48 protein-coding genes and 3 pseudogenes (2 of these 51 only partly in view) are annotated in these 57,671 nt (G+C 64.7%); 26 read left to right on the forward strand and 25 right to left on the reverse strand.

All coding sequences use genetic code 11. The features are described 5' to 3' along the window. From treZ to M3O59_RS02010, 6 genes are all read left to right on the forward strand, one after another. Positions 1 to 1,283: the 3' portion of a malto-oligosyltrehalose trehalohydrolase gene (gene treZ, locus M3O59_RS01985; protein WP_116905863.1), read on the forward strand. It extends 475 nt beyond the left edge of the window; the window shows 1,283 of its 1,758 coding nt (coding positions 476-1,758); its start codon lies off the left edge, out of view; the stop codon is at positions 1,281 to 1,283. Next, on the forward strand, positions 1,280 to 3,229 hold the full coding sequence (locus M3O59_RS01990; RefSeq protein WP_181920550.1) for a 4-alpha-glucanotransferase: 1,950 nt from the start codon (positions 1,280 to 1,282) through the stop codon (positions 3,227 to 3,229). Before treZ ends, M3O59_RS01990 begins: the two co-directional genes overlap by 4 nt. Then, a complete protein-coding gene (gene treY / locus M3O59_RS01995) occupies positions 3,226 to 5,829 on the forward strand; it encodes a malto-oligosyltrehalose synthase (RefSeq protein ID WP_116905864.1) in 2,604 nt (867 codons plus the stop codon). Before M3O59_RS01990 ends, treY begins: the two co-directional genes overlap by 4 nt. A gap of 26 nt (positions 5,830 to 5,855) precedes the next feature. Next, positions 5,856 to 6,041, forward strand: coding sequence for a DUF2934 domain-containing protein (locus M3O59_RS02000; RefSeq protein WP_064633140.1), 186 nt, complete (start codon positions 5,856 to 5,858; stop codon positions 6,039 to 6,041). Positions 6,042 to 6,151: 110 nt separating this feature from the next. Next, positions 6,152 to 8,314, forward strand: a complete 2,163-nt coding sequence (glgX, locus tag M3O59_RS02005) for a glycogen debranching protein GlgX (RefSeq protein ID WP_064633142.1) — start codon at positions 6,152 to 6,154, stop codon at positions 8,312 to 8,314. Positions 8,315 to 8,330: 16 nt separating this feature from the next. After that, positions 8,331 to 8,960 carry an NAD(P)H-binding protein gene (locus tag M3O59_RS02010; RefSeq protein ID WP_249046847.1) on the forward strand — a complete coding sequence of 210 codons (630 nt, stop codon included), beginning with the start codon at positions 8,331 to 8,333 and terminating at the stop codon, positions 8,958 to 8,960. A gap of 113 nt (positions 8,961 to 9,073) precedes the next feature. On the opposite strand, the gene M3O59_RS02015 is transcribed toward M3O59_RS02010, so the two are convergent. Then, positions 9,074 to 9,832 (reverse strand): SDR family NAD(P)-dependent oxidoreductase, encoded by a 759-nt coding sequence (locus tag M3O59_RS02015; RefSeq protein ID WP_116905865.1) that lies wholly within the window; start codon positions 9,830 to 9,832, stop codon positions 9,074 to 9,076. 622 nt (positions 9,833 to 10,454) lie between these two features. Between M3O59_RS02015 and M3O59_RS02020 the strand changes: the two are divergent. Continuing rightward, positions 10,455 to 10,787, forward strand: a pseudogene (locus M3O59_RS02020) (VirK family protein); the annotation flags it as partial. A 180-nt stretch (positions 10,788 to 10,967) separates the two neighbouring features. Here the strand turns inward: M3O59_RS02020 and M3O59_RS02025 are convergent. Beyond that, the gene (locus M3O59_RS02025; RefSeq protein WP_249046846.1) at positions 10,968 to 11,243 is read right to left on the reverse strand and encodes an SDR family oxidoreductase; all 276 of its coding nucleotides are present in this window, start codon (positions 11,241 to 11,243) and stop codon (positions 10,968 to 10,970) included. Between the two features lie 156 nt (positions 11,244 to 11,399). Between M3O59_RS02025 and M3O59_RS02030 the strand changes: the two genes are divergently transcribed. After that, on the forward strand, positions 11,400 to 11,972 hold the full coding sequence (locus M3O59_RS02030) for a winged helix-turn-helix transcriptional regulator (RefSeq protein ID WP_249046845.1): 573 nt from the start codon (positions 11,400 to 11,402) through the stop codon (positions 11,970 to 11,972). 26 nt (positions 11,973 to 11,998) lie between these two features. Further along, positions 11,999 to 12,334 (forward strand): DUF6172 family protein, encoded by a 336-nt coding sequence (locus tag M3O59_RS02035; protein ID WP_147308498.1) that lies wholly within the window; start codon positions 11,999 to 12,001, stop codon positions 12,332 to 12,334. A 134-nt stretch (positions 12,335 to 12,468) separates the two neighbouring features. Here the strand turns inward: M3O59_RS02035 and M3O59_RS02040 are convergent, their stop codons facing one another. Next, positions 12,469 to 13,770: a DEAD/DEAH box helicase gene (locus M3O59_RS02040; RefSeq protein WP_116905866.1), complete on the reverse strand. Its 1,302-nt coding sequence runs from the start codon at positions 13,768 to 13,770 to the stop codon at positions 12,469 to 12,471. Positions 13,771 to 14,116: 346 nt separating this feature from the next. Here M3O59_RS02040 and xopJ point away from each other — a divergent pair, with 346 nt between their 5' ends. Next, entirely contained in the window at positions 14,117 to 15,226 is a 1,110-nt protein-coding gene (gene xopJ / locus M3O59_RS02045) for a YopJ family type III secretion system effector XopJ (protein WP_116905867.1), read from the forward strand. 389 nt (positions 15,227 to 15,615) lie between these two features. Here the strand turns inward: xopJ and M3O59_RS02050 are convergent, their stop codons facing one another. From M3O59_RS02050 to M3O59_RS02075, 6 genes are all read right to left on the reverse strand, one after another. After that, positions 15,616 to 16,599 (reverse strand): IS5 family transposase, encoded by a 984-nt coding sequence (locus M3O59_RS02050; RefSeq protein WP_249050091.1) that lies wholly within the window; start codon positions 16,597 to 16,599, stop codon positions 15,616 to 15,618. A 240-nt stretch (positions 16,600 to 16,839) separates the two neighbouring features. Then, complete coding sequence (locus M3O59_RS02055) at positions 16,840 to 18,366, reverse strand: dihydrolipoamide acetyltransferase family protein (protein ID WP_116906489.1); 1,527 nt, start codon at positions 18,364 to 18,366, stop codon at positions 16,840 to 16,842. Continuing rightward, positions 18,363 to 18,746, reverse strand: a complete 384-nt coding sequence (locus M3O59_RS02060) for an SH3 domain-containing protein (RefSeq protein ID WP_116906490.1) — start codon at positions 18,744 to 18,746, stop codon at positions 18,363 to 18,365. Before M3O59_RS02060 ends, M3O59_RS02055 begins: the two co-directional genes overlap by 4 nt. Position 18,747: 1 nt before the next feature. Then, positions 18,748 to 19,818, reverse strand: coding sequence for an alpha-ketoacid dehydrogenase subunit beta (locus M3O59_RS02065; RefSeq protein WP_064633163.1), 1,071 nt, complete (start codon positions 19,816 to 19,818; stop codon positions 18,748 to 18,750). Further along, a complete protein-coding gene (gene pdhA, locus M3O59_RS02070) occupies positions 19,811 to 20,899 on the reverse strand; it encodes a pyruvate dehydrogenase (acetyl-transferring) E1 component subunit alpha (protein ID WP_116906491.1) in 1,089 nt (362 codons plus the stop codon). The genes M3O59_RS02065 and pdhA overlap by 8 nt, the downstream gene beginning before the upstream one ends. 177 nt (positions 20,900 to 21,076) lie before the next feature. Continuing rightward, positions 21,077 to 24,664 carry a lamin tail domain-containing protein gene (locus M3O59_RS02075; protein WP_249054400.1) on the reverse strand — a complete coding sequence of 1,196 codons (3,588 nt, stop codon included), beginning with the start codon at positions 24,662 to 24,664 and terminating at the stop codon, positions 21,077 to 21,079. A gap of 438 nt (positions 24,665 to 25,102) precedes the next feature. Here M3O59_RS02075 and M3O59_RS02080 point away from each other — a divergent pair, with 438 nt between their 5' ends. From M3O59_RS02080 to M3O59_RS02090, 3 genes are all read left to right on the forward strand, one after another. Continuing rightward, entirely contained in the window at positions 25,103 to 25,999 is an 897-nt protein-coding gene (locus M3O59_RS02080) for a tryptophan 2,3-dioxygenase (RefSeq protein ID WP_116906493.1), read from the forward strand. A 545-nt stretch (positions 26,000 to 26,544) separates the two neighbouring features. Continuing rightward, complete coding sequence (locus M3O59_RS02085) at positions 26,545 to 28,065, forward strand: peptide MFS transporter (protein WP_064633168.1); 1,521 nt, start codon at positions 26,545 to 26,547, stop codon at positions 28,063 to 28,065. Between the two features lie 11 nt (positions 28,066 to 28,076). Beyond that, on the forward strand, positions 28,077 to 28,667 hold the full coding sequence (locus tag M3O59_RS02090) for a thioredoxin family protein (RefSeq protein WP_064633171.1): 591 nt from the start codon (positions 28,077 to 28,079) through the stop codon (positions 28,665 to 28,667). A 289-nt stretch (positions 28,668 to 28,956) separates the two neighbouring features. Here M3O59_RS02090 and M3O59_RS02095 read toward each other — a convergent pair whose 3' ends face one another. Further along, positions 28,957 to 29,445: a MarR family winged helix-turn-helix transcriptional regulator gene (locus M3O59_RS02095; protein ID WP_064633172.1), complete on the reverse strand. Its 489-nt coding sequence runs from the start codon at positions 29,443 to 29,445 to the stop codon at positions 28,957 to 28,959. 121 nt (positions 29,446 to 29,566) lie between these two features. Here M3O59_RS02095 and hppD point away from each other — a divergent pair, with 121 nt between their 5' ends. From hppD to hmgA, 3 genes are all read left to right on the forward strand, one after another. After that, a complete protein-coding gene (gene hppD / locus M3O59_RS02100; RefSeq protein WP_181920632.1) occupies positions 29,567 to 30,682 on the forward strand; it encodes a 4-hydroxyphenylpyruvate dioxygenase in 1,116 nt (371 codons plus the stop codon). 284 nt (positions 30,683 to 30,966) lie between these two features. Then, positions 30,967 to 31,359: an endonuclease domain-containing protein gene (locus M3O59_RS02105; RefSeq protein ID WP_082925767.1), complete on the forward strand. Its 393-nt coding sequence runs from the start codon at positions 30,967 to 30,969 to the stop codon at positions 31,357 to 31,359. 36 nt (positions 31,360 to 31,395) lie between these two features. After that, positions 31,396 to 32,694: a homogentisate 1,2-dioxygenase gene (gene hmgA / locus M3O59_RS02110; RefSeq protein ID WP_181920633.1), complete on the forward strand. Its 1,299-nt coding sequence runs from the start codon at positions 31,396 to 31,398 to the stop codon at positions 32,692 to 32,694. A gap of 163 nt (positions 32,695 to 32,857) precedes the next feature. Here the strand turns inward: hmgA and M3O59_RS02115 are convergent. Then, a pseudogene (locus tag M3O59_RS02115) lies at positions 32,858 to 33,401 on the reverse strand (hypothetical protein). Positions 33,402 to 33,505: 104 nt separating this feature from the next. Between M3O59_RS02115 and M3O59_RS02120 the strand changes: the two are divergent. Next, a pseudogene (locus M3O59_RS02120) lies at positions 33,506 to 33,868 on the forward strand (lectin); the annotation flags it as partial. Positions 33,869 to 33,870: 2 nt separating this feature from the next. Then, positions 33,871 to 34,110 carry a hypothetical protein gene (locus M3O59_RS02125; protein ID WP_147308547.1) on the forward strand — a complete coding sequence of 80 codons (240 nt, stop codon included), beginning with the start codon at positions 33,871 to 33,873 and terminating at the stop codon, positions 34,108 to 34,110. 183 nt (positions 34,111 to 34,293) lie between these two features. Here the strand turns inward: M3O59_RS02125 and M3O59_RS02130 are convergent, their stop codons facing one another. The 6 genes from M3O59_RS02130 to M3O59_RS02155 are packed head-to-tail and all read right to left on the reverse strand — an operon-like array spanning position 34,294 to position 40,237. After that, positions 34,294 to 34,713, reverse strand: a complete 420-nt coding sequence (locus tag M3O59_RS02130) for a Na+/H+ antiporter subunit G (protein ID WP_116906495.1) — start codon at positions 34,711 to 34,713, stop codon at positions 34,294 to 34,296. Next, positions 34,710 to 34,994, reverse strand: coding sequence for a K+/H+ antiporter subunit F (locus M3O59_RS02135; protein ID WP_116906496.1), 285 nt, complete (start codon positions 34,992 to 34,994; stop codon positions 34,710 to 34,712). The genes M3O59_RS02130 and M3O59_RS02135 overlap by 4 nt, the downstream gene beginning before the upstream one ends. Continuing rightward, the gene (locus M3O59_RS02140; RefSeq protein WP_116906497.1) at positions 34,991 to 35,497 is read right to left on the reverse strand and encodes a Na+/H+ antiporter subunit E; all 507 of its coding nucleotides are present in this window, start codon (positions 35,495 to 35,497) and stop codon (positions 34,991 to 34,993) included. Before M3O59_RS02140 ends, M3O59_RS02135 begins: the two co-directional genes overlap by 4 nt. Further along, the gene (locus M3O59_RS02145) at positions 35,494 to 37,038 is read right to left on the reverse strand and encodes a monovalent cation/H+ antiporter subunit D (protein ID WP_249045920.1); all 1,545 of its coding nucleotides are present in this window, start codon (positions 37,036 to 37,038) and stop codon (positions 35,494 to 35,496) included. Before M3O59_RS02145 ends, M3O59_RS02140 begins: the two co-directional genes overlap by 4 nt. Beyond that, positions 37,035 to 37,409: a Na+/H+ antiporter subunit C gene (locus M3O59_RS02150; RefSeq protein WP_116906499.1), complete on the reverse strand. Its 375-nt coding sequence runs from the start codon at positions 37,407 to 37,409 to the stop codon at positions 37,035 to 37,037. The genes M3O59_RS02145 and M3O59_RS02150 overlap by 4 nt, the downstream gene beginning before the upstream one ends. Further along, positions 37,409 to 40,237: a monovalent cation/H+ antiporter subunit A gene (locus M3O59_RS02155; protein WP_116906500.1), complete on the reverse strand. Its 2,829-nt coding sequence runs from the start codon at positions 40,235 to 40,237 to the stop codon at positions 37,409 to 37,411. Before M3O59_RS02155 ends, M3O59_RS02150 begins: the two co-directional genes overlap by 1 nt. A gap of 166 nt (positions 40,238 to 40,403) precedes the next feature. On the opposite strand from M3O59_RS02155, the gene M3O59_RS02160 reads away from it, so the two are divergent. Next, entirely contained in the window at positions 40,404 to 41,306 is a 903-nt protein-coding gene (locus M3O59_RS02160) for an NAD-dependent epimerase/dehydratase family protein (protein ID WP_116906501.1), read from the forward strand. 25 nt (positions 41,307 to 41,331) lie between these two features. Here the strand turns inward: M3O59_RS02160 and M3O59_RS02165 are convergent, their stop codons facing one another. From M3O59_RS02165 to M3O59_RS02185, 5 genes are all read right to left on the reverse strand, one after another. After that, entirely contained in the window at positions 41,332 to 41,817 is a 486-nt protein-coding gene (locus tag M3O59_RS02165) for an Mpo1 family 2-hydroxy fatty acid dioxygenase (protein ID WP_116906502.1), read from the reverse strand. A gap of 100 nt (positions 41,818 to 41,917) precedes the next feature. After that, on the reverse strand, positions 41,918 to 43,513 hold the full coding sequence (locus tag M3O59_RS02170; protein WP_116906503.1) for a M4 family metallopeptidase: 1,596 nt from the start codon (positions 43,511 to 43,513) through the stop codon (positions 41,918 to 41,920). A gap of 449 nt (positions 43,514 to 43,962) precedes the next feature. Continuing rightward, positions 43,963 to 45,846 (reverse strand): C40 family peptidase, encoded by a 1,884-nt coding sequence (locus M3O59_RS02175; RefSeq protein WP_116906504.1) that lies wholly within the window; start codon positions 45,844 to 45,846, stop codon positions 43,963 to 43,965. Between the two features lie 52 nt (positions 45,847 to 45,898). Continuing rightward, a complete protein-coding gene (locus M3O59_RS02180) occupies positions 45,899 to 46,561 on the reverse strand; it encodes a hypothetical protein (protein ID WP_082925769.1) in 663 nt (220 codons plus the stop codon). Positions 46,562 to 46,769: 208 nt separating this feature from the next. Then, positions 46,770 to 47,696, reverse strand: coding sequence for a phosphoribosylaminoimidazolesuccinocarboxamide synthase (locus M3O59_RS02185; protein ID WP_181920634.1), 927 nt, complete (start codon positions 47,694 to 47,696; stop codon positions 46,770 to 46,772). A gap of 208 nt (positions 47,697 to 47,904) precedes the next feature. On the opposite strand from M3O59_RS02185, the gene M3O59_RS02190 reads away from it, so the two are divergent. Then, positions 47,905 to 48,234 (forward strand): J domain-containing protein, encoded by a 330-nt coding sequence (locus M3O59_RS02190; RefSeq protein WP_064631923.1) that lies wholly within the window; start codon positions 47,905 to 47,907, stop codon positions 48,232 to 48,234. Between the two features lie 303 nt (positions 48,235 to 48,537). On the opposite strand, the gene M3O59_RS02195 is transcribed toward M3O59_RS02190, so the two are convergent. Beyond that, entirely contained in the window at positions 48,538 to 49,377 is an 840-nt protein-coding gene (locus M3O59_RS02195; protein WP_064631925.1) for an outer membrane protein, read from the reverse strand. 130 nt (positions 49,378 to 49,507) lie between these two features. Here M3O59_RS02195 and rpe point away from each other — a divergent pair, with 130 nt between their 5' ends. The 3 genes from rpe (at position 49,508) to yegS (ending at position 51,853) form a co-directional block, all read left to right on the forward strand. Continuing rightward, complete coding sequence (gene rpe / locus M3O59_RS02200) at positions 49,508 to 50,179, forward strand: ribulose-phosphate 3-epimerase (RefSeq protein WP_116906507.1); 672 nt, start codon at positions 49,508 to 49,510, stop codon at positions 50,177 to 50,179. After that, positions 50,176 to 50,676, forward strand: coding sequence for a GNAT family N-acetyltransferase (locus M3O59_RS02205; RefSeq protein WP_116906508.1), 501 nt, complete (start codon positions 50,176 to 50,178; stop codon positions 50,674 to 50,676). The genes rpe and M3O59_RS02205 overlap by 4 nt, the downstream gene beginning before the upstream one ends. 247 nt (positions 50,677 to 50,923) lie before the next feature. Beyond that, positions 50,924 to 51,853 carry a lipid kinase YegS gene (gene yegS, locus M3O59_RS02210; protein WP_064631931.1) on the forward strand — a complete coding sequence of 310 codons (930 nt, stop codon included), beginning with the start codon at positions 50,924 to 50,926 and terminating at the stop codon, positions 51,851 to 51,853. A gap of 339 nt (positions 51,854 to 52,192) precedes the next feature. On the opposite strand, the gene M3O59_RS02215 is transcribed toward yegS, so the two are convergent. Beyond that, positions 52,193 to 52,991 (reverse strand): IS5 family transposase gene (locus M3O59_RS02215; protein ID WP_373419007.1). Its coding sequence is split into 2 segments (ribosomal slippage): positions 52,193 to 52,721 and positions 52,720 to 52,991, totalling 801 coding nucleotides; the frame shifts between segments, so codons are not numbered across the junction. Positions 52,992 to 53,391: 400 nt separating this feature from the next. Here M3O59_RS02215 and trpE point away from each other — a divergent pair. From trpE to M3O59_RS02230, 3 genes are all read left to right on the forward strand, one after another. Next, a complete protein-coding gene (gene trpE, locus M3O59_RS02220) occupies positions 53,392 to 54,867 on the forward strand; it encodes an anthranilate synthase component I (RefSeq protein ID WP_064631933.1) in 1,476 nt (491 codons plus the stop codon). Then, a complete protein-coding gene (locus M3O59_RS02225; protein WP_064631935.1) occupies positions 54,867 to 55,928 on the forward strand; it encodes a threonine aldolase family protein in 1,062 nt (353 codons plus the stop codon). The genes trpE and M3O59_RS02225 overlap by 1 nt, the downstream gene beginning before the upstream one ends. A 62-nt stretch (positions 55,929 to 55,990) precedes the next feature. Next, on the forward strand, positions 55,991 to 56,452 hold the full coding sequence (locus M3O59_RS02230) for an SIMPL domain-containing protein (protein ID WP_249048203.1): 462 nt from the start codon (positions 55,991 to 55,993) through the stop codon (positions 56,450 to 56,452). Positions 56,453 to 56,584: 132 nt separating this feature from the next. On the opposite strand, the gene xopAE is transcribed toward M3O59_RS02230, so the two are convergent. After that, positions 56,585 to 57,671, reverse strand: the 3' portion of a protein-coding gene (gene xopAE / locus M3O59_RS02235) for a type III secretion system effector XopAE (protein ID WP_249048204.1). The gene runs 536 nt beyond the window's last position; 1,087 of the gene's 1,623 nt are visible here — the last part of the coding sequence; its start codon lies off the right edge, out of view; the stop codon is at positions 56,585 to 56,587.

Raw genomic sequence — 57,671 nt, forward strand, 5'->3', positions numbered from 1 at the left:
GGGGCTACGACGGCGTGCTGCCGTACGCACCTGCCGAGGCCTATGGCACCCCCGACGCGCTGAAGGCGCTGATCGATGCCGCGCACGGGCATGGCCTGATGGTGCTGCTGGATGTGGTCTACAACCACTTCGGCCCGGACGGCAATTATCTGCACAGCTACGCCGGCCCGTTCTTCAACGAAGACAAGCCCACCCCGTGGGGCGCGGCGATCGACTTCCGCAAGCCGCAGGTGCAGCGCTACTTCCTCGACAACGCACTGATGTGGCTGCACGAATACGGCTTCGACGGACTGCGCCTGGATGCGGTGCACGCGATCACGCCGAACGCATTCCTGGACACCTTGCGCGAAACCGTGGAGACCAGCCTGCCGGCCGGCCGCCACGTGCATCTGGTGCTGGAAAACGAGGCCAACCAAGCCTCGCAGCTGCAACGCGGCTACACCGCGCAATGGGACGACGACTTCCATAACGCCTTGCATGTGCTGCTGACTGGCGAAGAAGAAGGCTATTACGCCGCGTTCGCCGACAAGCCCACCGCGCATCTTGCGCGCGTGCTGGGCGAAGGCTTCGCCTACCAGGGCGAGCCGGACCCGCGTGGGCATGTGCGTGGCGAGCCCAGCGGTGCGCTGCCGCCGCACAAATTTGTGGTGTTTGCGCAGAACCACGACCAGATCGGCAACCGCGCCCGCGGCGAACGACTGAGCGTGCTGGTGTCGCCACAACGGTTGCGTGCCGCCTTGGCGCTGACCGCGTTGACGCCGATGATTCCGCTGTTCTTCATGGGCGAGCCGTGGGGCGCGACGCAGCCGTTCCTGTTCTTCACCGACTTCGGCCCGCCGCTGGACGATGCGGTGCGCGAAGGCCGCCGCAAGGAGTTCGCCCATTTCGCCGCGTTCGCCGACGAGGCGCAGCGCGCCACCATTCCCGACCCCAATAGCCATGCCACCTTCGAGGCGTCGCGTTCGCCGATCGAGGACGCAGCGCAAGGCGAGGGCGCGCACTGGGCAATCTGGTTCACCGCGCTGCTGCAGGCGCGTCGCCAGTGGTTGGTGCCGGGGTTGGCGCAGGCGCGCACCGTGCGTGCCAGTGTGCTTGCCGATGGCGCGCTGACAGCCAGTTGGGAGTTGCCCGGCGGGCTGTGGCATATCGCCTTCAATGTCGGAACCCAGGCGGTGCCGTTGCCGCCGGTGCGCGGACGCGTGGCGCATGTTGAAAATGTCGCTGCCGACGCGCAGGAACTGCCGGTGGATGGCTTCATCGCCTGGCACGAGGCGCAATCGTGAGTACGCGCGCGCCGGGCGGCAATGACCTGCACACACTGGCTGAGGCGGCCGGAGTGATGGTGGATTGGGTGGATGCCAGCGACCAGCCACGGCAGGTGTCCGAGCAATCGGTGCATGCGGTGCTGACCGCGTTGGAGTTGCCCGCCGCTACCGCAGCGCAGCGTGAAGACAGCCTGCGCCGCTGCAAGGCGCAGGCCGACGAGCCGGCGCCGCTGCTCACGGCGCAGGTGGGCGAGCTGCTTGCGTTGCGGGTTGCCGCCGACGCGAGCGGCCGCTGGACCGATGAGGCGGGTGCCAGCGAAGACGCACGTGCCGATGCGCAAGGGCAGCTGCGCGCACCGCAGCGCTTCGGTTACTGGACGCTGCAGATCGGCGCGTTGACCCAGCAGGTGGCCGTCGCGCCGCAACGCTGCTTCAGCGTGGCCGACGCCTGTGGCCAGCCGGCGCCGCGTGCCTGGGGCATGGCCTTGCAGGTCTATTCGGCCTGCAGTCTCGATGACGGAGGCATCGGCGATGCCGCCGGCACGGTGGAATGGTTGCGGCATGCGGCACTGGCCGGCGCCGATGCACTGGCACTGAGTCCGGTGCATGCCTCGCGCCCGGTCACCGGCGGCTACAGCCCGTATTCGCCCAGCGACCGGCGCTTCTTCGATCCCTTGCATGCCGCGCCGGTGCGCGTGCTGGGCGAGCTGGCACTGGAGGCGATCGCCGAGGTCGACGGCCTGCGTCAGCGCTTCGACACGCTGCACGGCAACACCTTGATCGACTGGCCGGCTTCGGCGCAGGCCAAGTGGACATTGCTGCGCCATCTGCACGCGCGCGTGGCACCGGACCATGCCGATCTGCTCGCCTTCCGCAATGCGGGCGGCGACGCATTGGACGGCTTCGCACGCTTTGCTGCGCGCGATTTCGGCGACAACGACCCGCAGCTGCATGTATTTACCCAGTGGCTGGCCGCGCGCAGTTGGTCGGATGCGCAACGCGAGGCGCACGAGCGTGGCATGAAGATCGGCTTGATCGCCGATCTGGCGGTGGGCTTCGACCCCAACGGCGCCGAAGCCGCGGCCGCTGCAGATACCGTGTTGCGTGGCCTGGTGCTGGGCGCGCCGCCGGATGCCTTCAATGCCGATGGCCAGCATTGGGGCATCGGTGCGTATTCGCCTACTGCGCTGCGGCGCAGTGGTTTTGCCCCGTATATCGCGCTGCTGCGCGCGGTGCTGCGCGACCGCGGCGGGATCCGCATCGATCATATTCTTGGCCTGATGCGGCTGTGGGTAGTACCCGATGGCGCCGGCTCCAACGAGGGCGCGTATCTGGCCTACCCGCTGCACGATCTGCTCAATCTGCTGGCGCTGGAATCGTGGCGGCATCGCGCGATTGTCATCGGCGAAGACCTGGGTGTGGTGCCGCCGGGCATCCGCGAAGAACTCTCGCGCCGCGGCGTCATGGGTATCGATGTCTTGATGTTCACCCGCGACGAAGACGGCGCGTTTGTCGCGCCGGCGTTGTGGCGACCCGATGCCATCGCCACCACCACCACGCACGATCTGCCCACGCTTACCGGTTGGCGTGCAGGCCGCGACATCGCCTGGCGGCGCAAGCTGGAGTTGATCGCGCCTGCGCAGGCAGACGGCGACACCAAAGACCGCAGCAAGGATGTCGCGCGGCTGGATGCGGCGGTTGAACACGCCGGCTTGGCCGCGGCGGACGACCCGCTGCTGGGCGCGCTGCGCTTCACCGCCACCAGCGTGTCGCCCCTGGCCTTGCTGCCGGCGGAAGACGCGCTGGCGCTGGAAGAACAACCCAATCTGCCGGGCACCGTCGAGGTCCATCCCAACTGGCGTCGACGCCTGCCCGATCCCTTGCCGCATGCGCGCCTGAGCACGGCGCTGCAGGGCTTTGCCGAGGCGCGTCGCGTCGCGGCCGTTACGGAACCGCACCCATGATCGACCTCCGCGCCACCGCCCGCCTGCAGCTGCATGCCGGCTTCACCCTGCACGACGCGCTCGCGCAGGTGCCGTACTACGCCGGCCTGGGCATCAGCCATCTATATCTGTCGCCGATCGGCACCGCGGTGCCGGGCTCCACGCACGGCTACGACAATATCGACCCGACCGTGGTCAATCCCGAGCTCGGTGGCGAAGAGGCACTGGTCGCGTTGTCGCAAGCCGCACGCGAACACGGCATGGGCCTGATCGCCGACATCGTGCCCAACCACATGGCCACGCACGCGCAAAACGCCTGGTGGTGGGATGTGTTGCGCAACGGCCGCAGCGCCAGGCACGCCGATTGGTTCGACATCGATTGGCGTGCGCCTGGGCGCGATGGGAAGTTGTGGCTGGCCGTGCTGGACCGCCCGTATGCCACCGCGCTGGCCGACGGTCTGATCACCCTGGTGGTCGAAGACGACGGCAGTGCCGCACTGGCGCATTACGACCAGCGCTACCCGATCCGCGCGCAGACGCTGGAGGTGCCGGACAAAGCGGCACGCGCGCAGTGGCTGCGCGACTACAACGACGGCGCCAAGCGCGGCGATGGCCGCCTGCACAAGTTGATCGAGCGCCAACCGTATCGCCTGAACTGGTGGCGTGTGGGCAACGACATGCTCAACTACCGCCGCTTCTTCGACATCACCTCGCTGGTGGCGCTGCGGGTGGAACTGCCGGCCGTGTTCGACGCGGTGCATGCGCTGCCGCTGCGGCTGGTGGCCGAAGGTCACCTGGATGGCTTGCGCATCGACCATGTGGACGGGCTCACCGACCCCACCGGCTATGTGCGCAAGCTGCGCAGCCGGCTGGATGCGGCCGGCCGCACGCGTGGCCTCAAGCCCGGCACGCTGGGGTTGTATCTGGAAAAGATCCTGGCGCCCGGCGAAGCCTTGCCGGCCGACTGGCCCTGCGATGGCACCACCGGCTACGACTTCATGGACCAGGTCGGCGGCGTGCTGCATGACCCGGCCGGCTTCAAGCCATTGGCGCGTGCCTGGCAAAAGGTGAGCGGGCGCAGTGGCGACTTCGCACAGGAAGAGCGCAGCGCACGCGACGAGATCCTGCGCGGCCCGCTGCAGACCGAATTCAATCGCGCCGTGGGTGCGTTGTCGGCACTGGCGCGACTGGACCCGCCAACGCGCGAGTTCAGTCCGCAGATGCTGGCGCGCGGCCTGTGCGTGTTGCTGCGCTGGTTTCCGGTATACCGCACCTACGCCGGTGCCAAGGGCGTGACCGGAAGCGAAGCCGAGCGCCTGCGCGCCACTGCCGCGCAGGCGCGCGAGGGCATGCCGGAGTCGATCGTTGCGGCCGTCGACGCGATCGAGCGCTGGCTGCTCGACGATGCCGGCGCCGATCGCGCGCAGGTCGCCTTGCGGCGCATTTTGCGTCGTCGCGTGGAGCAGTTGTCCGCACCGCTCAATGCCAAGTCGGTGGAAGACACCGCGTTCTACCGGCATGGCGTGCTGCTGTCGCGCAACGAGGTCGGCAGCCATCCGACCCACTTCGCCAACGAGGCCGCCGAGTTCCACGCGCAGAATGCCGAGCGTGCAAAGCATTACCCCCGCGCGCTGCTGGCCACCGCCACGCACGATCACAAGCGCGGCGAAGACCTGCGCATGCGGCTGGCGGTGCTGTCCGAACAGCCGCGGTGGTGGGTCGAGCAGAGTGCCCAGTTCGATGCCCTGGCCGAAGCGCTGGAATCGCCCGCCCTGGCCGGTGGCGACCAGCAGATGCTGTGGCAGACCCTGGTGGCCGCATGGCCGATCGGGTTGGGCGCCGACCAGGCCGAGCCGCTGGCCGCCTACGCCGAGCGCGTGGCGCAGTGGCTGCTCAAGGCGGTGCGCGAAGCCAAGCTGCATACCAGCTGGACCGATGGTTCGGCCGCCTACGAACAGGCCGTGCAGGCAACGGTGGAGCAGGTGCTGAGCAGCCGCGCCGGGTTGCCGCTGCGTCGCGCCTTGCTGCGCGCCAGCAACCACATCGCCGCCGCCGGCGCGCGCAACGGGCTGGTGCAAACCACGCTGCGCCTGACCGTGCCCGGCGTGCCCGATCTATACCAGGGCACCGAAGGTTGGGATCTGTCGCTGGTGGACCCGGACAACCGCCGCCCGGTCGATTACGCGCAACGCCAGCAGTGGCTGGCGCAGGCGCGCGACTTCAATACCCTGCTGCGTGGCTGGCGCGATGGCGCGGTCAAGGCGCGGCTCACCGCGCTGCTGCTCCAGCTACGTGGCGAACATCCGGCGCTGTTTGCGAAGGGCGACTATCAGCCGTTGAACGTGGCTGTCAGTGGCGATGCGCAGGTGTTGGCGTTCCGTCGCCAGTACCGCGGGCAGGCATTGGTGGTTGCAGTCACCCGCTTGGGTGCTGGCGCGCAAGACGAGGGCGACCTGCCGTTGCTGGTGCCGCCGGCCACCTGGGGTCAGGCAACGTTAGCCTTGGCGGAGGGCACATACCGTAATGTGCTCGACGGCAGCACGCTGCAGCCGCAGCGCGGCCGCCTGGCGCTATCGATGGTGTTTGCACGCGCGCCGGTGGCTGTGTTGTTGTCCCAATAAGTGACCCCCCGAGAGAAACGTACGCAATGAACGACATGGAACGGCAAGCCCGGCTTGCCCAGTTGGCACAGGAGATCTGGGAAGCGGAAGGCCGCCCGGACGGGCACGCGGACCGCCACTGGGCCATGGCCGAGCGCCTGGTGGATGCCGAAGAGCGCGCCGCCGAGCAGGCCGCCGAGCATACGGTCACGCCCATCACTGCACGCCAGTAACGCGGCCTTTGTCACCTTGCACGGGCGCAGTACCACGCCCGTGCAGGATGACCTGCCGCTGCAAACGCAATCGCACACCGTCTTGAGTTCACCGTTCTAAGGAGTTACCGATGGCCACTCGCAAGTTCACTCAGCGCTCGCGCATCCGCGAAGGCCGTCCCAATCCGCTCGGTGCCACCTGGGATGGCTTGGGCGTCAACTTCGCGCTGTACTCGCGCAATGCCACCCGCGTGGAGCTGTGCCTGTTCGACGAGCGTGGCCGCGAGCAGGAACGCATCGCACTGCCCGAATACACCGACGAGGTCTGGCACGGCTACCTGCCGGATGCCCGCCCGGGCCAGCTCTACGGCTACCGCGTGCATGGCCCCTACGCGCCCGAGGCCGGGCACCGCTTCAACCACAATAAATTGCTGCTGGACCCGTATGCCAAGCAGATCGTCGGCGAGCTCAAATGGGCACCGCACCTGTTCGGTTACACCATCGGCCACCGCGACAAGGACCTGAGCTTCGATCGCCGCGACAGCGCCGCGTTCATGCCCAAGTCTGCCGTGATCGACCCGGCCTTCACCTGGGGCCAGGACCGCCCGCCGCAGACGCCGTGGAACCGCACGGTGATCTATGAGGCGCATGTGCGCGGCCTGAGCATGCTGCACCCGGCAGTGCCGCCGGAAGAGCGCGGCACCTTCTCGGCGCTGAAGACCGACGAATTGATCGACCACATCAGCTCGCTCGGCGTCACCGCGGTGGAACTGCTCCCCGTGCATGCGTTCGTCGACGACCAATATCTGCTGGAAAAAGGCCTGCGCAACTACTGGGGCTACAACACGCTGGGCTTTTTTGCGCCGCAGGCGCGTTACATGTCCACGCGCACCGTGGCCGAGTTCAAGCAGATGGTGGCGCGGCTGCATCACGCCGGCCTGGAAGTGCTGCTGGACGTGGTCTACAACCACACCGCCGAAGGCAACGAGCTGGGGCCCACGCTGTCGTTCAAGGGCATCGACAACGCCAGCTATTACCGCCTGGCCGACGATCGCCGCTTCTACATCAACGACACCGGCACCGGTAACACCTTCGACCTGACCAACGTCGGCGCGCTGCGCATGGTGATGGATTCGCTGCGTTACTGGGTGCAGGAAATGCACGTGGACGGCTTCCGTTTCGACCTGGCCAGCATCCTCGGCCGCGAGCGCTATGGCTTCGATCCCTCCGGCAGCTTCCTGGATGCGGTGCGCCAGGACCCGGTGCTCAGCCAGACCAAGCTGATCGCCGAACCGTGGGATATCGGCCCCGGTGGCTACCAGGTCGGCAACTTCCCGCCCGGTTGGGTGGAGTGGAACGACAAGTTCCGCGACAACGTACGCGCGTTCTGGCGCGGCGACGGCGGCCAATTGGCCGAGTTGGCCACGCGCCTGACCGGTTCGGCCGATCTGTTCAATCACAGCGGCCGCCGGCCGACCGCTTCGGTCAATTTCGTCACTGCCCACGACGGCTTCACCCTGCGCGACCTGGTCAGTTACGAAGGCAAGCACAACATGGCCAACGGCGAGGACGGCCGTGACGGCAGCGACCACAACATCTCGGCCAATTACGGCGTCGAAGGCGACACCAACGACGCGGCGATCAAGCAGCTGCGTCGCCAGCAGATGCGCAACCTGCTCGCGACGTTGCTGTTATCGCAAGGCACGCCGATGCTGCTGGCCGGCGATGAATTCGGCCACAGCCAGAACGGCAACAACAACGCGTATTGCCAGGACAACGAGCTGACCTGGATCGATTGGACGGCGGCCACCAAGGCCGCCGCCGCCGATCAAGCCGCGTTCGTGCGCCGCCTGATCCGCATCCGCCAGCGTTACCCCTTGCTGCATCGCGCGCGTTTCTTCGATGGCAAGTTCGACGAAGCGCTGGGCCTGAAGGATCTGACCTGGCTCGCACCGGATGGCCACGAGATGGACGAAGCCGGCTGGCACGACCCGGAAGCGCGCGCGCTGATGCTGCGCCTGGACGGCCGCTCGCCGACCACCGGCCTGCGCGAGATCGCCGCCAACGTGACCTTGCTGATGTTGATCAATGCCGCCTCCACCAGCGTGGCGTTTACCCTGCCATCGATGCACGACGAGCATTGGCGCGTGCTGGTGGACACCGCGCGCCACGGCGGCCGCGTGGTGGCCGGTGGCAGCGAATGGAAGGCGCCGGCGCACTCGCTGACACTGTTGGCGGTGGAACGCGACCGCATCATCAGCAGTGCGCGCATCGTTTCCGAAGGTGCGCGCTGATGGCGAGGACGGCCTGATGGATGTCTTGTTGGCAGGGGCGACCGGCCTGGTCGGCAAGCAGGTGTTGCAGCAATTGCTGGCCGACGCGCGCTGCACGGGCGTGGTGGCGATCACGCGGCGGCCGCTCACGCAGATTCACCCCAAGCTGCGCAATCAGGTAATCGACTTCGAACGGCTCGATCACTGGACGGCACCGCGCATGGAAGCGGCAATCTGCGCCCTGGGCAGCACCATGAAACAGGCCGGCTCGCGCGAGGCGTTCTACCGCATCGACCACGATTACCCGATGGCCATCGCACGCGCAGCCTGTGCGCAAGGCACCTCGGTCTTCGTGCTGAACTCGGCGGCCGGTGCCAACGCGCAATCGCGCATCTTCTACAGCCGCGTCAAGGGCGAGCTGGAACGCGATCTGCGCGACATCGGCTTCCCCTCGCTCACCTTCGTGCGCCCCGGCCTGATCGGCGGCGAACGCGAGGAGCGCCGTACCGGCGAACATCTCGGCAGCCTGGTGCTGGGCGCGCTCGGCCCGATCCTGCCACGCCGCTTCCGGATCAACCCGGCCGAACGGATTGCTGCGGCGATGGTGGCTGCAGCGCTGGCCCCGGCGCGTGGCGAGCATAGTGTTGAGGCCGCGGAGCTGGTGTAGCAGCTGCGTCGATTGCTTGGCTTGTATAGGAGCGCGCTTGCGCGCGATGAGGCATCATCGGGAACGCTTCAACGCGCGCAAGCGCGCTCCGACAGAGCTATTGTGCTACCTGCTCACACGCCCAACGACTGCCCACCATCCACCGCCAGCACTTGGCCGGTGATCCAGCGCGCCTGTGGTGAGGCAAGGAACAACGCGGCGTCGGCAATGTGTTGTACCTGCCCGAAGCCACCGAACGGAATGCTGTCGCGGATGCGTGCATATAACTCTGGTTCCTCGCGGCTGCGCGTGTCCCACAGTCCACCGGGGAACTCGATGGACCCCGGTGCGATGGCATTGACGCGGATACGCTCGCGCGCCAACTCTGCAGCCAGGGTGGTGGTGTAGTAATTGAGCGCGGCCTTGGCGGTGGAATAGGCGATCGCGCGTGGGGTTGGGCGTTGTGCGTTGATCGAGCTGATGTTGAGGATCACGGCTGCATCGCTGCTGCGCAGATACGGCAACGCGGCGCGATTGCAGCGCACCGCGGCCATCAGGTCGACATCCAGTCCGGCCTGCCAACTTGCATCGTCGTTGCCATGTCCGTAGCCGGAGGCGTTGTTGATCACCACGTCCAGGCCATCCAGCGCCTGCGCGGCGGCCTGTACATAGGCATCGATCTGGGTGGCGTCGGCCAGGTCGCAGGGCAGTGTGTGCACCGGCGCGCCATGCGTTGCCAATGCGCTCGCAGCCTGTGCAAGGCCGGCGGCATTGCGTGCGCAGATCGAGACCTGCGCGCCGTGACGCACGAATGCCTGGGCGATTGCCAGGCCGATGCCACGGCTGCCGCCGGCGATCAACACGCGTTGCGGGCGAACTGCGGTCTTTGACATGGCGACTGCCCGATTCGGAAACCGGCATTATCCGACAGCCGCGCGCGACCGGGTTGCCACGCGTATCGCCAGTGAGGTACGGACCACCATCGCTGTGCACGCTTGCGTGGCACCGGCACGTTGATTGCAGCGGTCTGCATCGCCGCATTGCGCAGCGCTGCAAAACCGGCATGCGCAAACGCACGCGACACCGCCGCGTACGGTGGCGACCGCTGTCATCTCGCTGCCATGTGCGATCGGCGTTGCCTGCGCCACACGCCTCATCACCGCTGGCAATCAGCTCATGCCGTTTTTGCTTGCCCGGCGCTAACCAAACGTTTACACACCGGCGTCGCACTGCGGGCACAACGTGCGAGTCATTCAGCGGGATTTGCACATGGAAACCCATATCACCGTCATCGGCGCCGGCTTCTGCGGCACCGCGCTGGTGCGTGCGCTGGCACAGACGGCCGATAGGCATATGCAGAACTGTGCACCCGAGCACGCGCTTTGCCGAACAGCGCAAACATGCGGCGCGATGCGTAGTGCGGCGCGCGGCATCGAGCTGGGCTGGGTCATGGTGATCGTCCCGGACAATCTGATGTCCAGAGCGCTTGATTCCCTCCTCTGCCTGGAGTTCGCCCTGCCCCGGCTTGCTCCCGCTGTCTTTGCCGCTGCGCTGTGTGCCTGTGCCGTGCCTGCCATGGCCAGCACATCGCTCAATTCGCGTGCCGACGTCATCGCCGCACTGGACGCCGGCTACGACGTCAGCCTGACCACCGATCTCAGTCGCTGCACGCCCGAACAGGGCACGCCGGCCAGCCAGACCCGCGGCGGCGGCCATATCGATGCCTACCGCATCACCGAGGACGGCACGGTCGCGTTCTCCGGCTCGCACTTCACCGTGGCCAGTAATGACAAGGTGCGCAAGCAATCCAGGCTTCGCACGTACCCTCATCCGCCCCTGCGGGGCACCTTCTCCCGGCGGGAGAAGGGACGTCTTTTCGCTGTGCAGGGGAGTGCGCGCGGCCGTAGCCCCTCTCCTGCGGGAGAGGGGTGAGGGTACGGGGCGTAGCCACGCGTGGCGGTTGGTGGGCAGATACAGAAACATGTAAGCATCACCTGCACGAACGCTGGAAATCGGCGGCGTTGTAGGTCATGGCATTAGATGCATGATGCCGGCGTTGTTGACCAGCCCATCGATTGCGCCATACGCCGCGATCAGTGCTGCCACGCCGGCGTTGACCGAGTCCTTGTTGGCGACATCCATTTCCAGCACCAGCGCTTGGCCGCCCGCCTGCTCGATGTCCGACTTCAACCCCTGCAGTCGGTCGGTGCGCCGCGCCGCAAGGCCGACCTTCATGCCTGCCGCTGCGGGTTTCTTTGCCGTTGCGTTGCCGATGCCGCTGGAGGCGCCGGTAATCAAGGCCACTTTGCCGTGGAACTCATTCGTTGATTTGGACAGTCTCTCGTCGGTTGTCGATACGGGATTGGACGCGGCCAGGCCCCGTCGAATCGGTTGTCAGTATCAGCGAGATGATGTCCATCCTATACCTGATTTCAATTACGCACCTGGGGGTAACTCGATATGGCCGAGGAAACCGCTGCCCCCTGCGACCTCTATCGCCTTGCGGACATCCGCACGGTGCTGGAGCCGATCGCCAACAAGTGGTCGGTCATGATCATGACGGTGCTATGCAACGGGCCAATGCGCTTCAACCGGATCAAACGGCAACTGGATGGCGTGACGCACAAATCGCTGACCGAAGCGCTGCGGCGGCTGCAACGGATCGGGTTGATCAGCAGGGAAGTGATTTCTTCGTCGCCGGTGGCCGTGCAATACCGGCGCACGCCGTTGGGCGACACCCTGGAAGCGCCGCTGATCGCGTTGCTGCACGGGTGCCAGGACCGCGCCAATGAGGTGATTGCAGCCGAGCAGGCGTTTGCAGCCAGTCCCCCCGCTGCGGCCTTGGAACCGGCATCTGCAGTTCTGCGGCGACCTGGAAGCGGCCGGTATTTTCAGTCGTGCGCCATACGTGGAGTGCTGCTGGATGGGGGCGTCGGCCCGGCGACTCATTGCCCCGATCAGTCTGCGAGCCTGCTGATTGATCCACCGGAACGCCGACGATTCACCCACAACGGCTGTGTGGCCTCACAATAGGCGGCCAGTTCCCAACCGATGTCGCCATGCGCAAGACCTACCAGCTCAACCTCGAAGGCAATAACCGCGATCGTCTGCTGGAGTCCAGCAAGAACGAGATCCGCAAGTACATCCGCCGCGAGCGCCGCAAGGACCTGCCGGAGGGCGCGGATTACTGGGACTTCGACATGCGCTTCGGCGTGGATGAGGCCAGCGCGCAGCCGTTGCCGCCGGCCGAGCTGATCCGTTCGATCAATGCGCTCACCAGCGAGGGTGGCGAGCAGTTTTTCGTGGAAATCCTGCGCAAGCCGGGCAAGCGCACGCCGCGCGCAGGGAGCGACCACGGCTTCGGTGATGGCGAGCTGGATTTCGAGCAGGATTGAGGCCGCACCCTGCGTCGGCAGTTTCACTGCGCACCGCGGCATTACCGTCGTTGAGCATCGCGACAGATCGCTAGCCGCGATGCGTGCGCAGGTCCGTCAGGGCCGCTGCGCCAGGGAGCACCACATCGCCGCGCTCAGTCGGGTTTTGCGGACGCCGCCGCCGCGCGCAGCTTGTCTTTCTTGCTGGGCCGCTTGCCCTTGATGCCGCCGTTGTTCTCCGGCGCGGCCGCATCCACGCCTTGTGCTTCACTCGCAGGCCTGGCGTTTGCAGGCGTTTCTGTCGTCGCCGTCGGTTCGAACCCGGCGACAACGCGCGTGGCGACCCGCAGGCCCTGGCGTTTTTCGATCAGCCGCCATTGCTGCGCGCTTTCGGCCGTGACGAAGCTGATCGCCACGCCGCGGGCACCGGCGCGTGCGGTGCGGCCGATGCGGTGGGTGTAGTCGACGGTGGAGCGGGGCAGGTCGTAATTGAGTACCGCAGGCAAGGCGTCTATATCGATGCCGCGCCCGGCCAGATCGGTGGCCACCAGCACCTGCACTTGCGCCTGTTTGAAGGCCCGCAACGTGCGTTCGCGGCGGCCCTGGCTCAATTCGCCATGCAGCGGCATCGCCTCGATGCCGGTCTTGCTCAATTTTTCGGCGACCTTCTCGGCGGTGTGGCGGCTGGCGACGAAGACCAGCAGCTGCGGCCATGCGTGTTCCTGCAGCAGATGACGCAGCAGCGGCGTGCGCTGGGCGGTATCCACCGCGATCGCCTGTTGCACGATCGCCGGTGCCTGTTCGGGCGTGGCCTCGATGGTGATGCGCAAGGGATCGCGCAGACGTCGCTTGGCCAGCGACGCGATGGTGGGCGGAAACGTGGCCGACACCAGCACGCTCTGCCGCTGCGCCGGCAATAGCGCAAGGATGCGATCGAGTTCGGTACCGAAGCCCAGTTCCAGCAGGCGGTCGGCTTCGTCCAGCACCAGCGTGGCCACCTCGCTCAGGCGCAGTGCGTTGTGATCGACCAGATCCAGCAGCCGGCCCGGTGTGGCCACCACGATGTCGGCGCCACCGCGCAGCGCCAGCAGCTGCGGGTTGATCGAACTGCCGCCGGTGGCGGCAACGATCTTGAGCCGTCGCGGCAGGTGCGCAGCCAGCTGGCGCAACGTGGCCTCCACCTGTGCGGCAAGTTCGCGGGTGGGCACCAGCACCAACGCACCCAGCACGCGTGGCGCGGTCTCCGGTGCCAGCATGCGTTGCTGCAGCAACGGCAACGCATAGGCCAGGGTCTTGCCCGAACCGGTCTGCGCCATCGCAATCAGATCGCGTCCGGCCAGCATCGGCGAAATCATGGCGACCTGGATCGGCGTGAGCGTGCGCACACCGGCCCTGGCGAGCGCGGACTCGAACGAGGGCGGTAGCTGTAGCGACAGCAAATCTGCTTTCAGTGACATCGCGCGATTATCCACGCATTGTCGACGACGTGCATGCCGAAACGAAGTGCAGGTGCGCTTGCAGCACAGACCGATCCATGGTGCCGCCAAGCGGCGGCAACAAAAAATCGTTGTGTCGGTCCCAGGTCTGATGCATCCAATGCGATTTGCCCTCGGCCGTGGCCCGGTTTTGTGCGGATGGTTAATCGCCGGAGATCAGTTGTACAGATCACGCTTCAGCATGGATTATTACCGCTTATCTGCGATGCGTCGTTCAGCGATTTTCAGCTGTTCGCATTATCGCCTAGATCTTCGCGCAACGGAAACAAGGTTTACGATTAACGCGCTCTAATATAGATGCGACTCCATGAGAGTGCAAATTCAGATCCATACAAGCGATGGTGGTAAAATGAAGAAGTTTTTCAGATCATTGGGAGTGGGTGGTTCGAGCAGCAGTCGTTTTCAGCCTCATATTCCAGAGGCTGACTCAGCACCCAGTAGTAAGGCGTCTACGCCTCCGTCCTCTCCGCCTCCGGACTCCCCGCCTAGTAACTCTGCATTTTCCGCTCTCCCAGCCAGACCTCGCAAGAAGGCCGAGGCCTTGTCGGATGCGGTGCAGTCGCGTGGACATTCAGCTCCATCAAGCTTGGTGTCTTATGCCAACGCAACTCTCGATCAGCTGAGGCGAAACGAACCTATCAGCGAGTCACTTCGGCTAATGGATATTGAGAACCTCCCCCATCTAGTTCGCTCATACGATAATAGATTGAAAAATCTAAATTTGCGCAGCTTCGATACACCCGGGGAGTTCTTGCATGAACTGGGTCGCTGGCATAAAACAGGATTGCCATTAAGGGCGGTAGTGCGACTGGACGAAGATCCGCGAAGGTGGCATCGCGTCGCATTCGACGTGCGCAATCACGAGAATGGTCACACGACGATTATCGCGCTGGAACCTGCGTCTGCTTATAATCCGGACCACATGCCCGGTTTCGTAAAGATTAGAGAAAATCTTACGTCTCAGTTCGGAAAGAAAATTTCTTTTTCGGTGATCGAAGCGGAAGCGCTTAAGTCAATAGGTGGATGCGTCATATTTTCTCTTGACTATGCCCTGGCGGCATACCAAGAAAGAAGCACTTTCGACCGGTGGCATAAAGATCTGCGAAAGAAGGGAAATATCATGGGAATGACTCCGGAAAGTGAGTACCTTGACGATCTTGGCGTCTATTTGCTTAGAGGAACCAGATTGTTGCCTGCAAATTTTTATAAACATGCGCATTCCAGGCGCAGCATCGACGAGCTCGAGGCGTATCAGCCTGGTGCATCGGCCACTGATGTGAGGTCCGGCAGAGCCGCCGTGTACAAGGAGTCGCTGAGCCGTAGACTGGAGGAGTTCCGGGTCGAGCGCGATAAAAGTTACAGCATGTCAATCGAAGCATCCAGAGCCAGAAAGATCCGCCATGCTTTAGAGTCCTGAGACAATTATTAAATATTATTTATGCTGCTTGGCATACAAAGCCCGCCTTCTCGGCGGGCTTTTTCCTGGGATGCTGCAGCGGCGAGCCTGACGGAAAGCGTAAAGGCCGGCCTGTAGCTTCGCCAAGCAGACCTATTCCCCTTGTGGTAGAAGCTGCGGGCGCACCATCACAGATATGAAAGCGCAAGCAATGTCATCTATTGCGCCCTGTTCTTGGCCATGCCACCTATCGGACCAGGGTGTAACCGAACTAGCGTTTGATCGAGGTTCTTTAGGGATGGTCTGATCAACGACGTCGGAGGATGATCTAAACCGCATCAGCCACTCTGATAGCGCTCAGACCCTCGATTTTTTGCCGTTTCCGCCGCGTTTGCGGGGTGTTGCCCGGGTTACAGGCACACCGTCCCCACGACAGGCATCAACTGCTTTCGCTTCAGCCAAAGGTTCGACAGTGCAAACAGCGTCAGCACCTGCGCGGTATTCTTCGCCAGGCCGCGATAGCGCACCTTGACGTAACTAAACTGGCGCTTGATCACCCGAAACGGATGTTCCACCTTCGCCCGCAGGCTGGCCTTGGTGTGCTCCCAGCGCTTGGTCCACTGCAGCTGGCGCGCACTCTTGATCTGCTTGAGCTTGGACGGCTTGGCTGCAATCAGGTAGCGCAACATGCGCTTGCGTGCCATCTCCGCGCGCTTGTCCAGCCCCGTGTAACCGCTATCCCCGCTGAGCATGTCTTCCTTGACATGCATCAGCTTGTGCGCCTGCGTGATATCGGCGACGTTGGCTGCCGTGCATTCCACGTGGTGCACCAAGCCGGACACATCGTCTACCCCAATGTGCGCTTTCATCCCGAAGTAATACTGATTGCCCTTCTTGGTCTGGTGCATCTGCGGGTCGCGCTTGCCGTCCTGGTTCTTGGTCGAACTGGGCGCTGAAATGATCGTGGCCTCTACGATCGTCCCGCCGCGCAGGCTCTGCCCCTTGCGCGACAGGTGCGCGTTGACCCGGTTGAACAGCTTGCGCGCCACATCGTGTTGCTCCAGCAAGTGGCGGAAGTTGAGTATCGTCGTCTCGTCCGGCACCTCATCCAGGCCGCCGATCTTTGCAAAACGCCGCATCGACACCGTGTCGTACAGGGCTTCTTCCGCCGATGGATCGCTCAATGCGTACCACTGCTGCAAAAAGTGGATGCGCAGCATCGTCTCCAGCCGATACGGCTGTCGCCCCGGCTGCCCCGACTTTGGATAATGCGGCTCGATCAGCGCCAGCAGGTCTTTCCACGGCACCACCTGATCCATCTCGGCCAGAAATACCTCGCGCCGCGTCTGCTTGCGCTTGCCGTTGTACTCCGCATCGCCGAAGCTCAGCTGCATCGAAATCGTCCGCTCGGTTCGTTGATCGATTGTCGCAGATCATGCTGCTTTGTTCAGAGCTTCCTTAGCACACCGAAACGTTGCACGGCTACAGGCGCCATTGATGTTGGGAGTCAGCGGCTGCATTGCGCTCGTTCACCCGGCACGTGCGCGCGCGCCTGCTTGTACCTACGTTCGTGGTTTCTGACAGAGCGTCTTCAATCCTGCGCGGCGAGCCGGCAAGGCCCGCCGCGCACGTGCTCAGTTGGCCAACGCCAGATCGTCCAGCAGCGCGCGCAGGAAACGTGCGGCGTCGCCGCCAGTGGCGGCGCGGTGGTCGAAGGTCAGCGACAGCGGCATCACCTTGTGGGTCTCCACACCGCCCATCACCGGCACGAGCTGGTAGCGCGCGCGGCCGGCAGCCACGATCGCCACGCACGGCGGCACCACCACCGGGGTGGCGTAGCGGCCGGCGAACATGCCGAAGTTGGACAGCGAGATGGTGTAGCCGCTCAACTCGGAGGCGGCAATACTGCGGGTTTCCACCTGCTGGCGCAGCCGGTTGACGCCTTCGCGGATGCCGTGTGCGTCCAGCATGTCGGCGTTGCGCAATGCCGGCACGAACAAGCCTTCTTCGGTATCCACGGCAATGCCGATATCGACCTGGTGGTGCAGGGTGCGGCTGAGTGCGTCGCCGTCGAACCAGGCGTTGAGCGCAGGCACCGCCTGGCAGGCGCGCACGATGCCGCGCACCAGGCGCACGGTGACATCGTTGCCGGGCTGCCAGGCGTGCAGGTCGGCATCGTCGTTGAGCGTGGTCGGCACCACCTTGGTATGCGCATCGGCCATCACGCGCGCCATGTTGCGGCGCACGCCCTTGAGCTGCTCCGGCTGGCCCTTGGCGCTGATGCCGGGCGATTGGGTGCGCATCGGCTTGCCGCTGGCTGAGAGCGGCGAGCGGGTAGTGCTGCCCTCATCCGCCCTGCGGGCACCTTCTCCCGCGGGCGGGAGAAGGGTCGCCGTTGCTGGTCGATCCCTGCCGTCGACAATGATCGCAGCGGCTCTCCCACCGCCACCGATCGGACCACCTCTCCCGCTTGCGGGAGAGGTCGGCGCGCCATGCGCGCCCGGTGAGGGCTGCGCGGTGCCGGCGGCCGCTGCCTGCTTTACGTCTGCAAGCGTGACCGTGCCGTCCGGTCCGGTGGCACGTACCTGCGCCAGATCCACGCGCAGCTTGCGTGCGAGCGCCCGCACCACCGGCATCGCGCGCACGCCGCCGACGGCGATCGCCTGTTCGCTCTGCACGGTGTTGGAGCTCTGCATGGCACCCACCACGGTGCCGGCGTCGTCGCGCTCGCCAGCGCCGGGATCCGCAGCGGCATCGGCATCCGCATCGGCAATTTCGCCGCCGTTGTCGGAGGCAACCACCCGCGCGGTGGGGCCTGCTGCGCTTTGGCCGGTGCTCGGCGTTGCCGCCTGCGCGCTGCCGCCGTGACCATGTCCGTGGCCGGTGTCCTGGCCATCGGCGCGTTGCGGCTGCGAGGGGTCCAGCGCGAACTGCGCCAGCACCGCACCGGTGACGATGATGTCGCCGGCCGCACCGGCCAGCTTGACCACCGTGCCGGAGAACGGCGAGGGCACCTCGACCACCGCCTTGGCGGTCTCCATCGAGACCAGCGGGTCGTCCAGGCGCACGTTGTCGCCTTCCTTGACGAACCATTCGACGATAGTGGCGTCGGGCAGGCCTTCGCCCAGGTCGGGCAGGTGAAAATTCTTGTTGTCGCTCATGGCAGATTCTCTTGCGCGGCAGGCAGCTGCGGCGTGGTGTCGTCGAGGAGTTCGAGGTCGGCGGCCGGCAGCCAGCCCTGCGTGCCGTCGGCACGCTCGGACCACCACCAGCCACCGTGTTCGTGATGCAGCAACACGTCCTCGCCTGCCTGGGCATCGAGTTCGCGTGCGTCGTAATCGCGCAGGGCTTCGGCCAGGCCATCGCCCAGCGGGCGCAGCCAGGCCAGCGGCGCCCAGCCGGCACGGCCACCGTCGGTGGTGACCCAGGCAAACGCCGGCCATTCTTCGTCGCGTACGCCGACGCTCACCTGCTGGCCTGCCTGGAAGCGGACCGGGTTGGCATAAGCGGCGCGGTGCTGGCAAAGCAGACGGGCGCGCATGTCAGCCGGCAGCCACCGCGCGCCGCGCCGCGGTCACGATGCGCTCCACGCTCGGCAGGTATTTCATTTCCAGCCGGAACAGCGGGATATGCGTGTCGTAACCGGTGACGCGTTCCACCGGAGCCACCAGGTCGTACATGGATTTTTCGGCTAGCTGCGCAGCGATTTCCGCGCCGAAGCCGGCAGTGCGCGGGGCTTCCTGCACGATCACGCAGCGGCCGGTCTTTGCAACCGATTCGGCAATGGTGTCGAAGTCCAGCGGGCGCAGCGTGGCCACGTCGATGACTTCGGCACTGATGCCTTCGCCGGCGAGTTTGTCGGCCGCTTCCAGCGCTTCCTTGACCTGCGCGCCCCAGGTGACCAGGGTGACATCGGTGCCGTCGCGCAGCACGAAACACACATCCAGCGGCAGCGCTTCGCCATCGTTGGCGACCACTTCCTTGTACTGGCGATAGATGCGCTTGGGCTCCATGTAGATCACCGGGTCCGGGTCTCGGATCGCGGCCAGCAACAGGCCGTACGCACGCTGCGGCGACGACGGCAACACCACGCGCAAACCGGGCACGTTGGTGAAGATGGCTTCGTTGGCTTCGCTGTGATGTTCCGGTGCGCGGATGCCGCCGCCCCACGGCACGCGCAGCACCATCGGGCAGTGCAGGCGGCCGCGGGTGCGGTTGCGCAGGCGTGCGGCATGGCAGATCAGATGGTCGACCATGGGATACACGAAGCCGTCGAACTGCGCTTCGGCCACCGGCTTCATGCCTTGCGCAGCCAGCCCGACGCTCAGGCCGGCAATGGTGGTTTCGTCCAGCGGGGTATCCAGCACGCGCGCGCTGCCGAAGCGTTGTTGCAGGCCGGCGGTGGCGCGGAATACGCCGCCGTTGACGCCGACATCCTCGCCCAGCACCAGCACCGCGGGGTCGTGTTCCAGCTCCCAGGCCAGCGCCTGGGTGATGGCTTCGATCAGGGTGATGGGCGAACTCATGGCACTCTCTCCGCGCGTTGCTGCAGCGTTGTAAGGGGCACTGGCGTGCTGGGAGGTTTCTGCGTGCACATGGGTGAGCTCATCCATGACGCGTCTCCAGCGCCATCACTTCTGCGCGCTGTGCCAGCAACTCGGCCGGCGGGTCGCCGTAGAGATAGTCGAACATCGCTTCGACCGGCTGCACCGGCGTGTTGAGATAGGCGTTGACCTCGTCATCCACGCGCGCGCCGCATTCGGCCTTCCAGGCGGTTTCCTGCGCCTCGTCCCACAGGCCCTGCGCGGTGAGATAACGGCGCAGGCGCAGCAGCGGCTCGCGCGCCCAGCCCTGCTTGACCTCTTCTTCGCCGCGGTAACGCCGCGCATCGTCGGCGGTGGTGTGGTCGGAGAGGCGATAGGTGAGGAATTCGATCACCGTGCCGCCATCGCCGGCCAGTGCACGCACGCGTGCCTGACGCATCGCTTCGAGCACGGCAACCAGGTCGTTGCCGTCCACCTGCAGGCAATGCAGCCCGCCGGCCAGGCCCTTCTGCGCAAGCGTCTGCGCGCCGGTCTGCGCCGAACGCGGCACCGAAATCGCCCAGCCGTTGTTGATCACGCACAGGATCAGCGGCAGCTTGTAGGCGCCGGCCGAATTGAGCGCGGCGTAGAAGTCGGTCTTGGAGCTGCCGCCGTCGCCGCAACAGGCCACCGCGACGTGCGGCTTGTTCTGCAGTTTGAACGACAGCGCCGAGCCCGCCGCGTGCAGGCACTGGGTGGAGATCGGCACGCAGATCGGGAAGTCGATTGCCGCATCGGCATCGCGCGGATAATCGCTGCCGCGCTCGTCGCCGCCCCAGTACAGCAGCACATCGCGCGGGCGCACGCCACGTTCGAACATGGTGCCGTACTCGCGGTAGCTGGGCGCGAACACATCGCCGCTGCGCATCGATGCGCCAATGCCCACGTGCGTGGCCTCATGGCCGATGCAGGCGGCGTAGGTGCCCAGCTTGCCGGTGCGCTGCAGGGCCACCGACTTGGTGTCGAAGGTACGCACGAACAACATGCGCTTGAACAGGGCGAGCAGGGTTTGCGGGTTGGCGGCGTCGGCCGGAAGGTCGTCGCGGACCCAGTGGCCGTCCGCGTCCATGTATTGCAGATAGTCGATCTCGAACTGCGCGGCTACGCTCATTGCGACGACACCTTCACCAAGAAGTTTCAAATGATATGAGTTGCCATGTTAAGGACGGCGAAGCAAAACGCTGTCCTGCACCGCAGCACACAATGATGCTGGCTTGCACAAAAAAAAGGGCGCGGACCAGGCCGCGCCCTTTGTCGCAGTTGAGAACTGCGACGTGTTGCACTGCGATCAGCGACGCCCGTCACCTCCGCTGATCGGGGTGACGATCAGCGCAGCGTTGTTGGTCGGATTGGCATCGGGCGAGCTGGAAGTGGCAGTGGCCTGCACCCGCACCGCGCGTTCGGCCGGGATCGGCTTGGCCGCGACGGTGAGCTGGAAGGCTGCCTGGGCGCCGGGCAATACCACCGTTGCCGTGCTGCACACGAAGCGGGCGCTGCGCAGCGACTGCACCTGCTTGTCGCAACGCCAGCCCTGCGGGGCCGCTAGCTGCGACAACGCCGACACCGTGTTGCCTTCGATCACCAGGCTGGCACCGGTGGCCGGTGCGGCGCCGATGTTGCTCACCAGCACGCGGTAGCTCGCATTGAAGGCGGTGGTCGGCAGGCTGGTAGGGCCGTCGAAACGCACCGCCAGGTCGCTGCGGGGTTGCGGCCGTGCCTGCACCGTAACGGCCGCAGTGTCGGTGTTGTTGTCGGGTTGCGGATCAGGCGATTGCGAGGCCACGGATGCAGCCAGGGTCAAGGTGCGGCCTGCCAGTTCCGAGCCAGTATCCAGTTGCACCGCAAAGCTCTGCATGGCGCCAGGATTCAATGCGGGCAGATTGCAGGTAAACGTGGTCTGCGTGGCATTGGTCTGGTTCTGGCAGATCCAGCCCGTCGGCGCTGTGACACGTGCCCGCACCGGCAGGTCGAACACCAGCGCCAGCGCGGTGAACGGTGCCCGATCCGGCCCGCGGTTTTCCACATCCACGGTGTAGTCGATGCGCTCGCCTTCGGTGACCTGCGCGCTTGCGGCCGTGACTGCCACGCCCAGGTCGGCATTGACCTGTTTGGTCATGCGCAACAGCACCACGGTGGGATCGTGATCGGACAAGCGCATGGGCGTATTGGCATCGTTGCGCGCGGTGCCGGGGAAATCGGCATTGATGCGTGCATGGCCGACCGAGAGCGAGGCGATCTGCGGCGTGCGCATCAACGCATCGTTGGCCAGGATGTGATCCAGCGACTGCATGTTGCCGTCGAAGGCGTACGAGTAGCTCTGGTCGGGCGTGTTGAACCAGGTCAGGTCGGTGTAATCCGGGTTGACCAGATCGGCGCCATCGCCGCCCACCACCGTCTGCGCATCCGGCGCCGGCCGGCCGGTGACCGTGCCCATCGCATCCACGTAGCCGTCGTTAAACTCGAAGGCGTTGAAGTCGCCCATCACCAGCACTTTCTCGTCGGGGTTCAGTTGCTGACGCGTCTGCAGCAGGCGCGCCAGATATTCGGCCTGGGCCTGGCGTTTGGCGCGGATGCGGGTGCCGGCGGCATCGTCGGTGTCGGCGCCATTGAGCGAGCGCTGATGCACCACGATGGCGGTCAGCGGCAGCGTGCGGCCATCGGCCTGATGCACGTTGGCGGTGAGCACCAACGGCGGGCGGTCGTTGAGCAGGCTCACGCCGCCGGCCGGCTCGGTCCAGGTGGCGGTCTTGCCTTCCTGGGCGATGGAGAGCACTTCCACCCGCGGCACACCGCCGGCGACCCAGGCGGTCTTGACCAGGAAACCGACGTCGATGCCGCCGACGTCATTGCCTTCCTGCAGGTAGGCCACGTACTGCGGATTGGGCTGGCCGGAGGCGATGGCATCGGCGTTGATGCGCGCAGCCAGGGTCTGCAGCACGCTGATGTTTTCCACCTCCACCGTGCCCAGGATGTCGGGCGTGTGCAGGTAGTTGCGGATCGCCAGCGAGGCCTTGTTGAGGCGGGCCTGGAACGCGGCCGGGGTGAGTACCGGTTCGCCGATCGCCGGGTCGTTCTGGTCGTCGAAGAAGCGCTCCATGTTGTAGGTCGCCACGGCCACGTCGTCAGCCTGCGGCAGCGGTGCCGGACGCGGTTTATCCGCATCGTTGCAGGCCACCTGCGGGGTACGTTCCGGGTACAGCGTGTAGCGGCGGAAGCTGTAATCCAGCGGGCCGGCCACATTGAACGCCATGCAGCCGGAGGCCAGATCCAACCGCTCGCCGCCCACGCCGGCACTGCCGACCGCGATCACCTCCGGGTTGGTATTCCAGCGCGGCACCCCGGCTGGCGAGCCGGCCGGCAGCGGGTCGGGCAACTGCACGCCCGGCTCGCGGAAGGCGCGCGGCACGCCGGTGACCACCGCATGGAACACGCCATTGCTGGTGGCCGTGGCATTGGTCTCGTTGACGCTGCCGCCGGTGGGCGCATTGACGGTGAGGCTGGCGGCGGCCACGCGCATGCCTTCCAGCGCTTCGAGCTGGTCATAGGCGCCGTTGGGGTTGGGGAAGTCCGCACGCAGCATCACCGGCGATGGCAACGGGTTGCCGGTGGAATCGGCCAGCACGGTGACACTGCCGCCGATCTCGGTCAGCGGTGGCTGGGTCGGGTCGGCGGTGGGCACGTATTCGATCACCGTGCCCTGCACGCGCACCCGGTTGCCGATGGCGGCCGCGTCCGGCGGGGCGCTGCCGGTGTAGACGTAGACGCCTTCGGAGGTGGACGGGTCGGCGTCGGCTTCGGTATCCGGCGCCTGCAGGAAGAACCCGGCGCTGCGGCGTGCAGTGACGATGCCCGAGGTGGCGACGACCTGGCCGTCCAGCGGTGAGCGGGCGCCCTTGCCCTGGATGGCGTGGATCGGCAGCAGGCTGAAATCGTCGTTGAGGATGGTGCCGGTGGCGCTCAGCGTGGCCGGCAACGCGCCGGTGAGGCCGCTGATCTGCAGCGCGAAGGTTTCGTCGGGTTCGGGCGTGGTGTCGCCCAGCACCTCCACGGTAATGCTGGCGCTGCGCTCGCCGGCGGCGATGCGGACGCTGGAGGCGGGTAGGGCGACATAGTCGCTGCCGGCGGTGGCGGTGCCATCGACGGTGGCGGCGCTGAAGCTCACCCCGCCCGCGCCGGCCGGCTGGCTCAGGCTCAGCGTGAACACAAGGCTGCGGGTGCCGGTATTGCCTTCGGCCTGGCTGACATCGGCCAGCGTGGCGATCGGTTGGCCGCCGCCGCTGCACAGGCGCGCGGGGCTGGCGGCATTGCGCGGGACCGGCGCGCCGGTGGCGAAGTCGGCCGCGTTGTTGTCGGTGTCGGTGCACCCTTCATTGCCGCGCAGCACCGCCAGCGTGTTGCTGGGGGCCGGTGTGGGCGCGTTGCCTTCGGCGCAGCTGGCCGTGCTGCCGTAGCCGACCAGATCGGCATTGCCGGTGGGGCAGGTGCCGCTCAGCGCGGAGGCGCTATTGCTCAGCGCCACCTTGCCGGCGGTGCCGCTCATGGCCAGCGTGCCGGTGGCATCGGGGGTGGGCAGCGCCACGCTGCCGCCGCTGCCATCGGCCTGCTTGATCAGGTAATAGCCGCCGGCCGGCACCGTGCCGGCCAACGGGGTGACCTGCCAGCTGCTGCCGGCAGCCGAGGCGTACTGCACCGACCAGCCATCCAGGCTGACCGTGGTGCTGCCGATATTGTGAAGCTCGATGAAATCGCTGCGGAGGGTGGCGCCGCTATTGCCGCCACCGCCGTAAACCTGGCTGATGACGACCTGGGCATTGGCGTGGCCGGCAAAGGCCAGCGCACACAAAACTACGGCTGCACGACGCTGCAACACATGCATGAGATGAGAGTCCCCTGATCCTTGAGACGTGAAACGCTCCCCTGGTCCGGCCACGTCCCTGGCCGGCAGCGCCGTTCGATTCTGCATGAATTTGCAGACCTAGGTTGACGATACGGTGACAGCGGCGCAGTGGCTGCGACCGCGCCGGACCCGTGCTGGGTGGTTCAAAGGTGAAAAGAAGCGGTCTCGACGCGGAGGGCTGGGTGTGTGAATCGTGCGTATGGGCTGCCTGCAAGGCCCCTGCGCAGGTAGCGCTGGCCCGATCCCCTCAAAGAATCCCGCCGGGGCTGCAAGCAGCCAGCCAAGGCCGGCCATGGCCGTGGCCGAATACGCTTCGCCATTCGCCATTCGCCATTCCCGAATCCCGAATCCCGAATCCCGAATCCCGAATCCCGGCCGCTGCGCTACCCTGCGTGGCCCGATCTTCAGCGCTGCGCCATGCCCGTCGACAAGAACCTGCGTGACCTGGAACCCGGCATCCACACCGATCTGGAGGGGCGGCTGACCTACGGTGGTTATCTGCGGCTGGACCAGTTGCTATCTGCGCAGCAGCCCCTGTCCGAGCCGGCGCATCACGACGAAATGCTGTTCATCATCCAGCACCAGACCTCCGAGCTGTGGCTGAAGCTGCTGGCGCACGAACTGCGCGCGGCCATCGTGCATCTGCAGCGCGACGAGGTCTGGCAATGCCGCAAGGTGCTGGCGCGCAGCAAACAGGTGCTGCGCCAGCTCACCGAACAGTGGTCGGTGCTGGAGACGCTCACGCCTAGCGAATACATGGGCTTCCGCGATGTGCTTGGCCCGTCGTCGGGCTTTCAATCGCTGCAATACCGCTACATCGAGTTCCTGCTGGGCAACAAGAACCCGCAGATGCTGCAGGTATTCGCCTACGACCCGCAGGGCCAGGCGCGGCTGCGCGAAGTGCTGGGAGCGCCGAGTCTGTACGAAGAATTCCTGCGCTATCTGGCGCGCTTCGGGCACGCAATTCCGCAGCAGTACCAGGCCCGCGACTGGACCGCCGCGCACGTGGTCGACGACAGCCTGCGCCCGGTGTTCGAGCGCATCTACGAAAACACCGACCGCTACTGGCGCGAGTATTCGCTGTGCGAAGACCTGGTGGATGTGGAAACCCAATTCCAGCTGTGGCGCTTTCGCCACATGCGCACGGTGATGCGGGTGATCGGCTTCAAGCGCGGCACCGGCGGTTCCAGCGGCGTCGGCTTTCTGCAGCAAGCCCTGGCACTGACGTTCTTCCCGGAACTGTTCGACGTGCGCACCTCGGTGGGCGTGGACAGCCGCCCACCGCAGGGCAGTGCGGACGCTGCGAATGACTGAGCAGGGCGCCAGGCCGCGCAGGGCGAAAAAGTCTGAGTAGGGCGCCAAACCGAGCAGCGCGAGAAGCTGAGCAGGGCAAGATGCTCAGCGAAGCGAAAGCTGCGCAGTGCGGTAAGTTGGAGCGCGCTGAAAGCCCCTCTCCCGGCGGGAGAGGGGTTGGGGTGAGGGTACGGGCTTCATCCTCATAGATCAGCCAGATTTCCAAGGCGAGTCACGCAACCGGCACCACCCAGCGGCACCGCACCCTCATCCGCCCTTCGGGCACCTTCTCCCGATGGGAGAAGGGACGGCACGGCGGCGATAGCAGATGAGGGTGGTGGTGGTCGTTGCTGAAGCAGACGCCTCGGCACCATCCTAGGAAATGGTCTCGCACACGCTGGTGGGAGCCCGTCACACCCGCCAAATCCCGCCCAATCCAACCACCGCCATCAAGCCGCCGACTCCGGCGAATTTGACGCGTACATGACGTCTAAGTGATCCTCGCGCGTCGCCCAGGGTTCGGCCCTGGTGCACCCAGCCATTACTGAATACGCAAGGGACACCACATGAGCGTTGACGCAACTGCGCCGACATCCGCTTCCACTCCGCCGCAGCCGCCGGCGCCTCCCGAGTTCCCCACGTTGCTCGGCCACCCCCGGCCGCTGTGGATGCTGTTCATGACCGAATTCTGGGAGCGCTTTGCGTTCTACGGCATTCGCTGGGCGCTGGTGCTGTACATCGTGGCGCAGTTCTTCAATGGCGATGCCACCGGCCAGGCGCCAGCGGGGCGCACCTACGGCGCCTATCTGGCGCTGGTCTACGCGGCGGCGATCTTCGGCGGCTACGTGGCCGACCGGGTGCTCGGCTACCAACGCTCGATCCTGGTGGGCGCAGCGGTGATGGCCACCGGCCTGTTCCTGATCGCCATTCCCGACCACACCATGTTCGAGATCGGCCTGGCCACCGTGGTGGTGGGCAACGGGCTGTTCAAGCCGAACATCTCCACCATGGTCGGCAAGCTGTATTCGGTGGCTGATCCGCGCCGCGACAGCGGCTTCACCATCTTCTACATGGGCATCAACCTGGGCGCGATGATCTCGCCGGTATTGACGCAGTTGCTGGCCGAAAAGGTGTTCGGCACCGAGGCCATGCCGTCCTACAAGATGGTGTTCATGGCTTCCGGCGTGGGCATGCTGATCAGCCTGGTGTGGTTCTGGATCGGCCGCGCCCAGCTCAAGGGCATCGGCGCACCGGCACCGCATGCGCAAGGCATCGGCCGCGTGCTGATGGTGCTGGTGGGCTGCGTGCTGGCGATTCCGGTGGTGTACTTCCTGCTCGCCGTGGGTGCGGACGTGCTGCAGATCGTGCTGACGGTGCTGTTCGTCGGCCTGTCGGTGATGTTGCTGGTCGAAGGCATCCGCGAGGGCAAGGTGCAGCGCGACAAGGTGATCGCGATGCTGATCATCTTTGCCTTCAACGTGCTGTTCTGGATGTTCTTCGAACAGGCCGGCAGCTCGTTCACCTTCCTGGCCGACAATATCGTCAACCGCAACTTCGGCAGCTGGACCTTCCCGACTGCGTGGTTCCAGTCGGTGAACTCCATCGCCATCATCGCGCTGGCACCGATCATCGCCTGGATCTGGGTCAAGTCCGGCCGCTTCAATCCGTCGATTCCGCGCAAGTTCGGCCTGGGCCTGCTGTTCAACGGCCTGGCGTTCCTGCTGCTGATGTTCGCGCTGTCCAGCCTGGTCAACGACGCCGGCAAGATCCCGTTCTGGACCTTGTTCATGGTCTACGTCATCCAGTCGATCGGCGAGCTGTGCCTGTCGCCGATCGGCTTGTCGATGGTGACCAAGCTGGCCCCGGTGCGGCTGGTCGGCTTCGGCATGGGTGGCTGGTTTTTGTCCACCGGCATCGGCAACAACCTGTCGGGCATTTTCGCCGGCCATGTCAGCGGGAACGAAGGCATGAGCGTGTCCTCGGCGCTGGGCGGGTATACCTTCGGATTCTGGGCGCTGATGGGCGCCGGCGCGTTGCTGTTCCTGATCGCGCCGCTGATCAACAAATTGATGCATGGTGTGAAGTGAGGAGAACAGCGATGTCGATCAAACCCCTTGTCTGCGGCCTGTTGCTGACCGGTGTGCTGAGTGCCTGCGGGCAGACCAGCAGCCAGCAGGAAGCGCCACGGCCGTTGGATACGTCGATGCAGAAGCCGCCCAGCGCCGATCCCAGCCAGCCGGTGTCCTCGGGCAACACGCCCACCGCTGCGGACATTGCCGCGGCTGCCGCGCTCAATGCGCAGTACGACCCTTCGCGCGATCCGGCCGCCGATCTGGAGACCGCCAAGGTCGAGGCCAAGCGCGGTGGCAAGCGCATCGTGCTCAACGTGGGCAACGCGGCCTGCGAGCCATGCAAGGCGCTGGACGAGCTGATGGGCGGCGATGCCGAGCTGCGCAGCTTCCGCGACGCGCACTTCGTGGTGGTCAAGGTCAACCGCGATGCGGCCAATGAAAATGCCGCATTCCTGTCGGCGTTCGCCCAGCTCAACGACTATCCGTCGCTGTTGGTGCTGGACAGCGACGGCAAGCTGCTGACCACCCAGGCCGGTCCTGAGCTGCGCAAGGGCGAGGGCTTCGACCGCAGGAAGCTGTTCGACTTCCTCAAGCAGTGGGCGCCGCCGCAGGCCTGACGTCCCGCGGACGCCTCAAACAAAACCCCCGCACTGCTGCGGGGGTTTTGTTTGCAGAGTGCCGGCGCACATTGCACATGCGCAGGGGCTGCCACGCGCGCTGGCTTCTACATCACCCGATGACGCATCGCTGGCGGTGGCAGCGTAAACGGCAGCAGACGTGCTGCTGCCACGGCGCCGCGGGTCCAGCATCGACGCCAGCGTTGTGCCGGCGTCTCACACCTCTGCACCTGGATCAGCCACCGCGCGTTGCAAAGGCTGCACGCAGCAGCTCACCGCGCAGCGCTGCTCAGTCCTTACCCGCCATGCGCGGCAGTCCGTCCTTGGCCAGCCGGTCGATCAGCTTTTCCAGGATCTGCTGTTCTTCGGCGCTGAACACCGACATCAGCCGTTGTTCCATCTCGTTGACCAGCGGGGCGACGGTCTCGTAGACCTGGCGCCCGGCCGGCGACAGCGCCAGCATCGAACGGCGGCGGTCGTCGCCATGGGTTTCGCGGCGGATGAAGCCGCGTTCCAGCAGCCGCGCAACCGCACGGCTGACGGCAACCTTGTCCATCGCGGTGCGGTCGGACACCTCACTGGCCGAAGAACCCGGATACAGCGCCAGGATGGTGATCACCCGCCACTCGGGAATCGCCATGCCGTAACGATCGCCGTAGACCTTGGCGATGTTGCTGCTGATGCGGTTGGACAGCACGCTGAGGCGATACGGCAGGAACTGCTCAAGGTTGAGCAGCACGGGATGTTGCGGCGGATGGGGGGCGTCGAGATCGCTCATGTTGCACTGTGTCTTGATTTTGGTTTCATTTGCAACTACAAACCGAGGGTGGCCTGCGCATTCTCGCGGGTCTTCTGCTACTCCGCATAGCCCTGCGGCCCCCCAGCGTGGAGAAACGACGATGAGTGCACAACCGAACACCACCGCAGCGCGCCCGGATCCGGGTATGCAGGTCACCACCTTCGACAATCCGATGGGCATCGACGGCTTCGAATTCGTCGAGTTCGCCGCACCGGCCGGCCAGGCGGCGCAACTGCACGACTATTTCCGCAAGATGGGCTTCAGCGCGGTGCTGCGTCACCGCAGCCGCCCCATTACCGTCTATCGCCAGGGCGGGGTCAACTTCCTGCTCAACGAAGACCCCGATGCGTTCGCTGCCGATTTCGCCGCCGCGCACGGACCCTGCGCCTGCGGCTTCGCGATCCGCTTCCGTACCCCGGCCGAGACCGTGCTGCAGACGGTGCTGGGCAATGGCGGCGCAGCGGTGCAGGACAAGGCCGACACCCGCGCTGTGCCGGCGCCGGTGGTCAAGGGCATCGGCGACTGCATGCTGTACCTGGTGGACCGCTACGGCGATGCGGGCAGCATCTACGATGCCGACTATGAGCCGATCGAAGGCGCCGACCAGCACCCGGCCGGGTTCGGGCTGACCTTCATCGACCACCTTACCCACAACCTGTATTTCGGCAACATGCAGCGCTGGTCGGATTACTACGAGCGCTTGTTCAACTTCCGCGAGATCCGCTACTTCGACATCAAGGGCGCCAAGACCGGCCTGGTGTCCAAGGCGATGACCGCCCCGGACGGCATCGTGCGCATCCCGCTCAACGAATCGTCCGACCCCAAGAGCCAGATCAACGAGTATCTGGACGCCTACCAGGGCGAAGGCATTCAGCACATCGCCTGCTTCACCGACGACATCTACACCAGCGTGGAAAAGATGCGCGCTGCCGGCGTGAGCTTCCTGGATACGCCGGACACCTATTTCGACGTGGTGGACCTGCGCATCCCCGACCACGGCGAAGACGTCGAGCGCCTGCGTCGCAACAAGATCCTGATCGACGCCGACGTGGACACCAAACAGCGCAAGCTGCTGCAGATCTTCACCACCAACTGCATCGGCCCGATCTTCTTCGAGATCATCCAGCGCAAGGGCAATGAAGGCTTTGGCGAGGGTAACTTCCAGGCGTTGTTCGAAAGCATCGAGCGCGACCAGATGAAGCGTGGGGTGCTGTAAGTCTGGGATTGGTGATTCGCAATTCGGGATTTGTGGTTGGTGCTATTAACTGCGTCGGTGCGGGTTTGCAGTGGCATTCGTTGTGATGCCTAACGCCGCAGCTTGTTAAATCAGGCGGAGCTTTGGTATGGATCAGGCGAATTACACAGACAAGTCGCATGTAGCAGCCAATCGCGCGCGCGCCAAGCAACGCATGTGTCTGACAACACAGAGTGATGAAAACGTACGTTGCTGAAGCCCCTCTCCCCACGGGAGAGGGGTTGGGGTGAGGGTACGGTGGAGCGATGAAAATCAAACCGCCATTACCCACTGTTACGCGCACCCACGCACGTGCATTACGCAGTGAGATGACAGACGCAGAGCGCGCACTTTGGCGCTGTTTACGCAGCAATCAACTACAAGGTTTCAAGTTCAGACGTCAGCATCCGATTCCGCCGTACATCACAGATTTTTGTTGTATCGATGCGGCGTTGGTTGTTGAGCTGGATGGATCGCAGCACCAAGCATCCAGCGATCAGGCAAGGACGCGGTGGCTGCAATCGAAGGGATGGACAGTGCTGCGCTTCTGGAACAACGATGTATTGCTTTCGCTGGATGCGGTGGTTGAGACGATCTGCAAGATGGTCGCTACACCGTACCCTCACCCCAACCCCTCTCCCGAGGGGAGAGGGGCTTAATTCCAGCCCCTGTGGGGGCACAGTCCGGACGCACCCATGCACAACGACCAGCGTTACATGACCGGTTTCGGCAATGAATTCGCCAGCGAGGCAGTAGCTGATACCTTGCCGGTGGGGCAGAATTCGCCGCAGCGCGTGGCGCATGGGCTGTATGCCGAGCAGCTGTCCGGCACCGCGTTCACCGCGCCTCGTGGGGAGAACCGGCGCAGCTGGCTGTACCGCATCCGTCCGGCGGCCGTGCATGGCCGCTTTTCGCTGATCGAACAAGCACAGTTCCACAACGAGTTCGGCACTGGCCCGGTGCCGCCGGATCAGCTGCGCTGGAGCCCGTTGCCGCTGCCCTCCACGCCTACCGATTTTGTCGATGGCCTTTACACCATGGCCGGCAATGGCGCGCCGGAGGCGATGTCCGGGGTTGGCGTGCATCTGTATGCGGCCAACGCATCGATGCAGGATCGCTTCTTCTACGATGCCGATGGCGAGCTGTTGCTGGTGCCGCAATTGGGCCGCCTGCGCATCCATAGCGAGCTCGGTGTGCTGGAGCTGGAGCCGCAGCAGATCGGCGTGATACCGCGCGGTGTGCGCTTTCGGGTCGAATTGCTGGACGACAGTGCGCGCGGCTACGTGTGCGAAAACTTCGGTGGTCTGCTGCGCCTGCCGGATCTGGGGCCGATCGGCTCGAACGGGCTGGCCAATCCACGCGATTTTGAAACGCCCCACGCCGCCTTCGAACAACGCGAAGGCGCGTTCGAACTGGTCGCCAAATTTCAGGGGCATCTGTGGCGTGCCGACATCGGCCATTCGCCGCTGGATGTCGTTGCCTGGCACGGCAATTACGCGCCGTATCGCTACGACCTGCGCCGCTTCAACACCATCGGCTCGATCAGCTTCGATCACCCCGATCCCAGCATCTTTACCGTACTGACCTCGCCCAGCGACACGCACGGCACCGCGAACATGGATTTTGCGATCTTCCCGCCGCGCTGGCTGGTGGCGCAGCACACCTTCCGCCCGCCGTGGTTCCACCGCAACGTCGCCAGCGAATTCATGGGCCTGGTGCACGGCGTCTACGACGCCAAGGCGGAAGGTTTCGCGCCCGGTGGCGCCTCGCTGCACAACTGCATGAGCGGGCACGGCCCGGACGCGGCCACCTTCGACAAGGCCTCGCAGGCCGATCTCACGCGCCCGGATGTCATCGCCGAAACGATGGCCTTCATGTTCGAGACCCGCGCGGTGTTGCGCCCGACCCAGCAAGCGTTGAACGCCACGCATCGGCAAGCGGATTACCAGCAGTGTTGGTCCGGGTTGCGCGCCGCATTCCAACCGCCGACGTAGGCAGACGCGGCGCAGCCGTACGATGCGCGCTGCGTTGCTGCGTTGCACTGCGGCGTTGCACTGCACCTGTACGACAGCGCCGTTGGTGCGGCAAGGCAGTGAGCCAATCCGGTCATTCGAACAACCCGGGCAATCTCGGCTGAGGCTGCCCGCGGCTGCTAGGTCACGCTGCCTGCAAGGCCTGCGGCAACAGCTCGCCGATGCGTGTACGCACACGCTCGGTGTAGCTGGCCGAGGTGATCTGCGGCAACGCCTGCAAGGCCTCGGCGATGGCGGCGGCGATCTGCTCTTCGCTGCGTGCGGCCTGCAGTTGCCGATGCAGCACAACGGCGGCCGGGTTGCGTTGCAGCTGCAGGATATCGAGCAGGTACAGCCGTGCGCTGGTAGCCGCGCGGCGACGCAGGCGGTGCGGATCCTCTTCGGTCAGCGCTGCACCGGCCTGCGTGGGGGTGCACCGGCGGCGCTGCGGGCGCTGCAGCGCAGCTCGTCGGGCCCGGCGTCCTGCCAGCGTCGGCGCCAAGATCCAGGTACCCCATCGCGCACAGGCTGTGTACCAATGCCGCGCCATCGCCGCCCGGCAGCACGGCGAGCGCCACCAGATCGCGCTGTCCGTCGGGCAGGATCAGGGCGCGCCGTTGCAGCAGCGTCAGCGGGCTGCGGCGCGATTGCAACGTGGTCAGGGCGAGCTCGGTCTTGCGTGGGGTCATGGCGGCGGTCCTTCGGAGCCGACAGGGGGGACGGCCGCCAATGAAGCGCCGATGCCATTGCCGCGATGGTATGCCGGCACGCTCTCCACATGGTCGCGATGCATTTACAGGGCAACGCCGCAACCGATGGCGGCTGCTACCTGCTACGCCCGCAGTGGGCCAGCGATGCGCGACGCTTCGGTTTCATGTTCGAAGGCGAGCATCTGGTGCGTTACCAGACCAGCGAACCGAAAGAGACGGCACCCGGCGGTGGCAAGGTCGGCATGCCGTTGGCGCAGCTGCGCGCACTGTACTGCGGCGGTCTCACCGAGCAGCCGCACAAGTACGTTCCCAACGCGCTCGCGCTGCGCCTTGCCGACGCAGGCAGGCAGACCGCGCTGGTATTCGAGACCGATGCAGACGGCAAGGTCAGCAGTTGGCGGGTAGGGCAGCCGCCGCAGGTGGATTACGTCGAAGGCTGTGGCTGAAAATGCTGCGCACAACGGTGATGCGGCGTTGTTCATGCGACGTCATGCGCGGCGGCTGCCCTCTGCAGCTTGCGATCCATGCGCGTACCGAAACCGACACATCGCGCATCGGCGTGGTCATCAAAGCTGCAACGGCAAACGCTATCAACCTCGACGCTGGCTGGTATGCATTTAGCAACCGGCTAGCGATCTTGGTTGGTTGCAGCATCGCTGCACGCAACCATGGCCAGCGCCTTGCGTGATGCTGCGAGATACATCGGCCAGCTGTAAAACTGCGTACAGCTTGCGATCGAGTGCGGCGTGCGCGCCGGTGAGTCCATACGCCACATGCCGACTACTTCGTCAGACTGCAACCTCACTAAGCAGCAAACTCCCGACAGGGATCAACAACGCGATCGCAAACAATCCAGGCCTGGCAACACGCCTCAGCCACGCTCAGACGCCGGCCCCGGATGTTGCTTCTCGGTCTGCTCGTTCTCGCCGACATCGCCTTTGACTTCCGGCAATCCTTCCTGTTGCACATCGCCGTGATTCGGCACTTCCGGGCGATTTTCCATCATCAGCGACAGCGCCGCCTTGGCCATCAAGTGCGCGCTGATCGGTGCAGTGATGAACAGGAACACAGTGATCAGGAGTTCGCGCGGTTGCGGGTCCACGCCCAGAAGCAGGTGATAGCCCACCGATGCCAGCAACACGCAGCCAACGCCCAGCGTGCTGGCCTTGGTTGGTGCATGCAGGCGCTTGAAAAAGTTCGACAGCTTCACCAGCCCGAACGCGCCGATCAGGATGAAGAATGTGCCCACCAGCAACAAGGCGCTGAGCAGATATTCGGTGAGGGCGATCATTCGACAATGTCCCTGCGCAACACATATTTGCTCAGCACCACGGTGCTGCCGAAGCCCAGCATCGCAATGACCAGCGCGGCCTCGAAGTAGATCGGCGAATCCAGATGCATGCCCAGCAACATCAACTCGGCGATGGCGGTGACGGAAAGCGTGTCCAGCGCCAGGATGCGGTCCGGCACGGTCGGCCCGCGCAGCAAACGCCACAGTGCCATCAGGATGGCCAGGCCCACCGCATGCATGCAGATCACGATGGTCGATTCGATGAACATGTGGCCGGTCATGGAAAGATCTCCATCAGGGGCTTCTCGTAACGGGTCTTGATCTCGGCAATCAACGCCTCCGGATCGTCCAGATGCAGCACGTGCACCAGCAGATATCTGCGGTCGTCCGACAGCGCGGCCGATACCGTGCCCGGCGTCAGCGTGATCATGCTGGTCAACGCGGCGATGCCGTGGATGTTGGCGATGTCCAACGGCACCCAGATGAAACCGGGATGGATGCGCGATTCGGGCCCAAGCACCTGCGCGGCCACCTTGATGTTGGAGCGCACGATGTCGCCCGCGGCCACCAGCAGCATGCGCGGCACCGAACGCAGCGAGCCGATCTGGGCGAACTCGCGGTCCAGGCGCACCGCAAAGAGCGGCACGACCACGCCGAGCAGCAGGCCCAGCACCCATTGCTGCGGGCCGAAACCGTCGCTGAGCAGCAGCCAGAAAACGAAGACGGTCACGCTCAACGGCGGCGACGGAAACAGGCGGCGACGCAATGGCACGCGCGTGCTCATGGCTGCCTCCGCTGCGGCGTGGTGGCGCGCACCTGGTCCACATACGCGCCGGGGTCGCGCAGCTGCGTTGCCGCCGCATCGGTGTAGCGCATCACCGGGCCGGCAGCCACGGTCATCGCCACCAGCCCGCTCAGCAATAGGACGGTGGCGGCAGTTTCGACCGGGCGCATGCGGCCGCGCCGTTGCGGCTGCAGTTCCGGTGCGTCTTCCACCGGCACCGGCACGCGCCAGAACAGGCGTACGCCGGCGCGGGTCAGGCCGATCATCACCAGCAGGCTGCTACCGAGTATGGCGCCCCACACCGGCCCCACCAGGCCTGCCGGCACGTGCTGCAGCAGCGCCGCCTTGGCCAGGAACCCGGACAACGGCGGCAAGCCGGCCACCGCCACCGCTGCGATCATGAACATGGTGCCCGGAATGGCCCGCCCCGGCAGCGGTGCCACCACTTCCTTGCGGTCGCTGGCACTGCCGCGGCGGCGCCGGATCAGGTCCGACACCATGAACAATGCCGCCGCCACAAAGCTGCTATGCGGCAGGTAGTACAGCCCCGCGCCCAGTGCGCCCGCATCGTCCAGCGAAAACGCGATGAACAGCGTCGCCGCCGAAAACACCACCAAGTACGACACCATCACCCGCAGCCGCGATGCGGCCATCACCCCGAACGCGGCCATCAGCAGCGTCGCGATGCCCAGCCACAGCAACGCGTGGCGTCCGAAGCCGTGCATCTGCCCGGCACCGGCGCCAAACCACAACGACGACACCCGCAGCGTTGCGTACAGCCCCACCTTGGTCATGATGGCGAACAACGCCGCCACCGCCGCCGGCGCGCGCGAGTAGGTTTCCGGCAGCCACAGATACAGCGGCAGCAAGGCGGCCTTGCTGCAGAACACCAGCAGCAACAAGCCCAGGCTGGCTTTGGCCAGCGGAACATCCTGCGCCGGCAGATCGGCAATGCGCTGCGCAATTTCGGCCATGTTGAGCGTGCCGAACACACCGAACAGCAAGCCCAACGCAATCAGGAACAACGTCGAGGCGCACACGTTGAACACCACGTAATGCAGGCCTACCCGCATCTGCAGTCCGCGCCCGCCGCTGAGCAGCAGGCCATAGGAGGCGATCAGCATCACCTCGAAAAACACGAACAGGTTGAAGATGTCGCCGGTCAAAAACGCCCCGTTCAAGCCCATCAACTGGAACTGGAACAACGCATGAAAATGCGGTGCGCGGCGGTCCCAGCCCGCGCAGGCATGCAGCAGGCAGGCCGAGCCCAGGATCAAGGTGGTCAACAACATCCAGGCCGACAAACGGTCGCCCATCAGCACGATGCCGATGCGCGCCGGCCAGTCGCCGAGCAGATACACCAGGATCTCGCCGTCGGCAGCGCGTGCGAACAAGGCGACGACCGCCGCCGCCAGCAACGCCATGCTCACCCACGCCACGCTGCGCTGCACGCGCGGCCCGTAGCGACGGTGCTCGACGAACAGCGACGCCGACGCGCCCAGCATCGGGATCAGGATTGGCAAAATCAGCAGATGATTCATCGCCGTGCCTGCCGCGTATCCACACCGGTGGCGGCGTCTTCGTGCGCATCCACATGGTCGCTGTGGTTGTCGCTACGGCTGCGGATCGCCAGCACCAGGCTCACGGCGGTCATCGCGAACGCAATCACGATGGCGGTCAGCACCAGCGCCTGCGGCAGCGGGTCGGTGTAGTGCATCAGCTCGGCGGGCACGCCCTCGCCCAGCACCGGGGCCTGGCCGATGCGCAGCCGCCCGCCGGCAAAGATCAGCAGGTTGGTCGCGTATGACAGGAAGGTCATGCCCAGGATCACATCGAAGCTGCGCGCGCGCAGCAGCAGATAGATCGCCAATGCGGTGAGGACGCCAATCGCGCTTGCCACTGCCAATTCCATCAATGCTGCTCCGCAGTGCGTGTCGAACGTTGGGTGGGGTCGATCTCGCCGCGCTGCGAACTGCGCGTGCGCGAGGGTTTGATCGTGCCCATCATCGAGAGCATCAACATCGCCGCACCGAACACCACCAGATACACGCCGATATCGAAGCCCAGCGCACTGGCCAGTTCCAGCTCGCCCAGCAGCGGCAGCGGAATTTCCAGATGGCCGCTGGTGAGGAACGGCAGCCCGAATAGCAGCGAGCCCGCACCGCTGAGCAGCGCGCACAACAAGCCGATACCGATCAGGCGGATGTAGTCGAAACCGAAGCGCGATTCCACCGATGCCGCGCCCTGAATCACGTACTGCATCAGCAACGGCACCGCCAGCACCAGCCCGGCGATAAAACCGCCGCCCGGCGCATTGTGGCCGCGCAGGAACAGGAACAGCGACACCGTCAGCGTCAGCGGGAACATGATCTGCGCCAGATCGGCCGGTACCGGCAACTTGATCGGCGGCCCCGGCATGGTGCGCTCCGGCGCCATCCGCGAGCGGCGCAGCAGGGCGTGCACCACCAGCCCGGCAATCGCGAACACGGTGATCTCGCCAAAGGTATCGAAGCCGCGGAAATCCACCAGGATCACGTTGACCACATTGCGCCCATAGGCTTCCGGCAACGCGCGCTGCAGCAGCTCGCCGGCAACGGTGTGGTTGGGCTGGGTCATCAAGGTGTAGGCCAACGCCGCCAGACCCGCGCCGCCGACGATGGCGATGGCGGCATCGCGGATCTTGCGCAGCCGCGCCGGTTCGGGCAACGAGCGCTCGGGCAGATAATTCATCGCCAGCAGCATCAGCACCAGCGTGACCATCTCCACCAGCAACTGCGTCAATGCCAGATCCGGTGCCGACAAGAAGACGAATGTCAGGCTGACTGCCAGCCCGGTGCCGCCCAGCACCAGCACCGCCAGCAGGCGCTGCTTGTACAGGAACAGGCTGCCCAGGGCGCAGGCCATCATCAACAACCACACCATCCAGCCCAGCAGTGGCATCGGGGTGGGTGCAGGCCATGCCGGCAACGTGCCGCCTTGCAGGAACGGTACCAGTGCCACGACCACCGCGCTCAGCACCAGCAGCATCAACATGCGCTGCAGGTTGCCGTTGGTGACTGCGTCGGTCATGTGTGCGGTGGCGGCGAACAAGGCGCGCAAGTTCCACTGGAACAGCGCTTTGCCCGGCGAACGGTTCTGGACGGCGTACAGATCCAGCGTGCGCCGCAGCGCCATGTACAACAGCGCACCGCCGACGATGCCGGCGATGCTCATCGCCAGCGGCCAGTTGAAGCCATGCCACAGCGCCAGGCTGTAGTCCGGCAATGTGTCGCCCAAGATCGCGGTGGCGCCGGCGCGCAACACCGGTGCCACCGTCCACGCCGGCACCACGCCCACCGCCACACAGATCAGCACCAGCACATCCACCGGAATCCGCATCCAGCGCGGTGGCTCGTGCGGCGTGGTATCCAGCTCGCGCGGGCCATCGCCGAAGAAGGTGTCGTGCACAAAGCGCAGGCTATACGCCACACCCAGCAGGCCCGCCAGCAGCGCAGCGGTGCTCGCCAGGATGCGCATCAGCTGCGGTGCCTCGGTGTCCAGCGCTACGGCGAAGAACATTTCCTTCGACAAGAAGCCGTTGAGCAGCGGAATGCCGGCCATTGCCAGCGAGGCGATGATGGCCAGCGCGCTGGTCATCGGCATCAAGCGACGCAGATTGCCCAGCTTGCGCATGTCGCGCGTGCCGGTCTCGTGGTCGATGATGCCGGCGGCCATGAACAACGACGCCTTGAACACCGCGTGGTTGATGAGGTGAAACACACCAGCCACCACCGCCATCGGCGTGGACAGGCCGAACAGCATGGTGATCAGGCCCAGATGCGAGATGGTCGAGTACGCCAGCACGCCCTTGAGATCGTGCTGGAAGATCGCGTGCCATGCGCCCAGTAACAGCGTGATCGCACCGATGCTGGTGACCGTGTAGAAGAACAGGTCGGTGCCGGCCAGCGCCGGATGCAGGCGTGCCAACAGAAACACGCCGGCCTTCACCATCGTGGCCGAATGCAGGTACGCCGACACCGGCGTGGGCGCCGCCATTGCATGCGGCAACCAGAAATGGAACGGGAACTGCGCGCTCTTGGTAAAAATGCCCAGCAGCACCAACCCCAACGCATACGGATACAGCGGGCTGGCGCGGATCACATCGCCAGCGGCCACTACCGCGTCCAGCTGAAAGCTGCCGACGATGCGGCCAATCATCAACACGCCACCCAGCAATGCCAGGCCACCGCCGGCGGTCAGCACAAAGGCCATGCGTGCGCCTTCGCGCGCGTCCTTGCGGTGCGACCAGAATCCGATCAGCAGGAACGAACTGATGCTGGTGAGTTCCCAGAACACCATCAACAGCAGCAGGTTGCCCGACAGCACCATGCCGAGCATCGCGCCCATGAACAGCAGCAAATAGGCAAAAAAGCGCGACGCGCTATCGCGTGCGCTCAGGTAGTAATGCGCATACAGCACCACCAGCGCGCCGATGCCCAGCACCAGCAGCGCAAACATCCACGCCAGGCCATCGAGCCGCAGCGAAAACATCAAGCCGATCTGCGGCAGCCACGCATGCTCGCTGGCAATCACCTCGCCGCGCAGCACCGCTGGCGTCAACAGCGCCAGCACCAGCAGCCCGGCCAACGGCGCGGCCGCAGCCAACCACGCCGTGATCGAACGGGGCGCGCGCCAGAGCAGCGCAGTGGCAGCGGCCATCACGAATGGCAGCGCGAGCAGGATTTCCAACGAAAAAAACATGCAGGGAACACTGGATTCGCGAGCAGGCCGGAGAGCTTAACAAACCGTTGACTGACGTCCGCGTCAACACCGCTGCTGTGGAGGCCAGGAAATTCCGCCAAACGGGCTGCGCATTGGCGCGAGGTACTCGGTATGCTGCAATCATCCAAGACTGCCTAGTTGCCCTGTGACCGCTGCCCATCCCGCGCCGTCCACCGCTGTGTTTGCGCCGCGCGCCCTGGTGTTCGGCGGTAGCGGGCAGATTGGCGAGCGCCTGCTGACCCGGCTGCTCAGCCGTGGCTGGCAGGTGACGGCATGGTCGCGGCAGCCGCGCGCGGCGCGCTCCGGGTTGATCTGGCGACAAGGCGATCTGGCCGTGCCCGCAGCCGCCGGCGAGGCCTTCGAGGTGATCTTCAGCTGCGGCCCGCTGGACCACTTCGCCCGCTGGTATGCCGAAAATCCGGTGGCCGCGCCGCGCATCGTAGCGTTCGGTTCCACCAGCGTGGAGGTCAAGGAGCATTCGACCGACGCGGCCGAGCGCGATGTCGCGCAACGGCTGGCGCATGCCGAACAGGCGCTGTTTTCTGCGGCGATGGCGCGCGGCGCCAGCGCCACCGTGCTGCGCCCGACCCTGGTCTACGGCGCCGGACGCGACAAGACGCTGACCCAGATTGCCGGCTTGGCGCAGCGCACTGGTGCGTTCGTGTTGCCGGCCAATGCCACCGGCCTGCGGCAGCCGGTGCATGTGGACGATCTGGCCAGCGCCGCGTTGGCGGTGGTGGCTCAGCCGGCGACCCAGCAACGCAGTTATGCGGTGGGCGGCGGCGAAGTCCTGGCGTATACGCAGATGGTGGAGCGCGTGCTGGAGGCGCTGCCACGGCCCGCGCGCCTGTATCAGGTGTCGCCGAGCCTGTTCGGCCTTGCATTGTCCGCAGCGCAACGCCTGGGCCGCATGCGTGGCCTCAATGCCGCCGCGCTGCAGCGCATGCGCGACGATCTGGTGTTCGACCTGGAGCCGGCGCGCCGCGATTTCGGCTATGCACCACGTGCGTTTCGCCCATTGCCCGAAGAGCTGGGGATTGGCGAGTGATCCCTGGCCGGTCTGCCAGGCGCGCTCAGTAACGCCAACCCAGCTGGCGATAGACCTTGGCCAGCACCCAGATCGGGCCGATCAGCAGATAGGTCAGATCAGTCAAAAAACTCGGCTTGCGGCCTTCGATCTTGTGGCCGACGAATTGCGCGATCCACGCCAGCACGAACACCGTCAGCGCGGTGGTGAACAGGCCGCCAAGCCCGATCCGGCCTTCGATCAACCGGCACAGGCAGCCGAAGAAAAAGAAGATCCCCAGCATGCCTAGCCCTAGCGGGCGCGACAGCCGGTTGTAATACGACCATGCCGCAAACATCGACAGCGCTGCCCACACGCCACTGCTGAACCAGGTGCCGCCGACCGGGATGCACCACAGCAACCCGACCACCGACCACAGGATCGCCGGTACCGCCAACACATGGATCTGCTGATTGGTCGCGTTTTGATGATCGTCGGAATAGCTGACGAAATAGCGGTCGATCGGTCGCGCGGTCGTGGTGCGTTCGGTCATGTTCCCTCCCAGGAATGACCCAAGCATACGCGCGCCGATGGCGCTGTGGCAGGTGCGCCCCTCGCCACGCATCAAGCGCGTGGCGAGGGACATGGCCACATCAGTTCACCGACACCGCGCTCCATGCCGCGGCAACCGCGCGGTATTGCGTGGAGGTACTGCCGTACAGATCGGTGGCCGCACTCAGCGTGGCGCGGCGGGCGGCTGCGTAGTTGGTGGAAGAGGTCATGTAGACCGTCAGCGCGCGATACCAGATGCGGCTGGCAGCGGCGCGGCCGATCGCCGTCAGCGCCGTGGAGCCGTTGCAGACCAGCCCGGCCGGGGTCAGGTTGTAGCTGGTGCCCGCACCGAACCCGCTCGGCACCACCGCACCTTCGGCCAGCAGATAGTAGAAATGATTGGCCACGCCGGAGCTGTAGTGCACATCGAGGGAGCCCAGATTGCTGCGATAGCAATCCGGCGAATCGCCATCCAGGCTCGGCTTGAACATGTAGCGCAACGCCAGCGTGCCGCTGCTGTTGCCGGCGATGATTTTTTCGCCAATCAAATAGTTGCCCGGTTGCGCGCTATTGGCGGCGGAATATTCCACCATCGCACCCATGATGTCGGACGTCGCTTCGTTCAAGCCGCCCGATTCGCCCGAGTACACCAGGCGTGCCGAACGGCTGGTCACGCCATGCGTCATCTCGTGGCCGGCTACGTCCACCGACACCAGTGGGGTGAAGGTGCTGCCGTCGCCATCGCCGAAGGTCATGCAGAAACAGCTGTCCGACCAGAACGCATTGTTGTAGCGGCTACCGTAATGCACGCGGCTACGCGCACCGGCACCATCGTTGGCGATGCCGCTGCGCGCATGTGTGGTGCGGTAGTAATCCCAGGTCAACGCCACGCCGTAATGCGCATCCACCGCTGCGGTGACCGTATCGCTGGTGGTGCCATTGCCCCAGGCATTGTCGGCATCGGTGACCAGCGTGCCATTGCCGGACGTGCTGTTGCGCATGTTGTAGGTGGCGCCGCTGCCGCGACCGAGATCGGTCAACTCGTAGCCGCTGCTGCAACGCGCTGTGGTCAGCGCCACGCTGCCCGCATACAGCGAACGCCCGGTGCCGGTCGCCGTGGTGCCGCCGCTGCACACGGTATGCACCGTATCCCAGGATTCGAGGACGCGCTGGTTCACCGCATCGACGATGTAATGCATTTCGGTCGGCGTCTGATCGGGCTTGATGCCGCTATAGATCACCTCGTATACCAGCCGCGGTGCGCCCTGGCGCGCATACAGCGCCAGGCTCGCGCGCGGTGCGGCATCCTGCGCCACGTCGAATTGCGCTCCGGCCACGCGCAATGCGGTTGCAGCATCGATGCCCGGCACCAGGCTCGGACGCAGCGTGGTGTCCATGGTCTGGCTCAGCTCGCGCATCACGCCACGTCGCGAATGCACCACCACATCGCCGCCGATCACCGGCAGGCCTTGATAGGTGCGATCGAAGCGCACGTGTTCGGTGCCATCGGCATCGACAATGCTGTCGCGCGCCACGAAGGCATCGGCCGATGCCCGATTGGCCAACGCCGATGCGGTGTTCCCCAACAGCGATTGCGCCCGCGCAACAGCGGTCGTTGCGGATAGATCCGCAGCGGTAGCGACAGCAGAAAACGATAGCGCGCAGCAGATCGCCGCGCCCAAGACGTGGAATTGCATGACGACTCTCTCCCAGGAAACGTGCAATGCAAAGATCGGCGGCGATGAGCATCACGGCCGATCGCGGACGGCAGCAGGTGCCGACAGCCAACCTTGCACAGTCCACGGTCGTGCAATAGTAAAAATTACAGTGGTGTTGCGTTCTGTGCGCGGCGCCACTTTGTGGTGTGGAGCGTATCGCAGAGAGACGGGCGGCAGGTCACTGCATTGCCCCTGCATGCTCGAACTTCGCTTGGCACTTGCGCGTACGGTGCCGCCACCGGTTGGACTGCGTTGAATTTGGAGGTCGCCCACGGCTTACATTTCGATGCCGCGTGCCACGGCAAACTCACGACACCGATTGTGTCAGTGGCTGCAACATCTGCTGCAATGCAAGCGGATGCAGACATCGGGTACAAAAAAAGCCGGCCATCGAATTGGCCGGCTTCTTCGGATGCGCCTGTCACACCTCAGCGCACACCCATTGCAACCTTCTGATGCTCTGCGTGGGCGTGTTGCTGCTGCGCCTGGCCGGCAAGTAGCTGCGCGCTGGTCTGCTCCAGTGTCGGGGCAGGCTGGTTCAGATCCACGGCCGCACGGAAGCCGGGCGTCGTTCCCATGACGAACGCCTTGCCATCCTGCACAGTCACGCTCTGCAGCTTGTCCGCGCTGTCGATGCCGTTCTGCTTCGCCTGCAAGGTGACGTTGGCAGCTGTCTCGTTGGAGATCATGCTCGGCAGCCTGCTGCGGATCGCGCTGTGCAAGGCATGGTCCGGATGCGACGCATCCGTGAGCGACGGCCCTGTCGGCGCGGCAATCTGTGTGTCTCGCGCAGGTACCTGTGTCTGCGCCTGCGCAGCGGACAACGCAGCCTGCGTGTTGCGGCCGACGATACCGTCCTGCTGCAGCCCATGCTGCTTCTGGAATGCCAGCACCGCCTCGCGCGTGTTGTCGCCAAAGCGCCCATCCTCGGCAAGCCGATTGCCCTGCGCATCACGGACACCAAGGCGATTGAGGTCCTGCTGTATCGACCGGACGTCATCACCCCGCACGCCGTGCTTCACGGAATGATGGGGTGCGGCTTCATTCGATGCGGATTGCAGAAGGACAACGCTTGCAGTTGCGTGTGTGCGTGCAACACTCGGTTCAGCCGTGCCATGTAGCGGCGCGCGTACCTGAAATTCCGGCTTTGGAGTCAATGCGCCGACGATATTCGTCCCGCGACCATCCCAATATCCGCCTGGAGTAATGGTGACTTCGGCTGGCCCGGTGCTGCCTTGTGATCCGATGAATTGAATATTCCCCTTGGCATCGTAGCCCTTGAATATCCCAACATGCTGTCCCTGTGGCGATGAGAACATCAGGATGTCGCCTTGGTGCAGTGATCCATTCGGCTTGCGCGCTTCAGCAGCCGAGGTGACATCGAAGTGCTCGCGCGCATACGACGTCGGGTTCGTGCCGTTGAATAACTTTGCAGTGGTGAAGCTTGCAGCATTTTCGCCAGGCACATCGTATCCCGCGTTCTTAAGCCCTCGCCAGACGAAGGCAGAGCAATCGACGCCGAGCCGGCCGTCTTCATCCATATCACGCTCTAATCGGCTGCTATCGCGGCCTGGGCGCGGATGGTCAGGGCGACCGTACTCATAGCTCCGGCCTTTGCCAAGAAAATGCTGATAGGCCTCGTTGTAGACAGCAGCGCCACTGGCTGCTGTTGCACGGTGAGTAGTAGTAGTGGGTGCAGTCCCGGCTGGTGCATTCGATGATGACGTCTGCACTTGCACGGGTGCAGCGGACTGCGCGTGAGTAGGCTGCTGAGTTGTTGTTAACTCGCCTGCACGCCAGCCCTCGAAACGACGGATACCATCTGCAAGCACCTCGCGTTCCCGTTCACTCATCTGTCCAACTGTTTTTTCACGCAGATCCACGCCTTGCCGGTCGCCCTCAGCAAAGATGGCAGCTGCCTGCTCCTTATGATGGGTTCGGCCGCTGTAGTCAGCGGTCGAATAGCTGGGTAGCATCTGCTCGACGGTCTTCTCGCTAAAGCGGCGCTCTAATAGCTGTATCTTGGCTGCGCGTCCGGCCTCGTAACTTTCGAATACGGCATTGCCCCATTGGTCCAGACCAACGATGCCTTTATAACGGTCTTGTGCCGCATCAAGCGCTTGTTCTCGAGTGCGTGGGTTATGCACTGTCTTATCGGCGCTGCCGGAAAATTCGAACTTGAGATTGCCTGGGTTGTTGTTACGCCACGACACGGTGCCGCCGGAGCGAGTGACGACACTGCCGTCGTCCATTTCCAGCGTACGCGTCGTGCCTACGCTGCTGAGTACACGTGTGATTTTTGGATCCGACATGAGCTGTTCCTTTGCTATGTAGTTGGTAGAACCTGATTGGGTCTACTGAGCTTTACAATCCATTTGAGAACACATCGAGTGCATCGGCAGCCACCCAACCTTGCGCGCAGTCGCCGACATATTGGCCTGGTGCTGCGGCATGGCAGGCATCACCGGCAGAAGGCCTCAAGCGTTTGATCGGCCTATCGCCATACTTTTCGCACAATGTGTTGTTATTGCACTTTGCAACACTGCTTGCGGGAATTGCGACAGCGTAATAATAAAGAGGATTTTGGCCTGTGCGGCCAATACCACGTATGCAGACTAATTGGCCCTGGGTCAGTTTGGCGTTAGCTACCGCACTGCTGCCGGTGGTAGGTACCGTGTTGAGTACGTCTACACCCTGTGCCTGCGCTACGCCAGCAAAAAATCCGTCGTCGCCGCAGGCAGGCAGAAGCTCCACGTCGTAAAAATCGCCCGTATCCACATTGCCTGCTGTGCAGCCTGTCGCTGTTTTTGCGTCAGCGCATTTCACACCGCTTGCCTGGATTAATGTGGCGAATCGGTCATTGGCGGAGGGTGCCTTAACTGGCTGCTTTGCCGCCGGTGCTGTTGGCGGAGCGGCGGGTGCGGCAGACTCACCTGCGGTGCACGCGCTTATTGCAAGCAGCAGGCCCGGAAGCATTGCGCTGCGGAGAAAGAAAGAATTAAAAACAGGAAAATTTGACGGAGCCATTGCGACCTCGTTAGACGGCATGGCGCGCTTTTAAGGCGGGCCTTTGAAGGTGGGTATACGCCAATGCATCACGGATTATTAAAGTACCCCGCGAAGCTGCCAAGTTAGATGAGTGGCCCGTCGAGCTTGGTCTTGCGCGCCGAGTATGTCGGCGCTCAGGTCACGGTGGCGTTAGTACGATCAAGGCCCCGTAACCTGGGCCTTGGCATCAATCAACCGAAATACCCGCCAACCGCTGCAGCGCTTCGGCATATTTCGCGCGTGTGCGATCGATCACTTCGGCCGGCAGGCTCGGGCCGGGTGCGGTCTTGCCCCAGTCCAGGGTTTCCAGATAATCGCGCACGAATTGCTTATCGTAGCTTGGCGGGCTGGTGCCCAGTTCGTACTGGTCGGCCGGCCAGTAGCGCGACGAGTCCGGGGTCAGCATCTCGTCCATGATGTAGAGACGGCCATCGGCATCGGTGCCGAACTCGAACTTGGTGTCGGCCAGCAGGATGCCGCGTTCGGCGGCAAAATCGGCGGCGAAACGGTAGATGCGCAAGGTGGCATCGCGCACGCGCTCTGCCAGCTCGGCGCCAACGGTTTTGACCATCGCATCGAAGTCGATGTTCTCGTCATGGTCGCCGACCGCTGCCTTGGTCGATGGGGTGAAGATCGGTTCGGGCAGTTTCTCGGCTTGGCGCAGGCCGTCGGGCAATTCGATGCCGCTGATCTTGCCGGTGCGCTGGTAATCCTTCCAGCCGCTGCCGATCAGGTAGCCGCGTGCGATCGCTTCCACCGGCACCGGCTTGAGCTTGCGCGTGACCACGGCGCGTTTGGCGTACAAGGCCGGGTCCACGCCCTCGGGCAGCACCTGCTCCACGCGGATGTCCACCAAGTGGTTGGGCATCAGGTGGTCGGTCTTGTGGAACCAGAAGTTGGACACCTGGCACAGCATTTCCCCCTTGCCCGGAATCGGATCCGGCAGCACCACGTCGAACGCGGACAAGCGGTCGGTGGCGACCATCAACAGGTAATCGCCCGGAGGCGCATCGGCCGGCAGGCGCTCGCGGGGAATGTCGAAGACATCGCGGACCTTGCCACGGTGACGCAACGGCAGGCCGGGCAGATCGGATTGCAACAGCGTGGTCGACACAGGCACTCCTAAGGACGTCGCTATGACGCTGTCCCCGGGACCCGGCGGGCCCGCGGGTGGGCAGCGGGCCGCGTAGTGTACGGCGCTTCGCGGCGGCCCGCAGATTTTATTGGCGGTCGCGCCGGGGGCGGCTGTGCAGGGCCCGTCAGCTAGGCGGGGCGGGCGTTCGGGTAAGATCGCCAACCCGCCTCCCATCACCGATCACCCCATGCTCTGGTACGGAAAACTGCTCGGCGCACTGGCCGGCGCCTTGCTGTTTCGCGGGGCACCGGTGATGGGGCTGATGATCGGCCTGGTGATCGGCCACGCGGTGGACGCCGGCTGGTTCAAGCGCCGCGCAGAAAATCCGTATGAAGCGCTGGGCCTGGAGCCGGACGCCACCACCGCCGAGATCGATCTGGCCTATCGCCGGCTGATGTCGCGCTACCACCCGGACAAGGTGGCCAACGCCGATCCGGAGGCCCGTCGCCAGGCCGAAAGGAAAGCCAGCCAGATCAACGCCGCCTACGACCGGATTCAACGGCTGCGCAAGCGCTGATCGCATGGCCCGTGGTTGTGTGTGGGTGGCGCTGGAACGGTGCGCGGTGTGAGTGGGGAAGTTGGGTTGCCGACAGGTGGTCCGTGCCCTCGTCCAAACCCCTGCTGCGCGCCTTGGCCCGCGCTTGCGGCGCGGGCCAAGGCACACGCGCCATTCGCGCGTGTGCCTTCTTGCCCCAGCGCAAGAGGGGCCTGGCGTGACACGCAGAGCTGATGCGTGATGCGCAGGTCTTGCCGGAAAATCAAGCCATGCTGCACGGCGCAGACAGCGCTGGCCGGCAGCCAGCGCCGCGAAACAGCAACCTCAGAACTTGTACGTTGCCGTCAGCCGCACCGCATTGGTCGAAAAATCCGTATCGGTGCGACGCAGATCGGTACCGGCCGGATTGACACGCAGGAACGGGTTGGTGGCCGGCGCCGTGCCCGGCCCGACGCGCACGCGGGTGTCTTCGTCCTGCAGGCGGGTGAACAGATATTCCACGCCCACCGAGACGTTGTCGCTCAAACGGCGCTGCAGGCCGATGCCGGCCTGATAGCCGTCGGCACTGTCGCCGCCGCTGCTGGTGAAACTGTTGGCGGTATTGCTGCTGACAAAGCTGTGGTCGAACTCGCCGCGCGCCACGCCGGCGGTGAAATAGGCCAGGTAATCGCCCTGCTCACCGAACGCATAGCCGATGCGGCCGCGCAATGCCGCGGTGCGGTTGAGCTGGCGGGTGAAGGTGTACAGCGCAGGCGTCGTACTGAAGGCGCTGACGCTGTCGCGGATGTCGTTGCGGGTGTATTCGGCCACCACGCCGTAGACCCAGTTGCCGGCCTGCCAGTCGTAGCCCAGCCGCGCGCCGTATTCGGCACCGCCCTTGTCCTTGCTGCAGCCGCTGGCCGGCGTACGCCCTGCTGCCGCCCCGCCACAAAAGCCCGGCGAGAACGCATCGGCGCCGGTGGCGGTGCTGACCTGATCGCCGTCACGGCCATCCAGGTTGGTATCGAAGCCGAAACGGCCGCCGGACACGCCGGCAGGATCGGCACCGCCGACATTGGCGCCGATGGAGAAGCCGGACCAGTCGGCCGGGCCGGTTTGTGCCCAGGCGGATGGGGCGAGGGCCAACAGGACGATGGCGGCAGAAGCGAGCGGGGTGGTTTTCATGCGTTCTCCTTAGTCAGGCGCAGCGCGCCAGTGTTGTGTGTACGCACGATAGCCGCGTATGGATGCAGAACGCTTTCATCCTGCGATCCCGGTTGCGAGAATGTGCGCTCCGTTACCCTCTGAGCTGCCCATGCAACCGACGGCGATCGCCCCGTCCATCCTGTCCGCCGATTTCGCCCGTCTGGGCGAGGAAGTGAACAACGTCCTCATGGCCGGTGCCGACTGGGTGCACTTCGACGTGATGGACAACCATTACGTGCCCAATCTGACCATCGGCCCGATGGTCTGCCAGGCGCTGCGCAAGCACGGCATCACCGCGCCGATCGACGTGCACCTGATGGTCGAGCCGGTGGACCGCATCGTGCCGGACTTCGCTGACGCCGGCGCCACCATCATCAGCTTCCATCCCGAAGCCAGCCGCCACGTGCATCGCACCATCCAGCTGATCAAATCGCATGGCTGCCAGGCCGGGCTGGTGCTCAATCCGGCCACGCCGGTGGATATCCTGGATTGGGTGCTGCCGGAGCTGGACCTGGTGCTGGTGATGTCGGTCAACCCCGGTTTCGGCGGTCAGGCATTCATTCCTTCGGCGCTGGATAAATTGCGCGCCATCCGCAGCAAGATCGACGCGCTGGGCAAGCCGATCCGGCTGGAGATCGATGGCGGCGTCAAGGCCGACAACATCGGCGCGATTGCCGCCGCCGGCGCAGATACCTTTGTGGCCGGCTCGGCCATCTTCAATGCGCCCGACTATGCCGACGTGATCGCGCAGATGCGTGCAGCGGTGGACGCGGTGCGATGAGCCAGCCCGCGCCGCAGATCCGCAGCGCCACGCCCGACGATGTGCCGCTCTTGCATGAGCTGATCACCGCCCTGGCGATTTACGAACGCGAGCCCGACGCGGTCAAGGCCAGCCCGGACGACCTGCACGCCAGCCTGTTCGGTCAGGCTGCCACCGCGCACGCGCTGATCTGCGAGCAGGACGGCCAGGCGCTGGGATTTGCGGTGTATTTCTTCAATTACTCGACCTGGCTGGGCCGCAACGGCTTGTATCTGGAAGACCTGTTCGTGCGTCCTGAAGCGCGCGGCAAGGGCGCCGGCCTGGCGCTGCTGCGGCATCTGGCGCAGCTGGCGGTGCAGCGCGGCTGCGGGCGTTTCGAGTGGTCGGTGCTGGACTGGAACCAGCCGGCCATCGACTTCTATCAAGCGGTCGGCGCCCGCCCGATGGAGGGCTGGACCGTGTACCGGCTCGATGGCGAGAGGCTGGCCGCATTTGCAGCTGGCGCCGCTGGCACCTGAGCGGGCGCTGCACCGCGCCATCGGCGCTATGCGCTTGACTGGCAAAAGGAAGGCCGCTCCCACAGGAGCGGCCTTCAAGAAAATTGGAGGCTGATCCTGCTTCCGCCCGTCGTCCCTGCTATGGCCTGCTACTCTCCGGGTTCTGGATGACACGGCAATGACAGCGCGCCGACGTTGCCTATTCACGATCCACGCATTTGCCCGCTGCTAGCCTGCAGGGATTCCCCCTAAAACATCGGCAGCGCGCATGGCCCCGTCCCACTGGCGTCTGATCCTCAACGGCAAGTCCACCGATAATCTGGACCTGCGTGAGGCGGTGGGCACGCTGCGCAAGCGCGGCATCCAGCTCGATGTCCGGGTCACCTGGGAAGACGGCGATGCCGAGCGCTATGTGGGCGAAGCGGTCGCCGATGGCGTGCAGACGGTGGTTGCCGCCGGTGGCGACGGCACCCTGAGCGAAGTGGCCGCCGCGCTCGCACATCACGACGCCGATGCTGCCACGCTGCCATCGCTGGGGCTGGTGCCGCTGGGCACTGCCAACGACTTCGCCACCGCCGCCATGATTCCCGTCGACCCCCTGGAGGCGCTCAGCCTGATCGCCGAGCGCCCGGCGCAGCCGCTCGACCTGCTGCGCCTGGACACCCCGCACGGCCCGCATTGGTGCGCCAACATGGCCAGTGGCGGCTTCGGCACCCAGGTCACCGTGGAAACCGACGAAGGCCTGAAAAAGATGCTCGGCGGCCTGGCTTACCTGATCACCGGCATGTCGCGGCTGGGCCGCATCGACCCGATCAGCGCCCGCTTCAGCGGCCCGGATGTCGAATGGGACGGCGAATTCATCGCGCTGGGCCTGGGCAACGGGCGCCAGGCCGGCGGCGGCCAGGCGCTGTGCCCGGAAGCGCTGATCGACGACGGCCTGCTGGATGTCACCATCGTCCCCGCCCTCAACGGCGAGGTAGCCGCCACCCTCGGCACCCTGGTCACCGGCGGCAAGCAGGCCGCGCTCGAACGCGTCGCCGTGCGCGCCCGCGTGCCGTGGCTGGAGATCGTCGCCCACCAACCGCTGACCTTGAACCTGGACGGCGAACCGGAAACCTCGCTGCACTTCCGCATCGAATGCGTCCCGGCACGGCTGCGCATGCACCTGCCCGCGGACTGCCCGTTGGTTGGGGTTTGAGTTCGGGAATCGGGAATCGGGAATCGGGAATCGGGAATCGGGAATCGGGAATCGGGAATCGGGAATCGGAAGAGCGTGATCGGGCTGCGCTGATGTGCGGTCGCCCGGTTGATGCATGCGAACGAACGGGTAGCGCCATGCCATCTCGACGATCAAGGCCAGCTGTCTTCGGACAGTCGCACTCAATCAATCAACGCCGGCAGAAGCGAATAGCTGCCTCACAAGCGCAGCAACGGCGGCATACGCGAAGTAGCCGTCACAAGCTGAGCAACGAGGGCACACGGGAAGTGGCTGCATCACAACCGCAGCAACGTCCAGCGCGCGGCCCTAAGAACCTGTTCACAATCTTCTGAGTAACAGTGCCAAGAAGGCCAAATGGATGAACTGCAGGCTGGTGTTGAGTTTGCGCTCGCAGTTCTTCCATAGCCTTCGGTTCTTCTCCAGCCAAGCAAAACTACGCTCGACAATCCATCGCTTGGGCATGACCTTGAAGGTGTGCAGTTCGCTGCGCTTGGCAATCTGCACCGTGAGCTGCTCGCCTAAAATCTCTCGCGCGCCGCTGGCAAACGGTACTCCGGTGTAACCGCCGTCGCACAGTAAGCTTTGTACAAGCGTCAGGTTTGACTGACAGCGCTCCAACGCCTGCAGCGCACCTTTGCGGTCGGTCACCTCCGCCGTCGTCACCGCGATTGCGTGGGGCAACCCCTGACTATCAACAGCGATATGCCGTTTGATGCCCGACACCTTCTTGCCTGCGTCATACCCCTTTTGCCCAGCTGTGTCCGTGTTCTTGACGCTCTGCGCGTCCACGATCAAGAACCTGGTGCAAGCGTTGCGCCCCTGTCTCACGCGGGCCACGCCAACCTGATTTTTTGAGCGCCCGCTCCAGCAGGCTCACCCCCTCATCGTCGCACTCGCTCCACTTGGCAAAGTACGAGTGCACGGTCCGCCACTTCGGAAAGTCGCTGGGTAGCGCTCGCCATTGGCAACCGGTTCGCAGCACGTACAACACTGCGCACCACACCTCATATAAATCCACACGGCGTGGCTTGGTGCGCTTGCGCGCTTGTTCCAGGATCGGCAGCACGTGTGCGAACTGCTCCCGGCTCATGTCACTCGGATAGGTCTTTTGGCGCATCCGCATAGTCTGCACTGATCTGCGAAGATCGTGAACAGGTTCTAAGCCCCTCTCCCGCGGGAGAGGGGTTGGGGTGAGGGTCCCTGCGCCGACATTGGCGCCGCTGCCACCACCCACGCTCCAAAGCCAGACCGCCCCTGCAGCGCCCCCCACCCACATCACGACGCACGCTGCCCGCGTCTGACATCAGCCAATGCGCAAGCCCACACACCCCCAGCCCGCCTTCGCAACTCGCACCGCTTTGGCCCCGCACCTGCTGCCCTGGGCCGACACTTGCGCTACAGTACCTGCGTGTCCCGCCTGACGACCCCACGCTCCTTCTCTTCCGCTCGCCGTTGGTGGCGATGGTGGCCCGTTGCCGTCGTCCGCCCCGCCACAGAGTCCCGGAAGGAAAGTCGTCTTGATCACTGCAGAGCAGTTCCAGCGCCAGGCCGCTGAAGGTCACACCCGTATCCCCGTTGTCCGCGAAGTGCTGTCCGACCTGGACACGCCGCTGTCGGTCTATCTGAAACTCGCCGACGGCGCCTACACCTACCTGTTCGAATCGGTCGAAGGTGGCGAACGCTTCGGGCGCTATTCCATCATCGGCCTGCCGGCGCGGCGCGTGTACAGCTTCCGCGGACATACGCTGGAAGTCAGCGAGCACGGCGAAGTGCTCGAAACCCGTGAGGTCGCCGACCCGCTGGCCGAAGTGGACGCCTTGCGCGCCGAGCATTCAGTACCGCAACTGGACGGCTTGCCCGGCTTCACCGGCGGGCTGGTGGGCTGGTTCGGTTTCGAGTGCATCCAGTACATCGAACCGCGCCTGGGCAGCGGCGACAAACCCGACGAACTCGGCACGCCGGATATCCTGCTGATGCTCTCCGAAGAGCTGGCGGTGTTCGACAACCTCAAGGGCCGGCTGTACCTGATCGTGCACGCCGACCCGCGCCAGCCACAGGCGTATGTGCGCGCCAACCGGCGTCTGGATGAGCTGGCACATCGCTTGCGTCAGGGCGGCGCCGGCTATCCGCAGGCGCAGATTTCCGACGCCATCGACGAATCGGATTTCCATTCCTCATTTACCCGCGAGGAGTACCACGCGGTGGTGCGCAGGGCGCAGGAATACGTGCGCGCCGGCGATATTTTCCAGGTGGTGCCATCGCAGCGATTGCGCGTGCCGTTCCGCGCGCGCCCGGTGGATGTGTATCGCGCGCTGCGGGCGTTGAATCCCTCGCCGTACATGTATTTTCTCGATGTCGGCGGCACCCAGGTGGTCGGCTCCTCGCCGGAAATTTTGGCGCGCCTGCGCGATGGCGTGGTGACGGTGCGCCCGATCGCCGGCACCCGCCCGCGCGGCGCAACGCCCGAGCTGGACAAGGCGCTGGAAGAAGAATTGCTGGCCGATCCGAAAGAGCGCGCCGAACACGTGATGCTGATCGATCTGGGCCGCAACGATGTCGGCCGCGTCGCCGAACCGGGTACGGTCAAGGTGGGCGAGCAGTTCGTGATTGAGCGCTATAGCCACGTCATGCACATCGTCAGCGAGGTCACCGGCACGCTCAAGGCCGGCCTCAATTACAGCGACGTGCTGCGCGCGACTTTTCCGGCCGGCACCGTCAGCGGCGCACCGAAGATCCGCGCACTGGAAATCATCCGCGAGCTGGAACCGGTCAAACGCAACGTGTATTCCGGCGCGGTCGGTTACATCGGCTGGCACGGCGATGCCGACACCGCCATCGCCATCCGCACCGCCGTGATCCAGGATGGCTATCTGTACGTGCAGGCCGGCGGCGGCGTGGTCTACGACTCCGACCCGGACCTGGAATGGCAGGAGACGATGAACAAGGGCCGCGCCCTGTTTCGTGCGGTTGCGCAGGCGGCCAAGGGGCTGTGATGGACGGGCAGGGCGGTGGAGCGCGCATCAGTTTCCGCAACGACTACAGCGAAGGTGCGCATCCGCGCCTGCTGCAGGCGTTGGCGCAGGCCAGCACCGAGCAGAACGCGGGCTATGGCACCGATCTGCATAGCGAGCGTGCTGCGGAGTTGATTCGCACTGCCATCGCGCAACCGCTGGCCGACGTGCATCTGCTGGTCGGTGGCACGCAGACCAATCTGATTGCGATCAGCGCGTTCTTGCGGCCGCATCAGGCGGTGATTGCGGTGGAAGCAGGGCACATCGCCACGCACGAAACCGGCGCCATCGAGGCCACCGGCCACAAGGTGCTCACCGTGCCTGCGCTGCACGACAAGCTGAGCCCGGCATTGATCCAGCCGGTGCTGGAGGTGCACAGCAACGAGCACATGGTGCAACCGCGCCTTGTCTATATTTCCAACAGCACCGAAAGCGGCACCATCTATACGCGCGCCGAACTCGATGCGCTGTCGCGATTCTGCCGCGCAAACGATCTGCTGCTGTACCTGGACGGCGCGCGCCTGGGTGCCGCGCTGACCGCCGACGGCAACGATCTGGATCTGCCCACCATTGCCGCACTGACCGATGCGTTCTACATCGGTGGCACCAAGAACGGCGCGCTGCTCGGCGAAGCACTGGTCATCGTCAATCCCGCATTGCAGGCTGATCTGCGTTACCTGATCAAACAGCGTGGCGCATTGCTGGCCAAGGGCATGGTGCTCGGTTCGCAGTTCGCAGCATTGTTCGAAGACGGCCTGTTTTTCGAGCTGGCCGCGCATGCCAACGCGATGGCGCAACGGCTGCGCGCCGGCCTGCTTGCGGCCGGCGCACACTTTACCAGCGACTCGCCGACCAACCAGCAATTCATTGCCGTCAGCGCACAACACGCTGCACAGCTGGCACAAGGCTACGACTTCGAGCGCTGGGAAATGCGCGCGGATGGGAGCCATACGATCCGCTTCGTGACTTCGTGGGCAACCACGTCCGAGGCAGTTGATCGCCTGAGTACGGATGTGGCGGCACTGCAGCGCGGCGTGCCCTAAGCATGCGCATTATTCACCAGGGAGAAGGCAAATGAAGCAGTTGATGGGTTGGATGCTCGTGCGTGGCGGACGGAACACAAAAATTCGAAGGCACTGAAGTCAAGCGCGGCATTGGCGCGGCATTTCAGTCGCTTGATGATGCGCGCAAATTTCTCAGTGAAATGAAGACGAGTAACGAAGTCCAGCTGTCGGGCATCCAGACGTCCTACAGCAAAGAAGCCGAGGTGCGTGCGCAACTCAAGCGCGAAGCTGCTGACCAATCACGCAATTCTGCCGCAGAACTTGCCAAGGCGTATAGCGTCCGGATTCAGGGGCTTTATACGATCTCCGATGTTGCGCCGAATTTCACCTATGGAATTCAGGCGGGCAGTTGGCCGACAAAGGTCCCGATGGTCTCACTTGTCTCCGGATCGCCAGCATTGCCAGCGCCTGTTGCTGATCGAGGTGCAACCGTCGAGTCGCTTGAAGCCGGCACCATCACCTACACCGAAAACATCTATGCGGTCTTCCTGATCGCGCAATGAGTCCCCTGCCATGTTGCTGAGGATGGAGTGCCAGCATGGTGGTGCAGGGTCATCCAGGGATTCGCTGAGGTCCTTGGTCCCTAGAGCACCACGCATGATGGTGGAGACGTCTTCGCTGCAGCACGCAGGGTGCTACTGGATGCGCCATTCGTTCAACAGCGCACGTGCACGTAGCCCGATGAAGCCATTCGCGTTGGCCTGCGCCTGTTCGGATTCCCGCTTGGCCTCAGCTTCCCCGATGCCGCCTTCCTCCGCTTCATCGAACTGCGCCATGGCCCAGGTGGTCGCGGCTTCCTGCGCCGCTTTCCCCTCCACATCGTGCATGGAAATGTAGGCCCGCAGCGGCGGCCACATCTGCTCGCGTCCCGTGAGTTCGTTCCTGCTGTGGAGCAAGCCGTTTCTGGAAAGACCTAGATCCGGATTTTGTATTGCTTCCTGCAACAGGCTCAGCGCCGATTCCTGGTCCTGCGTGTGCATGAGCTTGTGCTTGAGCATTTCCGAAAAAGCGGTTTTGACATTCCCCCGTACGGCCGGCCCGCCGGGGCCCACCTGTGTCATGCCATCCATGTTCAGCGTCTTGATGGTGTGCTCGCTCAAAAACTCGCCGAAGCTGCTTCGGAATTCGGGAGAGGTGATGGCCTCGGCCACCACCTGGTCCAGCAGGCGCATGTCGGCCGGCGTGATGGATTCGCGGAAGATCATGGCGCTTTGCGTCAATCCCTTCATCCACTTGTCAAAACGCTCCCCGAGGTCGGCATCAATGCCGCGCAACACGCGGGTGAACTCGGGTCCGCGGTTCCACGATTGCCGGGCCTGCCCCGCCGCAGACCTTGCCGGTGGTCGCACGCTGCCGGCGAGCGGCAGTGCCGCGGGTTGCGGGTTGCGGATCTGGGCCAACTGGCCACGCAAATGACCCGGCACCTTGATGTCGCAGGTGGCGGGAAGCCGGGCCAGGGACTGGGGAAGGGTCTGCAGCCCCGTGCCGCGCAGATCCAGACGTTGCAGCTGTGAGAGGTCCCCCATGCTGTCGGGCAGATGCCGGAGCGCAGGGCAATCTTTCAGCGACAGTTTCGTCAGGCCGCTCATCTGCCCAATGTCCTCGGGCAATTGAGTCAGGCGGCGATTGGAGGACAGGTTGAGTTCTTCCAATCGGTGCAGCCGGGTCAGGCCGCCTGGCAGTCGCTCCAGCTTGGAGTTCGATTCCACCTCCAGTGACCTG

This window comes from Xanthomonas nasturtii (assembly GCF_023337365.3).
In the GTDB taxonomy this organism is placed as follows: Bacteria; Pseudomonadota; Gammaproteobacteria; order Xanthomonadales; family Xanthomonadaceae; genus Xanthomonas; species Xanthomonas nasturtii.

Excerpts from the sequence above, each read along its gene's own strand:
- treY (WP_116905864.1), top strand. The coding sequence starts at position 3,226 with ATGATCGACCTCCGCGCCACCGCCCGCCTGCAGCTGCATGCCGGCTTC.
- M3O59_RS02000 (WP_064633140.1), top strand. The coding sequence starts at position 5,856 with ATGAACGACATGGAACGGCAAGCCCGGCTTGCCCAGTTGGCACAGGAG.
- glgX (WP_064633142.1), top strand. The coding sequence starts at position 6,152 with ATGGCCACTCGCAAGTTCACTCAGCGCTCGCGCATCCGCGAAGGCCGT.
- M3O59_RS02010 (WP_249046847.1), top strand. The coding sequence starts at position 8,331 with ATGGATGTCTTGTTGGCAGGGGCGACCGGCCTGGTCGGCAAGCAGGTG.
- M3O59_RS02015 (WP_116905865.1), bottom strand. The coding sequence starts at position 9,832 with ATGTCAAAGACCGCAGTTCGCCCGCAACGCGTGTTGATCGCCGGCGGC.
- M3O59_RS02030 (WP_249046845.1), top strand. The coding sequence starts at position 11,400 with ATGGCCGAGGAAACCGCTGCCCCCTGCGACCTCTATCGCCTTGCGGAC.
- M3O59_RS02035 (WP_147308498.1), top strand. The coding sequence starts at position 11,999 with ATGCGCAAGACCTACCAGCTCAACCTCGAAGGCAATAACCGCGATCGT.
- M3O59_RS02040 (WP_116905866.1), bottom strand. The coding sequence starts at position 13,770 with ATGTCACTGAAAGCAGATTTGCTGTCGCTACAGCTACCGCCCTCGTTC.
- xopJ (WP_116905867.1), top strand. The coding sequence starts at position 14,117 with ATGAGAGTGCAAATTCAGATCCATACAAGCGATGGTGGTAAAATGAAG.
- M3O59_RS02050 (WP_249050091.1), bottom strand. The coding sequence starts at position 16,599 with ATGCAGCTGAGCTTCGGCGATGCGGAGTACAACGGCAAGCGCAAGCAG.
- M3O59_RS02055 (WP_116906489.1), bottom strand. The coding sequence starts at position 18,366 with ATGAGCGACAACAAGAATTTTCACCTGCCCGACCTGGGCGAAGGCCTG.
- M3O59_RS02060 (WP_116906490.1), bottom strand. The coding sequence starts at position 18,746 with ATGCGCGCCCGTCTGCTTTGCCAGCACCGCGCCGCTTATGCCAACCCG.
- M3O59_RS02065 (WP_064633163.1), bottom strand. The coding sequence starts at position 19,818 with ATGGATGAGCTCACCCATGTGCACGCAGAAACCTCCCAGCACGCCAGT.
- pdhA (WP_116906491.1), bottom strand. The coding sequence starts at position 20,899 with ATGAGCGTAGCCGCGCAGTTCGAGATCGACTATCTGCAATACATGGAC.
- M3O59_RS02075 (WP_249054400.1), bottom strand. The coding sequence starts at position 24,664 with ATGCATGTGTTGCAGCGTCGTGCAGCCGTAGTTTTGTGTGCGCTGGCC.
- M3O59_RS02080 (WP_116906493.1), top strand. The coding sequence starts at position 25,103 with ATGCCCGTCGACAAGAACCTGCGTGACCTGGAACCCGGCATCCACACC.
- M3O59_RS02085 (WP_064633168.1), top strand. The coding sequence starts at position 26,545 with ATGAGCGTTGACGCAACTGCGCCGACATCCGCTTCCACTCCGCCGCAG.
- M3O59_RS02090 (WP_064633171.1), top strand. The coding sequence starts at position 28,077 with ATGTCGATCAAACCCCTTGTCTGCGGCCTGTTGCTGACCGGTGTGCTG.
- M3O59_RS02095 (WP_064633172.1), bottom strand. The coding sequence starts at position 29,445 with ATGAGCGATCTCGACGCCCCCCATCCGCCGCAACATCCCGTGCTGCTC.
- hppD (WP_181920632.1), top strand. The coding sequence starts at position 29,567 with ATGAGTGCACAACCGAACACCACCGCAGCGCGCCCGGATCCGGGTATG.
- M3O59_RS02105 (WP_082925767.1), top strand. The coding sequence starts at position 30,967 with ATGAAAATCAAACCGCCATTACCCACTGTTACGCGCACCCACGCACGT.
- hmgA (WP_181920633.1), top strand. The coding sequence starts at position 31,396 with ATGCACAACGACCAGCGTTACATGACCGGTTTCGGCAATGAATTCGCC.
- M3O59_RS02125 (WP_147308547.1), top strand. The coding sequence starts at position 33,871 with ATGCTGCGCACAACGGTGATGCGGCGTTGTTCATGCGACGTCATGCGC.
- M3O59_RS02130 (WP_116906495.1), bottom strand. The coding sequence starts at position 34,713 with ATGATCGCCCTCACCGAATATCTGCTCAGCGCCTTGTTGCTGGTGGGC.
- M3O59_RS02135 (WP_116906496.1), bottom strand. The coding sequence starts at position 34,994 with ATGACCGGCCACATGTTCATCGAATCGACCATCGTGATCTGCATGCAT.
- M3O59_RS02140 (WP_116906497.1), bottom strand. The coding sequence starts at position 35,497 with ATGAGCACGCGCGTGCCATTGCGTCGCCGCCTGTTTCCGTCGCCGCCG.
- M3O59_RS02145 (WP_249045920.1), bottom strand. The coding sequence starts at position 37,038 with ATGAATCATCTGCTGATTTTGCCAATCCTGATCCCGATGCTGGGCGCG.
- M3O59_RS02150 (WP_116906499.1), bottom strand. The coding sequence starts at position 37,409 with ATGGAATTGGCAGTGGCAAGCGCGATTGGCGTCCTCACCGCATTGGCG.
- M3O59_RS02155 (WP_116906500.1), bottom strand. The coding sequence starts at position 40,237 with ATGTTTTTTTCGTTGGAAATCCTGCTCGCGCTGCCATTCGTGATGGCC.
- M3O59_RS02165 (WP_116906502.1), bottom strand. The coding sequence starts at position 41,817 with ATGACCGAACGCACCACGACCGCGCGACCGATCGACCGCTATTTCGTC.
- M3O59_RS02170 (WP_116906503.1), bottom strand. The coding sequence starts at position 43,513 with ATGCAATTCCACGTCTTGGGCGCGGCGATCTGCTGCGCGCTATCGTTT.
- M3O59_RS02175 (WP_116906504.1), bottom strand. The coding sequence starts at position 45,846 with ATGTCGGATCCAAAAATCACACGTGTACTCAGCAGCGTAGGCACGACG.
- M3O59_RS02180 (WP_082925769.1), bottom strand. The coding sequence starts at position 46,561 with ATGGCTCCGTCAAATTTTCCTGTTTTTAATTCTTTCTTTCTCCGCAGC.
- M3O59_RS02190 (WP_064631923.1), top strand. The coding sequence starts at position 47,905 with ATGCTCTGGTACGGAAAACTGCTCGGCGCACTGGCCGGCGCCTTGCTG.
- M3O59_RS02195 (WP_064631925.1), bottom strand. The coding sequence starts at position 49,377 with ATGAAAACCACCCCGCTCGCTTCTGCCGCCATCGTCCTGTTGGCCCTC.
- rpe (WP_116906507.1), top strand. The coding sequence starts at position 49,508 with ATGCAACCGACGGCGATCGCCCCGTCCATCCTGTCCGCCGATTTCGCC.
- M3O59_RS02205 (WP_116906508.1), top strand. The coding sequence starts at position 50,176 with ATGAGCCAGCCCGCGCCGCAGATCCGCAGCGCCACGCCCGACGATGTG.
- yegS (WP_064631931.1), top strand. The coding sequence starts at position 50,924 with ATGGCCCCGTCCCACTGGCGTCTGATCCTCAACGGCAAGTCCACCGAT.
- M3O59_RS02225 (WP_064631935.1), top strand. The coding sequence starts at position 54,867 with ATGGACGGGCAGGGCGGTGGAGCGCGCATCAGTTTCCGCAACGACTAC.